General features: G+C 72.4%; 51 protein-coding genes (1 of these 51 cut by a window edge). 19 read left to right on the plus strand and 32 right to left on the minus strand.

What is annotated here, in order from left to right; translation table 11 throughout:
• Positions 1–578, minus strand: the 5' portion of a protein-coding gene (locus ACYVLJ_RS45580; RefSeq protein ID WP_460443397.1) for a DUF4142 domain-containing protein. 91 nt of this gene lie to the left of the window's left edge; the window shows 578 of its 669 coding nt (coding positions 1–578); the start codon lies at positions 576–578; its stop codon lies beyond the left edge, outside the window.
• Positions 579–825: 247 nt separating this feature from the next.
• On the opposite strand from ACYVLJ_RS45580, the gene ACYVLJ_RS45585 reads away from it, so the two are divergent.
• The 5 genes from ACYVLJ_RS45585 (at position 826) to ACYVLJ_RS45605 (ending at position 7,165) form a co-directional block, all read left to right on the plus strand.
• Positions 826–1,404 carry a sigma-70 family RNA polymerase sigma factor gene (locus ACYVLJ_RS45585; protein ID WP_460443398.1) on the plus strand — a complete coding sequence of 193 codons (579 nt, stop codon included), beginning with the start codon at positions 826–828 and terminating at the stop codon, positions 1,402–1,404.
• Positions 1,401–1,856 (plus strand): hypothetical protein, encoded by a 456-nt coding sequence (locus tag ACYVLJ_RS45590; RefSeq protein WP_460443399.1) that lies wholly within the window; start codon positions 1,401–1,403, stop codon positions 1,854–1,856. The genes ACYVLJ_RS45585 and ACYVLJ_RS45590 overlap by 4 nt, the downstream gene beginning before the upstream one ends.
• Positions 1,857–1,887: 31 nt before the next feature.
• Complete coding sequence (locus ACYVLJ_RS45595; protein ID WP_460443400.1) at positions 1,888–4,686, plus strand: ATP-binding protein; 2,799 nt, start codon at positions 1,888–1,890, stop codon at positions 4,684–4,686.
• Positions 4,687–4,717: 31 nt separating this feature from the next.
• A complete protein-coding gene (sfnG, locus tag ACYVLJ_RS45600) occupies positions 4,718–5,830 on the plus strand; it encodes a dimethylsulfone monooxygenase SfnG (RefSeq protein ID WP_451987736.1) in 1,113 nt (370 codons plus the stop codon).
• Between the two features lie 93 nt (positions 5,831–5,923).
• Positions 5,924–7,165, plus strand: coding sequence for an SLC13 family permease (locus ACYVLJ_RS45605; RefSeq protein WP_451987734.1), 1,242 nt, complete (start codon positions 5,924–5,926; stop codon positions 7,163–7,165).
• Positions 7,166–7,172: 7 nt separating this feature from the next.
• On the opposite strand, the gene ACYVLJ_RS45610 is transcribed toward ACYVLJ_RS45605, so the two are convergent.
• From ACYVLJ_RS45610 to ACYVLJ_RS45625, 4 genes are all read right to left on the minus strand, one after another.
• A complete protein-coding gene (locus ACYVLJ_RS45610; protein WP_460443401.1) occupies positions 7,173–8,918 on the minus strand; it encodes a DUF2339 domain-containing protein in 1,746 nt (581 codons plus the stop codon).
• 184 nt (positions 8,919–9,102) lie between these two features.
• Entirely contained in the window at positions 9,103–10,215 is a 1,113-nt protein-coding gene (locus ACYVLJ_RS45615; RefSeq protein ID WP_460443402.1) for a bifunctional RNase H/acid phosphatase, read from the minus strand.
• Positions 10,212–10,949 carry a zinc ribbon domain-containing protein gene (locus ACYVLJ_RS45620; protein ID WP_451987728.1) on the minus strand — a complete coding sequence of 246 codons (738 nt, stop codon included), beginning with the start codon at positions 10,947–10,949 and terminating at the stop codon, positions 10,212–10,214. Before ACYVLJ_RS45620 ends, ACYVLJ_RS45615 begins: the two co-directional genes overlap by 4 nt.
• A 9-nt stretch (positions 10,950–10,958) precedes the next feature.
• Positions 10,959–11,780, minus strand: a complete 822-nt coding sequence (locus tag ACYVLJ_RS45625; RefSeq protein ID WP_460443403.1) for a Nif3-like dinuclear metal center hexameric protein — start codon at positions 11,778–11,780, stop codon at positions 10,959–10,961.
• Between the two features lie 31 nt (positions 11,781–11,811).
• Here ACYVLJ_RS45625 and ACYVLJ_RS45630 point away from each other — a divergent pair, with 31 nt between their 5' ends.
• From ACYVLJ_RS45630 to ACYVLJ_RS45645, 4 genes are all read left to right on the plus strand, one after another.
• Positions 11,812–12,372: a chorismate mutase gene (locus ACYVLJ_RS45630; RefSeq protein ID WP_460443404.1), complete on the plus strand. Its 561-nt coding sequence runs from the start codon at positions 11,812–11,814 to the stop codon at positions 12,370–12,372.
• A gap of 226 nt (positions 12,373–12,598) precedes the next feature.
• Positions 12,599–13,060 carry a low molecular weight protein-tyrosine-phosphatase gene (locus ACYVLJ_RS45635; protein WP_460443405.1) on the plus strand — a complete coding sequence of 154 codons (462 nt, stop codon included), beginning with the start codon at positions 12,599–12,601 and terminating at the stop codon, positions 13,058–13,060.
• Positions 13,061–13,120: 60 nt separating this feature from the next.
• The gene (locus ACYVLJ_RS45640; protein WP_451987720.1) at positions 13,121–13,951 is read left to right on the plus strand and encodes an SURF1 family cytochrome oxidase biogenesis protein; all 831 of its coding nucleotides are present in this window, start codon (positions 13,121–13,123) and stop codon (positions 13,949–13,951) included.
• Positions 13,952–14,001: 50 nt separating this feature from the next.
• Positions 14,002–14,619 carry an FMN-binding negative transcriptional regulator gene (locus ACYVLJ_RS45645; protein ID WP_460443406.1) on the plus strand — a complete coding sequence of 206 codons (618 nt, stop codon included), beginning with the start codon at positions 14,002–14,004 and terminating at the stop codon, positions 14,617–14,619.
• A gap of 29 nt (positions 14,620–14,648) precedes the next feature.
• Here the strand turns inward: ACYVLJ_RS45645 and ACYVLJ_RS45650 are convergent, their stop codons facing one another.
• The 3 genes from ACYVLJ_RS45650 to ACYVLJ_RS45660 all read right to left on the minus strand — a co-directional run bounded on the left by ACYVLJ_RS45650 (position 14,649) and on the right by ACYVLJ_RS45660 (position 16,847).
• Entirely contained in the window at positions 14,649–15,086 is a 438-nt protein-coding gene (locus ACYVLJ_RS45650; protein ID WP_451987177.1) for a hypothetical protein, read from the minus strand.
• A 64-nt stretch (positions 15,087–15,150) separates the two neighbouring features.
• Positions 15,151–16,041: a cobalamin biosynthesis protein CobD/CbiB gene (locus ACYVLJ_RS45655; protein ID WP_460443407.1), complete on the minus strand. Its 891-nt coding sequence runs from the start codon at positions 16,039–16,041 to the stop codon at positions 15,151–15,153.
• Between the two features lie 122 nt (positions 16,042–16,163).
• Positions 16,164–16,847: a FadR/GntR family transcriptional regulator gene (locus ACYVLJ_RS45660; RefSeq protein ID WP_460443408.1), complete on the minus strand. Its 684-nt coding sequence runs from the start codon at positions 16,845–16,847 to the stop codon at positions 16,164–16,166.
• Between the two features lie 103 nt (positions 16,848–16,950).
• Here ACYVLJ_RS45660 and ACYVLJ_RS45665 point away from each other — a divergent pair, with 103 nt between their 5' ends.
• From ACYVLJ_RS45665 to ACYVLJ_RS45680, 4 genes are all read left to right on the plus strand, one after another.
• Positions 16,951–17,445, plus strand: coding sequence for a gluconokinase (locus tag ACYVLJ_RS45665; protein WP_451987171.1), 495 nt, complete (start codon positions 16,951–16,953; stop codon positions 17,443–17,445).
• The gene (locus tag ACYVLJ_RS45670) at positions 17,442–18,809 is read left to right on the plus strand and encodes a GntT/GntP/DsdX family permease (RefSeq protein ID WP_451987169.1); all 1,368 of its coding nucleotides are present in this window, start codon (positions 17,442–17,444) and stop codon (positions 18,807–18,809) included. The genes ACYVLJ_RS45665 and ACYVLJ_RS45670 overlap by 4 nt, the downstream gene beginning before the upstream one ends.
• Before the next feature lie 134 nt (positions 18,810–18,943).
• Positions 18,944–19,267 (plus strand): ArsR/SmtB family transcription factor, encoded by a 324-nt coding sequence (locus ACYVLJ_RS45675; RefSeq protein WP_451987167.1) that lies wholly within the window; start codon positions 18,944–18,946, stop codon positions 19,265–19,267.
• Positions 19,264–19,776 (plus strand): SRPBCC domain-containing protein, encoded by a 513-nt coding sequence (locus tag ACYVLJ_RS45680; protein ID WP_451987165.1) that lies wholly within the window; start codon positions 19,264–19,266, stop codon positions 19,774–19,776. The genes ACYVLJ_RS45675 and ACYVLJ_RS45680 overlap by 4 nt, the downstream gene beginning before the upstream one ends.
• A gap of 49 nt (positions 19,777–19,825) precedes the next feature.
• Here the strand turns inward: ACYVLJ_RS45680 and ACYVLJ_RS45685 are convergent, their stop codons facing one another.
• The 11 genes from ACYVLJ_RS45685 to ACYVLJ_RS45735 form a co-directional block, all read right to left on the minus strand.
• Positions 19,826–20,794: an N-acetylglucosamine kinase gene (locus ACYVLJ_RS45685; RefSeq protein ID WP_460443409.1), complete on the minus strand. Its 969-nt coding sequence runs from the start codon at positions 20,792–20,794 to the stop codon at positions 19,826–19,828.
• Positions 20,791–22,056: a 6-phospho-beta-glucosidase gene (locus ACYVLJ_RS45690; RefSeq protein ID WP_460443410.1), complete on the minus strand. Its 1,266-nt coding sequence runs from the start codon at positions 22,054–22,056 to the stop codon at positions 20,791–20,793. The genes ACYVLJ_RS45685 and ACYVLJ_RS45690 overlap by 4 nt, the downstream gene beginning before the upstream one ends.
• Positions 22,053–22,943, minus strand: coding sequence for a carbohydrate ABC transporter permease (locus ACYVLJ_RS45695; RefSeq protein ID WP_460443411.1), 891 nt, complete (start codon positions 22,941–22,943; stop codon positions 22,053–22,055). Before ACYVLJ_RS45695 ends, ACYVLJ_RS45690 begins: the two co-directional genes overlap by 4 nt.
• The gene (locus ACYVLJ_RS45700) at positions 22,940–23,935 is read right to left on the minus strand and encodes a carbohydrate ABC transporter permease (RefSeq protein WP_460443412.1); all 996 of its coding nucleotides are present in this window, start codon (positions 23,933–23,935) and stop codon (positions 22,940–22,942) included. Before ACYVLJ_RS45700 ends, ACYVLJ_RS45695 begins: the two co-directional genes overlap by 4 nt.
• Entirely contained in the window at positions 23,932–25,290 is a 1,359-nt protein-coding gene (locus ACYVLJ_RS45705) for an extracellular solute-binding protein (protein WP_451987155.1), read from the minus strand. The genes ACYVLJ_RS45700 and ACYVLJ_RS45705 overlap by 4 nt, the downstream gene beginning before the upstream one ends.
• Positions 25,291–25,313: 23 nt before the next feature.
• On the minus strand, positions 25,314–26,510 hold the full coding sequence (locus tag ACYVLJ_RS45710) for an ROK family transcriptional regulator (RefSeq protein ID WP_460443431.1): 1,197 nt from the start codon (positions 26,508–26,510) through the stop codon (positions 25,314–25,316).
• A 229-nt stretch (positions 26,511–26,739) separates the two neighbouring features.
• Entirely contained in the window at positions 26,740–27,759 is a 1,020-nt protein-coding gene (nudC, locus tag ACYVLJ_RS45715) for an NAD(+) diphosphatase (protein WP_460443413.1), read from the minus strand.
• On the minus strand, positions 27,759–29,138 hold the full coding sequence (locus tag ACYVLJ_RS45720; protein ID WP_451987151.1) for a M16 family metallopeptidase: 1,380 nt from the start codon (positions 29,136–29,138) through the stop codon (positions 27,759–27,761). The genes nudC and ACYVLJ_RS45720 overlap by 1 nt, the downstream gene beginning before the upstream one ends.
• On the minus strand, positions 29,135–30,427 hold the full coding sequence (locus ACYVLJ_RS45725) for a M16 family metallopeptidase (RefSeq protein ID WP_460443414.1): 1,293 nt from the start codon (positions 30,425–30,427) through the stop codon (positions 29,135–29,137). The genes ACYVLJ_RS45720 and ACYVLJ_RS45725 overlap by 4 nt, the downstream gene beginning before the upstream one ends.
• 27 nt (positions 30,428–30,454) lie before the next feature.
• The gene (locus ACYVLJ_RS45730; protein WP_460443415.1) at positions 30,455–32,020 is read right to left on the minus strand and encodes a DUF2207 domain-containing protein; all 1,566 of its coding nucleotides are present in this window, start codon (positions 32,018–32,020) and stop codon (positions 30,455–30,457) included.
• Positions 32,021–32,022: 2 nt separating this feature from the next.
• Positions 32,023–33,765, minus strand: coding sequence for a DUF2207 family protein (locus ACYVLJ_RS45735; protein WP_460443416.1), 1,743 nt, complete (start codon positions 33,763–33,765; stop codon positions 32,023–32,025).
• Between the two features lie 468 nt (positions 33,766–34,233).
• On the opposite strand from ACYVLJ_RS45735, the gene ACYVLJ_RS45740 reads away from it, so the two are divergent.
• On the plus strand, positions 34,234–35,373 hold the full coding sequence (locus tag ACYVLJ_RS45740) for a neutral zinc metallopeptidase (RefSeq protein WP_460443417.1): 1,140 nt from the start codon (positions 34,234–34,236) through the stop codon (positions 35,371–35,373).
• Here the strand turns inward: ACYVLJ_RS45740 and ACYVLJ_RS45745 are convergent.
• Entirely contained in the window at positions 35,370–36,266 is an 897-nt protein-coding gene (locus ACYVLJ_RS45745) for an RDD family protein (protein WP_460443418.1), read from the minus strand. The genes ACYVLJ_RS45740 and ACYVLJ_RS45745 overlap by 4 nt on opposite strands.
• Before the next feature lie 33 nt (positions 36,267–36,299).
• Between ACYVLJ_RS45745 and ACYVLJ_RS45750 the strand changes: the two genes are divergently transcribed.
• A complete protein-coding gene (locus ACYVLJ_RS45750; RefSeq protein ID WP_451987139.1) occupies positions 36,300–37,307 on the plus strand; it encodes a stage II sporulation protein M in 1,008 nt (335 codons plus the stop codon).
• Here the strand turns inward: ACYVLJ_RS45750 and ACYVLJ_RS45755 are convergent.
• From ACYVLJ_RS45755 to ACYVLJ_RS45780, 6 genes are read right to left on the minus strand one after another with little or no spacing between them, the layout of a single operon-like run.
• Positions 37,299–38,054: an RICIN domain-containing protein gene (locus ACYVLJ_RS45755; protein ID WP_451987137.1), complete on the minus strand. Its 756-nt coding sequence runs from the start codon at positions 38,052–38,054 to the stop codon at positions 37,299–37,301. The two genes, ACYVLJ_RS45750 and ACYVLJ_RS45755, sit on opposite strands and share 9 nt — an antisense overlap.
• A gap of 48 nt (positions 38,055–38,102) precedes the next feature.
• Positions 38,103–39,395 (minus strand): DUF58 domain-containing protein, encoded by a 1,293-nt coding sequence (locus ACYVLJ_RS45760; protein ID WP_460443419.1) that lies wholly within the window; start codon positions 39,393–39,395, stop codon positions 38,103–38,105.
• A gap of 1 nt (position 39,396) precedes the next feature.
• On the minus strand, positions 39,397–40,362 hold the full coding sequence (locus ACYVLJ_RS45765) for an AAA family ATPase (RefSeq protein WP_451987133.1): 966 nt from the start codon (positions 40,360–40,362) through the stop codon (positions 39,397–39,399).
• Entirely contained in the window at positions 40,359–41,498 is a 1,140-nt protein-coding gene (locus tag ACYVLJ_RS45770; RefSeq protein ID WP_460443420.1) for a DUF4350 domain-containing protein, read from the minus strand. Before ACYVLJ_RS45770 ends, ACYVLJ_RS45765 begins: the two co-directional genes overlap by 4 nt.
• Entirely contained in the window at positions 41,495–42,136 is a 642-nt protein-coding gene (locus tag ACYVLJ_RS45775; protein WP_460443421.1) for a DUF4129 domain-containing protein, read from the minus strand. The genes ACYVLJ_RS45770 and ACYVLJ_RS45775 overlap by 4 nt, the downstream gene beginning before the upstream one ends.
• Entirely contained in the window at positions 42,130–43,275 is a 1,146-nt protein-coding gene (locus ACYVLJ_RS45780) for a hypothetical protein (protein WP_460443422.1), read from the minus strand. Before ACYVLJ_RS45780 ends, ACYVLJ_RS45775 begins: the two co-directional genes overlap by 7 nt.
• A gap of 250 nt (positions 43,276–43,525) precedes the next feature.
• Between ACYVLJ_RS45780 and ACYVLJ_RS45785 the strand changes: the two genes are divergently transcribed.
• A complete protein-coding gene (locus tag ACYVLJ_RS45785) occupies positions 43,526–44,545 on the plus strand; it encodes a neutral zinc metallopeptidase (RefSeq protein ID WP_451987125.1) in 1,020 nt (339 codons plus the stop codon).
• Here the strand turns inward: ACYVLJ_RS45785 and ACYVLJ_RS45790 are convergent.
• Positions 44,538–44,966: a P-loop NTPase family protein gene (locus ACYVLJ_RS45790; protein ID WP_451987187.1), complete on the minus strand. Its 429-nt coding sequence runs from the start codon at positions 44,964–44,966 to the stop codon at positions 44,538–44,540. The two genes, ACYVLJ_RS45785 and ACYVLJ_RS45790, sit on opposite strands and share 8 nt — an antisense overlap.
• A gap of 81 nt (positions 44,967–45,047) precedes the next feature.
• Positions 45,048–46,127 carry a potassium channel family protein gene (locus ACYVLJ_RS45795; protein ID WP_451987123.1) on the minus strand — a complete coding sequence of 360 codons (1,080 nt, stop codon included), beginning with the start codon at positions 46,125–46,127 and terminating at the stop codon, positions 45,048–45,050.
• 91 nt (positions 46,128–46,218) lie between these two features.
• Between ACYVLJ_RS45795 and ACYVLJ_RS45800 the strand changes: the two genes are divergently transcribed.
• Positions 46,219–46,581 (plus strand): DoxX family protein, encoded by a 363-nt coding sequence (locus ACYVLJ_RS45800; protein WP_460443423.1) that lies wholly within the window; start codon positions 46,219–46,221, stop codon positions 46,579–46,581.
• 111 nt (positions 46,582–46,692) lie between these two features.
• Here ACYVLJ_RS45800 and ACYVLJ_RS45805 read toward each other — a convergent pair whose 3' ends face one another.
• A complete protein-coding gene (locus ACYVLJ_RS45805; RefSeq protein WP_460443424.1) occupies positions 46,693–49,935 on the minus strand; it encodes an ATP-dependent helicase in 3,243 nt (1,080 codons plus the stop codon).
• Between the two features lie 79 nt (positions 49,936–50,014).
• On the minus strand, positions 50,015–53,227 hold the full coding sequence (locus ACYVLJ_RS45810; RefSeq protein WP_460443425.1) for an ATP-dependent helicase: 3,213 nt from the start codon (positions 53,225–53,227) through the stop codon (positions 50,015–50,017).
• Positions 53,228–53,331: 104 nt separating this feature from the next.
• Between ACYVLJ_RS45810 and ACYVLJ_RS45815 the strand changes: the two genes are divergently transcribed.
• Positions 53,332–53,655, plus strand: a complete 324-nt coding sequence (locus ACYVLJ_RS45815) for an MGMT family protein (protein ID WP_451987117.1) — start codon at positions 53,332–53,334, stop codon at positions 53,653–53,655.
• A 28-nt stretch (positions 53,656–53,683) separates the two neighbouring features.
• A complete protein-coding gene (locus ACYVLJ_RS45820; protein WP_460443426.1) occupies positions 53,684–54,541 on the plus strand; it encodes a siderophore-interacting protein in 858 nt (285 codons plus the stop codon).
• Positions 54,542–54,568: 27 nt separating this feature from the next.
• Here the strand turns inward: ACYVLJ_RS45820 and ACYVLJ_RS45825 are convergent, their stop codons facing one another.
• Positions 54,569–55,375, minus strand: a complete 807-nt coding sequence (locus ACYVLJ_RS45825; protein WP_460443427.1) for a uroporphyrinogen-III synthase — start codon at positions 55,373–55,375, stop codon at positions 54,569–54,571.
• Positions 55,368–56,336, minus strand: a complete 969-nt coding sequence (locus tag ACYVLJ_RS45830) for a helix-turn-helix transcriptional regulator (RefSeq protein ID WP_460443428.1) — start codon at positions 56,334–56,336, stop codon at positions 55,368–55,370. Before ACYVLJ_RS45830 ends, ACYVLJ_RS45825 begins: the two co-directional genes overlap by 8 nt.
• Between the last annotated feature and the right edge of the window lie 42 nt (positions 56,337–56,378).

A 56,378-nucleotide genomic window follows, 5' to 3' on the forward strand; every position in this document is an offset into this window, starting at 1 on the left:
GCGCCGAGTACGAGGTCGCCGCCGCCGAGGGTGTCGTCCTCGGTGGCGGAGACGAGCAGGGAAGTGGTCTGGGCCAGTCCGGTGCTCTCGAGCAGCGTCAGGTGGCCGAGCGCGGAGTCGACGGCGGTCTGGGCGAACGCGCGGACGTCGTCGTCGCGGGTGCCCGCGCGGACCTCGGAGGCGAGCGAGAAGAGGGAGCCGTCCTCGGCGCGCAGGCGATTGACGTAGGCCTGGTCGAACGCGTCGCCGGAGTCGGCGGCGAGTTCGCCGGCCCACGCGCGTTCCTGCTCGGTGGGTTCGGCGGGGAGGGTGACCGCGAGCCGGTCGGCGACCGCGCGCAGGGCGACGTCGAGGCGGGCCTGGTCGTCGGCGATGCGGCCGGCGACCGCCCGCACGCGCTGGTTCGTGGCCCGCCCGGCGGCGAGCCTGCTCGCCGGGCCGGCCCACAGCGCGTGCTGCTTCAAGCGCGTCAGCAAGGTGCGGTCGGACTGCTGCAGTTCGCCGGCGGACGCGGGGAAGACAGCGCTTACCAAGAGCGCGGCCGTGGCAGCCAGCAGTGCCACGAATCGGAGCGGCATCACCGATGTCCCTTCGCGAAGCAGTCCTTACCTCCAGCTACGCGGGGAAGGTGTGACGCGGTTCTCGCCGTCACCTTTTAGTGACTGTGACGTGCATCACAAGACACAATTTGAACCGGCCGTCGGCGGTCGTCGTAGCGGTTCGGTTAATGGCGTTCGCAAAACTAATGCATATGGCCTATTAAGTGTTTTTGCGCTACGCTCCGGAGGCCCCACGGTCCGCCAGTCAGGTGAGGTTGCGAGCTTTATGGAAGCACTGGGCAGAGAATGTCGCGGCCACGTCGGATCCGCCTCGTCCGCCACCGCGGTCGACGCGCGCCCCGATGTCGGCGACGACCTCGTCCCGCTGCTGTACAAGGACTTCCGCGCCACCCTGTTTTCCCAGGTACTGGCCCTGACCAACCACGACCGGCAGTGGACCGAAGACGTCGTGCAGGAGACCATGATCCGCGCGTGGCAGCACTCGGACACGCTCGAGCGCGAGCCCGGAATGCTGCGCGGCTGGCTGCTCACGGTGGCGCGCCGGATCGTCATCGACGGCTGGCGAAATCGCCGGGTCCGCCCGCAGGAGGTCGCTCTGGAGATCCCGGAAAACGCCGAGTCAGCCGACCGGGCGGACAGTTCGTTAGCCGCACTAACGATTAGCCGCGCATTGTCGGAACTGGATGAGAAATATCAGTCCGTCATCGCCGAGACCTACCTCGCCGGAAACACGGTCAGGCAGGCGGCAACAATTCTCGGAATTCCCGAGGGAACGGTGAAATCGCGGTTGTACACGGCGATGCGGCAATTGCGGAAGGCGCTCGGGGAAGTGGCGGTGCGATGAAGGGGAAGCACCGCGACGCCGCGGCTTACGAGCTCGGCGTCCTGGACGATCCGGAAGAGTTCGAAACGCACCTGCGGGACTGCGCTCGCTGCCAGGACCTCGTCGCCGGCTTCCAGCCGGTGACCGGGGCGCTGGCCCAGGCGGCCCGCCTCGGCTACCTGCCGGGCGGAGGCCCCACCGAGGGCGGCCCGCCGTCCGGGACCTACCCGCCGCCGGGCGACGGTGCGGCCCGGCGCCGGAAGCCGTGCGCTTTCTCCGGCCGGCGGGGGCCGGTGACGGGGGCGCTCCTGCTCCTGGCGCTCGGCGTGGCCGTGACCGTCGTCTGCGCTGCCCGGCCGGCCGTCGCGAGGACCTGGTTCGCATCCGCTGCGTCCATCGTCTCCCCTGCTCAGGTGGTGGCCGGTACCGGCCGTGACCTGCGGGATCTCCCGTGGCAGGCCGGTTTCCAGTAGTCTGCCCCAACCCAACATGAAAGTCCTTACGGTGGATACCGAAGTAAATTCCGAGCACCCCGTAAGCGGGCCTTCGGTACCGAAGCGCCCCGCCCCGCGGCTCCCCGGCCGCGAACCCGAGCTCAGCCGCCTGACCAGCCTGTTCCCCGTGGTGCGGGGCGGCACGGCGGCCAGCGCGGTGCTGGTCGGCGAGTTCGGCATGGGCAAGAGCGCCACGCTCCACACCGCCGCGGCCCTGGCCGCGGACGCGGGCTTCACCGTCGCGACCGCCACCGGGTCACGGCTGGAGAGCCACCTGTCCGGCGGGCTCGCCCGCCAGCTCGCGTACGCGCTGGAGGAAACCACCGGCTCGCCGCGCCCGCGGGAACCGCTCGCCGCCGAGTGCGGGCCCGCTGGCGAGGCCGAAGCCCTCGAACGCTTCTTCCGCATCGTCCGCGAGGCGACCGAGCGAGGGCCGCTGCTCCTCGGCATCGACAACGTGCACCTCGCCGACGCCTGGTCGATGCGCTGCCTCGCCTACATCCGGCACCGCGTGCTCGACCTGCCGGTGTTGATCATACTGACCTCCCTCACCGGCCACCCGCCGCACCGCGAGGTGGCGCTGCTGGAGATGGCGGGCTGCACGCCCGCGACGATCGCCCTCAACGGCCTCGGCGACGCGGCCGCGGCGGAGATCCTCGGCCTCGCCCCGGGCGAGCTCGCCACAGCCTGCCGCGAAGCGACCGGCGGCAACCCGTACCTGCTGAACGCGCTGCGGCCGCGGCTGCTGCCCGGCGCGGACCCGCACGAGCTCGGCTCGTCGCTGATCGGCCAGGTGCTCCACACGCGCATGCAGGAGTTCCCGCACGCACCGGCGATCCTGCACGCGGCCGCGATCCTCGGCGAGGACGCGGAGTTCGACCTGCTGGCCCAGCTCGCCGGCGTCGACGAGCTCGACGCGCTGCAGGCGATCGACACGATGGTCCGGCTGCACCTGCTGCACAACAGCGGCCGCCCGGAGCTGACCTTGTCCTTCGTGCGCAACTCCGTGCTGAAGGACATGCCGCGGACCACGCGGGCGGTCAACCACGCGCGCGCGGCGAAGCTGCTGTCCGAGACGGGCGCGCCGGCCGAACGCGTCGCCGCGCACCTGCTGGAAGCGACGTCGATCCGGATCCCGTGGGGCGTGGACGTGCTGCGGCTGAGCGCGCGCAACGCCGTGTTCTCCGGGCGTCCCGAGCTGGCCGCGCGGCACCTGCGCCGGGCGCTGGAAGAGCGGCTGACGTCCGGGCGCCGGGTCGCCGTGCTGCTGCAGCTCGCCCATGCGGAGTTCCAGCTCGACCCGCCCGCCGCCGCGCAGCGGGTGCGGGAAGCCGTCGACACGATCGGCAGCCGCGACACGGCCGCGTTCATCGCCTCGGCGATGCTGCTTTCCCTCTGCGGCGGCCAGGACGCCCGGCTCGCGATCAGCGCGGCCGGCCAGATCGCCGCGCGGCTCGACGCCGGCGGGCCCGACGCGGTGTGGCCGCTGCTGTGCATGACCTACCTCGCCGAGGCGGGCAGCCGGCTCGGGCCGCCGCCGGAGTTCCGCGACTTCGAGGAGCAGTGGGCGCCGCTGACCGACCCGGCCGCGCAGCGCGGCCGTTCCGCGCTGCTCGCGCTCGACGCCGTCCGCAGCGGGGAATCGGCGACGGACGCGGTCGGGCACTTCGCCGACGCGTTGACCGGCGACGACCCCGAGCTGTTCGAGCAGCACTACTTCTTCACCCTCGCCACGGCGGTGCTCGCGGACGAGCCGGCGCACGTCGACCGCCTGTGCCGCGTGCTCGACGTCGAGCGCGAGCCGTGGGACGTGCACGTGCCGCACGGCGCGCTGCCCACCCTGGCCCGCGGGATCGCCCTGCAGGCCAGCGGCGACCTGCAGCGCGCGAGTGTCCACTTCGAGTCGCTGCTGCGCCGGTTCGACGAGCGCGGCGGCACCACGACGTGCCCGGTCGGCGTGCTGTGCGCGGCGAAGCTCGTCGAGTGCTGGGTCGACCTCGGCCGGTTCGAGGCGGCGACGTCGCTGCTGGACCGGATGGACTTCGTCGCCAGTCAGGGCCTGTTCACCCACACCTACCTCCTCTACGCGCGCGGCCGCCTGCGCGTCGCGACCGGGTACACGCGCTTCGGCTTCGAGGACCTGCTCAGCTGCGGACGGCGGCTCGCCCACCACGGCATGCGGTTCCCCGGGTTCGTGCCCTGGCGCGCGCACGCGGCGCGGGCGGCGCTGGCGCTGGGCCAGGCCGACGACGCGGCCCGGCTGGCCGAAGAAGACATCAACACCGCGGCCCGCTGGGGCGCGGCACGGCCGCTCGGCACGGCGCTGACGACGATCGGGCTCGTCCGCGAAGACGACGAAGCCGAGCGGGCGCTGAACAAGGCGATCACCACGCTCCGCTCGTCCCCCGCGCGGCTGCAGCTGGCGACGGCGCTGACCGAGCTCGGCACGCTGCAGGCGCGGCACGGCCAGTCCGAAAAGGCCATCGAGACGCTGCGGCAGGCCGTCGAGCTGAGCGAGCACTGCGGTGCGCGCCCGCTGGCCCGGCGGGCGGCGGAAGAACTGCGTTCCGCGCGGCGCGCGCTGACGCCGGCGAAGGACAACGAGCACGGCCTGACGCGGCAGGAGAACCGCATCGCCGTGATGGCCGCGCAGGGCCTGACCAACCGCGAGATCGCGACCGCCCTGCACCTGACGCGGCGGACGGTCGAGCTGCACCTGTCGGGGGCGTACCGCAAGCTCGGCATCCCCGGGCGCGCGGAACTCGGTGGGGCACTGGCGAAGTCTTCCCACCGCGTGGACGGTCGTTGACCCGATCCGGGGTCGTTGCTCTACTCGGGCCATGTCGCTCGAAGAGCCGTTGAAATTCGCCTACTGGGTCCCGAACGTGAGTGGTGGCCTCGTCACGTCCGACATCGAACAGCGGACGGACTGGGGCTACGAGTACAACAGAGATCTGGCTGTGCTGGCCGAGAACAGCGGCTTCGAGTACGCCCTCTCGCAGGTCCGCTACACGGCCAGCTACGGCGCCGCGTACCAGCACGAGTCGACCGGGTTCAGCTTGGCGCTGCTGCTCGCGACGCAGCGGCTCAAGGTGATCGCGGCCGTCCACCCCGGACTGTGGCACCCCGGTGTGCTGGCGAAGTTCATCGCCAGCGCCGACGTGATTTCGGGTGGCCGCGCGGCGGTGAACGTGGTCAGCGGCTGGTTCAAGGGCGAGTTCACCGGCCTGGGCGAACCGTGGCTGGAGCACGACGAACGCTACCGGCGCACGGAGGAGTTCATCCGCGTGCTGCGCGAACTCTGGACGAACGACCACGCCGAGTTCCGCGGCGACTTCTACCGCATCCACGACTTCGACATCAAGCCGAAGCCGGTGGCGGCCCCGCACCCGGAGATCTTCCAGGGCGGCAACTCCACGGCGGCGCGCAAGCTCGCGGGCCGCGTCTCGGACTGGTACTTCAGCAACGGCAAGGACTTTGACGGCTTCTCCGAGCAGGTCTCGGAGGTTCGTGGCTACGCCGGGGAGAACGCGCGGACCGTCCGGTTCGGACTGAACGGGTTCGTGATCGCGCGGGAGTCGGAAAGCGAAGCCCGCGCGGTCCTGAAGGAGATCGTCGACAAGGCGAACGTCGAGGCCGTCGAAGGGTTCCGGTCGGCCGTGGCGCAGGCCGGGAAGTCCACTTCGGACTCGAAGGGCATGTGGGCGGACTCCGGGTTCGACGACCTCGTCCAGTACAACGACGGCTTCCGGACCCGCCTGATCGGCACGCCGGAGCAGATCGCGGACCGGGCGATCGAGTACAAGAAGCGCGGCGCGAACCTGCTGCTGCTCGGGTTCCTGCACTACCTCGAGGACGTCGAGCACTTCGGCAAGGAGGTGCTGCCGGTGATCCGGGCGAAGGAGCAGGACCTCGCCCGGGGCGCCGCCACTCCGGAGCCGCTCGGCGTCTGAGCGCGGGCCGCCGGAACTGTCGGTGCCTTCCGGTAGCGTGGAAAACGGGGGCGCCCCCGCCGGCCCGGGCCCGGCGTCGATTAGCGTGGGCCGGTGAACTTCTGGGCAGGGGCGGGAAGCCTGGCGCTGCTGGTCGCCGTGCTGGTCTTCGCGATCGTGCGGCCGCGGGGGTGGCCGGAGGCGGTGGCCGCGGTGCCGGCGGCGGGCGTGGCGCTCCTGCTGGGGCTGGTGAAGCCCGCCGCGGCCGGGCACCGGGCCGTCGAGATCCTCCCGACGCTCGGTTTCCTCGCCGCGATCCTGCTTTTGTCCTTTTTGGCCAGTGTGGACGGCGTCTTCGCGTGGCTGGGCAACCGGCTGGCGGAGGCGTGCCACGGCAAGCCGCGCCGGCTGCTGGTGCTCACCTTCGCCGCGGCGGCCGGGACGACCGCGATCCTCAGCCTGGACGCCACGGTCGTCCTGCTCACCCCGGTCGTCCTCGCGACGGCGACGAGCCTCAAGCTGCCGCCGCGCCCGCACGTCTACGCGTGCGCGCACCTGGCGAACTCGGCCTCGACGCTGCTGCCGGTGTCCAACCTGACGAACCTGCTGGCGTTCGGCGCGTCGGGGCTGACGTTCGCCGGGTTCACGGCGGTGATGGCGCTGCCGTGGGTGGTCACCCTGGCCATCGAACTGCTGGTCTTCCTGCGGTTCTTCGCGCTCGACCTGAAGCCGCGCGAAACGGCGTCACCGGCCCGCCACCTCGAGACGCCGACGTTCGCGCTGGTCATCCTGGGCCTGACGCTGGTGGGCTTCGGGCTCGGCCCGCTCGGTCACGTCGAGCCGGTCTGGATCGCGGCGCTGGCGGCGCTGATCCTGGGCGTCCGGGCCCTGACGACGGGCAAGATCAAGCCGTGGCAGCTGGTGACCGAGGCGGCGCCGCAGCTGTGCCTGTTCGTGCTGGGCCTGGCGGTCGTGGTGGAGGCGGTCTCGGAACACCTCCTCGGCGGGGTGCTCCGCACGCTCCTGCCGACGTCGACGGGCCTGCTGGACCTCCTGCTGGCGGCGGCGGTGGCGGCCGTGCTGGCCAACCTGGTCAACAACCTCCCGGCGACGCTGATCCTGCTCTCGGTGCTGGGCCCGCACCCGGCGCCCGGCGTGCTGCTGGCGGTCCTGCTGGGCGTCAACATCGGCCCGAACGCGAGCTACCTGGGCTCGCTGGCCACCCTGCTGTGGCGCCGGACGCTGCCGGCACACCCCTCGGCGAAGACGTTCCACGCGCTGGGCGCGATCACGACACCGCTGTGCCTGGCCGCGGCGACCGTGGCGTTGTGGCTCAGTCTGGGTCTGGTGAGCTGACCCGGGCTCAGCCGGGCATCGAGAGGGTCTGGCCCGGCTTCATCGTCGGCCCGCAGTCGTCCAGCGGGCCGCCGAACCGGTCGGCCGCCACGGCCGGGATCGTCTTCGCCGCGTAGTCCTGGGCCGCCTTCAGCTTGGCCGGGTCCGTCACCGCGTCGCGCCGGACCCAGTCGCCGTTGCGCAGGCCCTCGATCGGCGACGAGTAGATCAGCACGTAGTCGCGGTCCAGGCGCGGGTCCAGCGCGATGCCGTTGCCCGCTGCCCAGGGGCCCCACGAGTGGATGAACGTCGGCTTCACCGTGTCGAACACGTAGTCGCGGAGACCCGCGAGGTCGCCGTCGTGGACCAGGTCGGCGATCGGCTTGTTGACCAGGCCGGCCATGTCGACCAGGTCGAGGCGGCTGGTCATCGACGAGCCGCCCAGGTCCGGCAGCAGCAGCGACGCCTTCTGGATGCCGAGGATGTCCGCGTAGGTGTTGAAGCCGCGGCCGAAGCGGTCGGCCACCAGGCACGCCGTGATGTTCGGGTTCTTCGCGAACTTGTCCGCCGCGGCCGCGAACCCGACCGCCGACGGGATGAACGCGCCCACCAGCACCACGACGATGCCGACCCGCAGCAGCGCGCGGCGGTGCTTGAGCAGCTCGCCCGCCGAGAGCGTCCCGGCGAGGACCGCCAGCGGCCAGACCGGGCTGGCGAACCGGTGCTGGTACATCCAGTCGGCGACCATCACGCCGTACGCGACGACACCCAGCGCCAGCGGCACCAGCAGCGCGGTCAGCGACCGCCGCCACGGCGCCTTGACCAGCGCGAACACGATCACCAGCACCAGCAGGACCACGCCGGCCCAGCCGGCGTAGCCCGCCAGCTCGAACGGCCGCTTCAGGGCGTCGAACCCGGGCAGGCCCTGCTGCTTGGCCACCGACGGGTTGGCCAGCAGCCGCCCGAACTCGGCGTGCCGCCAGACGACGTACGCGCCGAACGGCACGGCGAACGCCGCCACCGACAGCAGCGCCAGCCGGAAGCTCTTCCAGAACAGCCCGGCGCGCAGCAGGACCAGCGCCGCCAGCGGGTACGCGCCCGCGTAGATCAGGCCTTCCGGGCGGGTCAGCGCGGCGAACGCGACCAGGACGCCCGCCCAGAGCGCGACCTTCGGGGTCAGCAGGCGGTCGTTGCGCACCGCGACGAACAGCGTCACCGCCAGCGTGACGACGGCGAACGCGAACAGCGAGTTCTCCAGGCCCGACACGACCCAGATGACGAACGACGGGATCGTCGCCAGCGTCAGGCCGACGATCAGCGTGGCGAGCCACGCGAAGCGCGTGAAGATCTGCTTCGCCGCGATGTGGCACGCCGTCAGGATGCCGGCGGTGAACAGCAGGCCCAGCGCCTTCGGGAACAGCACGTAGTCGGGGATGCCGAACAGCAGGCCGTGGTCGAACAGGCCGGCGAGCTTGCCGAGGCCGAGCAGCACCATCCACGTCGGGTCGGAGAAGCCCTCGACCGGCGGGGCACCCGGCTGCAGCACCGGGCCGAGGCCGTCGGCGAAGCTGCGCGCGTAGGAGAAGGTGATGGCCGCGTCGTCGACGATCCAGTGGCCGTAGCGGGCGGCGTGCACGGCGACCGCCGCGACGCCGGCGAGCACGGCCAGCACCGGCGCCAGCCGCGCGCCCCAGCCGCGCTTGACCGTGGTGGGCGCGGGGTCCCCGGGGACGTCGTCGCTCTGGGAGGTCTCGGTGAGTGCGCTAGCCGTCATGTCCTCGTCACTGTTCCGCCCGCAGGCCTCTGCCGGTGGGATACGCGCGAGCTGGCGCCCCCTGAGTGGGCCCACGCCTCGGACCCGCCACCGCGGCGACGCGGTCGAGATACTGTAGCCAATACCCCATCGGGGGGTGGCCACGCGTCGCCGTTGAGCGTGATCCACCCCACACTTCGACCGGTCAGGCCAGGTGCGAGGTGTCGTTGACCAGGCGGACCGACGCGTTCCCGTCCGGGTAGAACTCGACGATCGACAGCGACGCCAGGTCCAGGTGCAGCCGGAACAGCAGCTGCGGGCCGGCGTCGAGGCCCATCCGGAGCAGGGTCTTGATCGGTGTCACGTGGCTGACCAGCACGAGCGTCTTGCCGCCGTGCTCGGCGATGAGCTCGTCGCGGGCCTTGCGGACGCGCCGGTGCACGACGTCGAAGCTCTCCCCGCCGGGCGGCGGCACCGAGCTGTCGCCGAGCCAGGAGCGGTGCAGTTCGGGGTCGCGGTCGGCCGCTTCGGCGAACGTCAGGCCCTCCCACTCGCCGAAGTCGGTCTCGATGAGGCCGGGGTGGGTCTCGACGCGGCCGCCGAGCGCGTCGGCGACGGCCTGCGCGGTCTGCTTCGTCCGGGTCAGCGGCGAGGAGACGATCGGGACGGCCTCGCCGTCGACGACCAGGCCGTCCATCGCGGCCAGCCGTTTCGCCGCCGCAGCGGCCTGGCCGCGGCCGAGCTCGGTGAGCGGGACGTCGCCGCGGCCGGAGTAGCGGCGCAGGGCCGACATCTCCGTCTGGCCGTGGCGCAGCAGGAGCAGCCGGGTCGGCGTGCCCTTCGCGCCGGTCCACGCCACGGTCGCGCGGTCGGGCTTGCGGGTCGGCAGCTTCGGCGTGGTGGCGGGCTTTCCGGTGGCGGCGTCCATGGCTTCGTTCGCCAGCCGGTCGGCGTGGGCGTTCTCCGCGCGCGGGATCCACTCGTACTTCACGCGCGAGAAGCCCGCGGCCAGCTCCTTGGCCCGCTCGGCGAGCGGCTGCATGTCCGGGTGCTTGATCTTCCAGCGCCCGGACATCTGCTCCACGACGAGCTTCGAGTCCATCCGGACGTCCACAGTGGACGCGCCGAGCTCGGCCGCGGCGGTCAGCCCGGCGATGAGCCCGTTGTACTCGGCGACGTTGTTCGTGACGACGCCCAGGCTTTCCTTGCGCTCGGCGAGGACTTCGCCGTCGGCGTCGCGGACCACGGCGCCGTAGCCGGCGGGCCCGGGGTTGCCCCGCGAGCCGCCGTCGGCCTCGACTATGACGTGCGAGGTCACAGACCCGACTCCAGGGTCCGGACCAGGATCGCGCCGCAGTTCTCGCACTGGATGACGTCGTCCTCCGGCGCGGCCTTGATCTCGGCGATCGTGCTCCGGTCCAGCTCCAGCTGGCAGGCGCCGCAGCGGCGGGCGCGCAGCAGGGCCGCGCCGATGCCCTTGTGCTCGCGGACGCGCTCGTACAGCTTGAGCAGCGGCTCCGGGAAGCGCGGCACCAGCTTCTCGCGGTCCTCGACGCGCCGGGCCTGCGTGGTGTCGAGGTCCTTGAACGCCTCGTCGCGGCGGGCGACGGCGGCCGCGACCTCGGCTTCGGCCTTGTCGACCTCGGCGCCGGTGCGCTGCGCGTCGAGGCCGAGGGCCTCGCGCTGCTCCATCAGCTCCAGCAGGTCGTCCTCGAGCGCGCTCTGCCGGCGCTGCAGGGTCTGCAGCTCGTGCTCGATGTCGGTCATCTGCTTCGCGTTGACCGAGCCGGACTCGAGGAGCTTGCGGTCGCGGTCCTCGCGGGCGCGCACCGACTCGATCTCCTTCTCCTGCCGGGCGATCTCGCGGTCGAGGTCGGACGCGGCGGTCTCCACCGAAACGAGCGCGTCGCGGCGCTCGCGGACGGTCTTCTCCCCCGCGTCGATCTCGGCCAGCTCGGGCAGGGTGCGGCGGCGGTGCGCGGTGCGCGAGAGCTCGGCGTCCACCTTGGCGAGCTCGAGCAACTGGCGCTGCACGGCGGGTTCGGCCTTCACGGTGCTCCTCTAAATCGATGTGCGCTCGGCGCGGACGGTCCACGGGTCGGTGCACCGCGTGGAGACGTGAACGTCGACGTTACCCGCAAACGCCTCCGCCACGACCAGCGAGGCTTGCCCGCACCACGGCCATTCGCTGGCCCAGTGGGTCAGCCCGACCAGCGCGGGCACGGCGCCGGGGTTCGCCAGGTGCTCCCCGGCGGGGTGATGCCGCAGGTCGGCGGTGACGAAGGCGTCGACCCCGGCGTCCGTGGCCTGCTTCAGATACGAGTCGCCGGCGCCGCCGGACACGGCGACCCGGCGGACCGGGCGGTCCGCGTCGCCCGCCCCGAGCACGCCGGGCACGGTCGCGGGCAGGGCGTCGGCGACGCGCTGGACGAACACCGCGAACGGCTCGGCTTCGGGCAGTTCGCCGAGGCGGCCGATGCCGGTGACGCCGTCGGCCTTCGGTTCCAGGGGACCGGTGACGCGCAGCCCGATCGCGTGCGCGAGCGCGTCCGAGACGCCGGGGTCGGCCGAGTCGGCGTTGGTGTGCGCGCAGTACAGCGCGATGCCTTCGCGGATCATCCGGTGCACCAGCGCGCCCTTGGCGGTGTCGGCCGGGACGCCGTGCACGCCGCGCAGCAGCAGCGGGTGGTGCGCGACGATCAGCTGCGCGCCGAGATCCGCGGCCTCGTCGACGGTTTCGGCGACGGGGTCGACGCAGAACAGCACGCGCGTGACCGGTTCGGCGGGGTCGCCGCAGACGAGGCCGACGGCGTCCCACGACTCGGCGAGCGCGGGCGGGTAGGCCTGCTCCAGGGCGGTGATGATTTCGGAAAGCGCGGGCACCGGGGGATCTTCGCATGTACCGTCGCGGGCCATGCGAGTACTGGCAGTGCTCTTCGCAGTTGTCTCCGGCTTGCTCCTGGCCACGGTCCCCGCTTCGGCGTCACCGCCGGCTTCGCTGTGGCACCTCACCGACCTGGCGGCCCAGCGCGTCCGCATCGCCGACCAGGTGGCGGCGGCGAAGTACGGCACGCCGTCGCCGATCGACGACCCGGTGCGCGAGCAGCAGATCTACGACTCGGTCTCGGCGCAGGCGCCCGGCCTGGGTCTCGACCCGGCCGACGCGGTCCGGTTCTTCCGCGCCCAGATCGAGGCGAACAAGCTGGTCCAGCGCGGGCTGTACGCGCGCTGGGACGCGCACCCGTCGGAGGTCCCGACGACGCGGCCCGACCTGAGCCGGCTCCGGCCGGTGATCGACAAGCTGAACGCGGGCCTGCTCACCGAGCTGGCGGCGACGCTCCGGGCGCGTCAGTCCCGCTCGTGCCCCGTGCACCAGCTGGTGGCGGCGGGCCTCGCGGACGTGGTCCACCACTTCGACGTCCTGCACGTCCGCGCGCTGCGCGAAGCGACGTCGGCGACCTGCTTCACCCGTTAGGGGCGCTCCGGCGGCGGGCTCACCGCCGCCGCGAGCGCCGGACGGGACCTCAGTTGCAGTTGCCGCAGCAGCCGCAGCCCTGACCCGTGCACTTCGAGCAGCACCCGTGCATGTCGCTCTCCTTCCGGTTCGCGTCCTCGCGTGATCGACGCTAGGTGCCCGGCGCGGCGCCGGGGTACCGCCGAGCGAGCGGGTGACCGGGTGAACCGGCAGTTACGCTCGCGATGTGTCCCACATCGTCTTCGTCTGCTCGGGCAACATCTGCCGCTCCCCGATGGCCGAGCTCGTCTTCCGCGCGCGGCTCGAGGAGGCGGGGCTCGGTGACGCCGTCCGCGTGTCCAGTGCCGGTACCGGGCCCTGGCACGCCGGGGAGCCCGCCGACAAGCGCGCCCGGGCGACGCTCAAGGCCCACGGCTACCCGACTTCGCACGTCGCGTCCGAGGTGTCGGCCGAGGACCTCGCCGCCGACCTGCTGCTCGCCGCCGACGAAGGGCATTACGACTTCCTTCGCGCCCGCGTCGACGACCCGGCGAAGGTGCGGCTGCTGCGGTCGTTCGACCCGTCGGCGCCCGAGGGGGCCGAGGTCCCGGACCCCTACTACGGCGGCGACGACGGCTTCGAGGACGTCCTCGGCATGATCGAACGCGCGGTGCCCGGTTTGCTCGATTGGGTCCGTTCGCGCGGCTGAAGGTCACACCCGGCGGAGGTCGGCGGGCGGCCTGCGCGGGACACGGCCTACCGTGGTGGGGTGCGGTTGCGGTTCCTGCTCAAGCCCGGGTGGCTGGCTCTGACGGTGGTGGTGTTCGCCTTCGCCATCTGCTGCTTCACGCTGCTCTCCCCCTGGCAGTTCAGCCGCAACGCCGAGCGCGAGCAGCAGAACTCCGCGCTGGAGGCGTCGTTCACCGCCGCGCCCGTGCCGCTGACGCAGCTGCTGCCGCCCGGGAGCCTGCCCGGGCCGCACACGGAATGGCACCTCGTCTCGATCACCGGCCAGTACCTCGCGGACAAGGAAGTCATCGCGCGGCTGCGCACGGTCCAGGGCGAAGGCGCGTACGAGGTGCTGACGCCGCTGCGGACGACCGACGGCACGGTCGTGCTGGTCGACCGCGGGTACGTCGGGCTCGACAGCAAGTCCGGCGTGCTGCCGTTCGCGCCGCCGCCGGCCGGGACCGTGCAGGTCACCGCGCGCGTGCGCAGCGACGAAACCGACCCGAAGAACCGGGACGCGTTCGCCGACGCGTCGACCGGCGGAAAGCTGCAGAGCTACGTCGTCGACTCCCAGGTCGTCGCGCGGGCGGGCAAGCTCGACATCCGGCCGGGTTACTTCCAGCTCGACGCCGGCCAGCCCGGCGTGCTGGGCGCGCTGCCGCTGCCGCAGACGGACTCGGGGCCGTTCCTGTCGTACGCGCTGCAGTGGATCGCGTTCGGCGCGATGGCGCTGCTCGGCTGGCTGTACTTCACCGTCCGCGAGCTGAAGCCGGGCGGCGCGCTGGACGCGTCGGAGGCGCCGGCCCGCCGGAAGTCGGTCGCGGAGATCCTCGCCGAGGACGAACTCGCCGAAAGTGGCCATCAGAAATAGCGCCATAATGGCCCTTCGTCCAGGCCACTTGCGGTGGTGACACTGGGGTCATGCTGATCCACCCCTGGGACGCCGCTTCGGACGCGGAATGGCGCGCGTGGCTGGCCGGGCACGACTTCGGCCAGCTGATCGCCGGCGGCACCGGCCGCGACCTGCCGGTGGTGACCCCGGCGCACTTCGCGTTCGACGGCGACCGCACGGTCGTCACGCACCTGGCGCGCCCCAACCCGATCTGGCCGCTGCTGGAAGAGCACCCGCGAGCGCTGCTGACGGTGGTCGACGACTACACCTACATCCGCGCGGACTGGAACACGGCCGCGGATCCGGCGTTCGGCGTCCCGACGTCGTACTACGCGACGGTCCAGCTCGAAGGCGACGTCCGGCTGGTCGACGACCCGGCGGCGAAAGCCGAGTTGCTGGAGAAGCAGCTTCGGCACTTCGAGACGGACGGCTCGCGGGCGCCGGTGAGCGCCGCCGCCGAGTCGCCGGACCGGCGGCTGCTGCCGGGGATCCGCGGGATCGAGTTCACGATCACGGGCGTGCGCGCGAAGTTCAAGTTCGGCGGCAACAAGACGGCGGAGGACCGCGAGCGGATCGGCGGCAAGCTGGCCGGCCGCGGCGGGCGGTTGGACGAAGAGGCGTTGGCGCAGCTGCGCCGTCGCGGCTGAGGGCCCTCAGCCGCGACGGCCGGATCGGGTCAGCCGCCGCAGCCCGGCACCGGGAGCACGTCCAGGAAGCCGTGGATGGTCTCGCCCGTGGTGTGGTTGAGCGCGTCCGCGGTCATGTGCTGGGTGACGCCCGGCTGGTTGGCGGTCGGGTGCTGCTCCCGGATGCCGCCGACGGCCGAGACGTCGTCGCCGGTGAAGAAGACCTTGCCGTTGTCGGCGAAGGTGATGCTCCAGGTCTGGCCGACCACGTTCGTGTGGATCTCGAACTCCTCCCCCACGACGAACGACCCGCCGGGGCCGTCGTCGTCGTGCTTGGACTTCAGCGTGAACGGCGTGCCGAGGCTGCCGGTCGAGTCCTGCTCGTAGGTCGGGCCGCAGCGCCGGCCCTTGGCCTCGGCGGTGCCGGTCACGACGAGACTGACGAGACTCGCGGCGACGATCCCGGCCGCAATGTGCTTGTACCGCACGAAAATCCTCCCAGTATCTGCGAAGCGTTCCCTACGCCCGTCGATACGCGGAGGAGTTACACGCTCAGCGCGAGCGGCGCCGGAACCCGGCCACGACGGCGAGCACCACCGACGTCACCGCGGCGAGCCAGCCCACCACGCGGGACAGCTCGACCGCGCGTGTCACGTGCCCGGCGTCCGGGTTGCGGCCGACCCCCAGCACCGGCAGCTCGGCCACCCCGTGCGGGTAGACGGTCCGCCCGCCGACGCGGATCTCCAGCGCACCCGCGAACGCCGCCTCGACGCGGCCCGCGTTCGGGCTCGGGTGGGCGATCGTGTCGCGGCGCCACGCACGCCACGCGCCGCCCGCCGAGCCGCCGACCACCGGGGCCGCCAGCACCGTCAGGCCCGCCGCCACGCGGGTCGGGACCAGGTGGACCAGCTCGTCCACGCGGTCGACGGCCCAATGCCCCTGACGACCGGCGCGCGCCCGCCGCAGCAGGCTCACCGCTCGCGCGCCCAGGAGCCCCGGGACCCCCGCGACCGCGCCCCAGACCAGCGGGGCGACGACCGCGTCCGACGTGTTCTCCGCCAGCGTTTCCACCGACGCGCGCGAAAGCCCGACCAGGTCGAGACTTCCGGCTTCACGCGGGTCCAATTCGGACAGAGTCGTGCGGGCCGGGCCGAAGCGGGACTCCTCGAGGTCGCGCGCCAGCTCGGTGCCCTGGAGGGCCAGGCCGGCCGCGCCGAGCACCGCCCACGTCGCGGCCGCCGTCGCCGAGGCCTGCACCAGCGGACGGCCGCGGCCGAACCGTTCGAGCAGCAGACCACCCGCGACGACCGCTCCGGCGACAGCGGCGCCGGAGCCCTGCGGGAGCCGGCGGAACGCCAGCACCGGAGGCCGCCGGCGCGGGTCGCCAAGGGCGCCGTCGGCCGCCACGCCCAACACCAGTCCGATCGCGCGCGCCGCGCTCACCCGTGCCCCCCGGCATAAGAAAAGTCCAGTACCCGAGGAGGCTACTCGCCCCGGGACGGCCGGGTGCCGGGGGTCGCGAGCGGGAAACCGTGGTGGAACGCTGTTTCCCACTCAGGACCGGCCTACTCGACCAGCGCCGCGATCTCCTCCCGCGCCTGCACCACGATGTCCCGCATCGCCCGCTCCGCCCGGTCCGCGTCCCCCGCCGCCACCGCGGCGGCGACCTCCAGGTGCAGGGCGATGGCCTCGGGCTGCGGCTCCGGCGGCATCAGGCCGTGGCCGGTCCGGCCGGTCAGCACCTCCGCGACCACCTCGGACAGCTGCGCGAACATCGGGTTGCCGGACGCGGTGAGCAGCAGGTCGTGGAACGCGATGTCGAAGCCGAGGAACGTCGTGAGGTCGCGCGCGCGGGCCGTGCGGGCCAGGCGCTCGCCCAGGGCGCCGAGGCGGCCGCGCTCCTCCGGCGTCGCGCGCAGGGCCGCGTAGCGCGCCGCGCACGGCTCGATCGCCGAGCGCAGCTCGTTCAGGGTGGCGAGCGCGGCCGGGCGGGCCGGGCCGTCGAGCTGCCAGCGGATCAGCCGCGGGTCGTAGTGGTTCCAGTCCGCCGGCTCCCGGACGATCACCCCGACCCGGCGCTTGCTGCTGGTCAGCCGCATCGTTTCGAGCACTCGGACGACTTCGCGCGCCACTGTCCGCGAAGCGCCGAAGCGTTCCTGCAGCTCTTCGGAGCGCAGAACGGTGCCCGGCGCCAGCGAACCGTTCGCGATCGCCGCACCCAGCGCGTCCAGGACCTGCTCGTGCCTCATCGGACCCAACCTAGCGATCTGATTCGATTAAGTAGTACTTCATCTTGAATAAGTAGTACTTTTGAGTTTGACTCACCTGGGCACAACGAAGTGGGAGGTGCGGATGACCGTCATCGTGGTGATGGGCGTGTCGGGCTCCGGGAAGACGACGGTCGGCACGGCGCTCGCGAACGCGCTGGGCGTCGAGTACGCCGAAGCGGACACGTTCCACCCGAAGGCCAACATCGACAAGATGACCGCGGGTCACCCGCTGACCGACGAGGACCGCGCCCCCTGGCTCGAGGCCATCGCCGGCTGGATCCGCGACCACCAGGCGTCCGGCGGCGTCGTCACGTCGTCCGCGCTGAAGCGCCGGTACCGGGACGTCCTGAGAACCGGCGGTAACGTCTGGTTCGCCCACCTGCACGGCGACCGCGAGCTGCTGGCCGAGCGCATGAAGACCCGCACCGGGCACTTCATGCCGGTGTCCCTGCTGGACTCGCAGCTCGCCGACCTGGAACCCCTCGAGCCGGACGAGCCCGGCGCGATCTTCGACATCAGCGGCACGCCGGACGACATCACCCGGGCCGCCCTCACCGCCTTCCGGGAGCACGCATGACCACCGTCCTCGCCGCCGGCTGGACCGGCCACGACACCCGCCTGATCGTCGCGACGGTCGTCGCGATCGCCGTCATCGTCGTGCTGATCACGAAGGTGAAGCTGCACCCGTTCCTGTCGCTGGTGCTCGGTTCGCTCGTGCTCGGCCTGACCGCCGGGATGCCCGTCGACAAGCTGCTCAAGAGCTTCACGACCGGTGTCGGCAGCACGGTCGCGTCCGTCGGCATCCTGATCGCGCTCGGCGCGATGCTCGGCAAGCTGCTGGCCGACTCCGGCGGCGCCGACCAGATCGTCGACACCGTGCTCGGCAAGGCCCGCGGCGCCGCGCTGCCGTGGGCGATGGCGCTGGTGGCCGCGTTGATCGGGCTGCCGATGTTCTTCGAGATCGGGCTCGTCATGCTGATCCCGGTGGTGCTGCTCGCGGCCAAGCGCACCGGGAAACCGTTGATGCTGCTGGGCATTCCCGCGGTCGCCGGGCTGTCGGTGCTGCACGGCCTGGTCCCGCCGCACCCGGGCCCGCTCGCCGCGGCGGGCGCGTTGAACGCGAACGTCGGGGTCACGCTGGCGTTCGGCCTGCTGGTCGGCATCCCGACGCTGGTCGTCGCGGGCCCGCTGTTCGGCAAGCTGGCTGCCCGGCTGGTGCCGGACGCGACGCCGCCGGAGCGCCTGATCCCCGAGCGCGCGGACACGGACAAGCCGCGTCCGAGCTTCGCCGCGACGCTCACGACGGTGCTGCTGCCGGTCGTCCTGATGCTCGCGAAAGCGCTGTCCGACATCCTGCTCGCCAAGGACAGCGGCGCCCGCAAGGTCCTCGACTTCGTCGGTGACCCGCTGATCGCGCTGCTCGCGGCGGTGCTGGTGGGCATGGTCCTGTTGGGCCGACCGGCCGGCCTCGGCCGGGCGAAACTGTCCACTGTGGTCGGTGACTCGCTGGGCCCGATCGCGGGCATCATGCTGATCGTCGGCGCGGGCGGCGGCTTCAAGCAGACCCTGGTCGACGCGGGCGTCGGCGACGTCATCACGGGCCTGGCCAAGGACGCGCACCTGTCGCCGCTGCTGCTGGGCTGGCTGGTGGCGGTGGCGATCCGCCTGGCGACGGGCTCGGCAACGGTCGCGACCGTCTCGGCGGCGGGCATCGTGGCCCCGCTGGCGGCGGGCATGGACCCGTCGCACAGCGCACTGCTGGTACTGGCGATCGGCGCCGGGTCGCTGTTCTTCTCCCACGTCAACGACGCCGGGTTCTGGCTGGTCAAGGAGTACTTCGGCCTGTCGGTGGGCCAGACTTTGAAGAGCTGGTCGGTGATGGAGACGCTGATTTCCGTGGTGGCGATCGCGTTGATCCTGCCGCTGTCGCTGGTGGTCTAGCCGCCGAACGAACGAGGGCCGTCACCCACACCGGGTGGCGGCCTTCGTCGTGTCGACCCTTCAATCACGCGTGATTGGGGGGTCGACACGGCGCACGTTGACATGTGACCTTTTGGTCACCTATTCTCGCTCACGTGCCCGACGACGACCTGGTGTTCAAGGCGCTGGCGGATCCGACCCGCCGGTTCCTGCTCGACCTGCTCTTCGAGCGTGACGGCCGCACGCTCACCGAGTTGGAGACCCAGGTCGAGATGACCCGCTTCGGCGTCATGAAGCACCTGAAACTGCTGGAAGAGGCCGGGCTCGTCGTCGCGCGGAAGGAAGGGCGGGAAAAGCTGCACTTCCTGAACGCCGTGCCGATCCGGCAGATCCACGACCGGTGGATCGACAAGTACACCGAGCGCCACGTGACCGCGCTGCTCGACCTCAAGAACGAACTGGAAGGCGAAGAACCATGACGAACACCGTGCAGGTCTACCGCGTCTACATCAAGGCGACCCCGGAGCGCATCTGGGAAGCCATCACCAAGCCCGAGTGGACGCAGCGGTACGGCTACACCGGCCTGGCCGACTTCGACCTCAAGCCCGGCGGCAAGCACCGCATGCGCCCGACCCAGGCGTTCATCGACGCCGGGATGACCGGCGACATCGTCGACGGCGAGGTCCTCGAAGTGGACCCGCCGCGCAAGCTCGTCATCACCTGGAAGCTGCTGATGGCGCCGCAGGACGCGAGCGACGAGCCGTACACGACGCTCACCTACGAAATCGAGGAGTCCAAGACCGCGGGCACCAGACTGACGGTCACCCACGACGTCACCGGTGCCCCGAACATGGCGGCGATGGTCAGTGGCGCCTTCGAGCGGCTCGACGCGCCGCCGAACGAGAACGCCGGTGGCGGCTGGGCCTGGATCCTCTCCGACCTCAAGACGCTCCTGGAGACCGGCGACACCATCGTCCCGGCGCCCTGAAAGAGGTCTGGTGGCCTGCCTCGCGCCGCTTCGAGGCAGGCCACCAGGTCTATGCGCGCTGGGTCGCCGCCTTCAAGGCCGCCTTCGCGGCCTCGGGCGCGCCCAGCGTGTCCAGCCCGAACAGGGCCGCGCCCACCACCGGGTTGACGTCCACCACCCGGACCACCGCGCGCGGCGCGACCTTCAGGCACCGGCGCTCGATCTCCGCGATCACCGGCGCGCCGACCCCGGTCAGCACCCCGCCGCCCAGGACGATCTCCGGCGCGTCGCCGGTGAGGTCCAGGTTCCGCAGGATCACCGCCGCGAAGACGCTCACCTCCTCGACGAACCGGGTGACGATGTCCGCCGCGACCTCGTCGCCGGCCGCCGCGACCTCGAACAGCAGCGGGCACAGCCCGTGGATCGAGGCGGCCGGGATCTCTTCGAAGTGCAGGCCCTGCACGACGTCCAGCAGCGCCGGCTTCCCGAAGTACTCCGCGACCGCCGCCCGCAACGCGGTCCGCGGGCCGCGGCCGTCTTCGGCGCGGACGGCCCACCACAGCGCCTCTTCGCCGAGCCGGTAGCCGCCGCCCCAGTCGCCGGAGATCTTGCCCAGCGCGGGGAAGCGGTGGACGCGGCCGTCCGGGCCGACGCCGGCGCCGTTGATCCCGGCACCGCACACGACCGCGACGCCCACCCCCGCGCTGCCCGCCCGGAGCAGCGCGAGGGTGTCGTTGCCGACGGTCAGGGTTTCGCTCCAGCCCCGCGCCGCCAGCGCCGCGTGCAGTGCCTCTTCCTCACGCGGGAAGTCGAGCCCGGCCAGGTACGCGGACGTGTGCACCGCGAACGGCTTCTCCCCGAAGCCGGGGTAAGCCTCCAGGACCAGGCCTTCCAGCGCCGTGACGCACGCCGCGACGCCGACGTTCTGCGGCGACGCGCCGGGGCCGCGGGACTGGCCCAGCACCACGCCGTCTTCCGAGATCACGAGGACCTCGGTCTTGCTGTTTCCGCCGTCGATCGCGATGATGGCAGGCCTCATCCGCGGGCCCAGGGCAAGTACTCGCGGTTGATCTGCACCAGCGAATCGGCCAGCGTGTCGGCCTTCGAGTACTGGCCGACCAGCGGGTGCGCCAGCAGCGCGTCGGCCACGCGGTCCCGGCCGCCCTTGACCGCCGCCTCCAACGCCAGGAACTCGTACGCGGTGGTCGCCGCGATGAGGCCCGAGAACCGGGGCTCCACCGGGAGCTGCGGGATCGGCGTCGCCCCCTTTGAGTCCACAATGGACCGCGCCTCGATGACGGCGTCGTCCGGCAGGAACGGGAACGTCCCCTCGTTGCGGACGTTCACCACGTGCTCCTCGGCCGGACCGCCCGCGGTCAGCGCGTGCACCAGCTGCACGGCGGCTTCCGAGTAGTACGCGCCGCCGCGCTTTTCCAGGGAATCCGGCTTCGTGTTCTGCTCCGGGTCCAGGTAGATCTTCAGCAGCTCCTCCTCGACGTCGGAGACGACGTCCGCGCGCGGGCGCTCGGTGCGCTGCTTGGTGACCTGCTCGTCGTGCGCGTAGAAGTACTTCAGGTAGTACGACGGCACGACGTTCATGCGCCGCAACCACTTCTCCGGCACGGAGACCTCGTCGGACAGGTAGTCCAGGTGGTTCTCCAGCAGCTCCGGCAGCCGGTCGACGCCGTCGACGAGCGCGCCGCGCTCCCAGCTCAGGTGGTTCAGTCCGGTGTGGACGAGCTTGACGTCGTCCGCGCCGACACCCAGCAACCGACCGAACTGCCGTTGCAGGTTGATCGCGACGTTGCACAGCCCGACCGCGCGGTGGCCCTCGTTGAGCAGCGCCCGCGTGACGATGCCGACCGGGTTGGTGAAGTTGACGATCCACGTGTCGTCGCCGGCGATCTTGCGGACGCGGTCGGCGATGTCGAGCACCACGGGCACCGTGCGCAGCGCCTTCGCCAGCCCGCCCGCGCCCGTCGTCTCCTGGCCGACGCAGCCGCAGGCGTGCGGGAACGTCTCGTCGGAGCGCCGCGCCCGCTGCCCGCCGACCCGCAGCTGGATCAGCACCGCCGACGCGCCGTCGACGCCCTCTTCCAGCGACTGCGTGGTCCGCACCCGCGCGGGGTGTCCCGCGTGCGAGAGCAGCCGCTGACTGAACCCGCCCACGGCCTCGACGCGGTAGGCGTCCGGGTCCACGAGCACGATCTCGTCGACGTCCAAAGTGGAGCGTCGCCCGGCGATCCCGTCGATCAGTTCCGGCGTGTAGGTGGACCCGCCACCGACGACTGCCAGCTTCATCCCTTGACTCCCGTGAATGTGATGCCCTTGACGAACGACTTCTGGGCGAAGATGAACAGCACGATCACCGGCGCCATGATCAGCGCGGTGGCCGCCATCGTCATGTTCCACTCGACGTGGTGCATGCCGCGGAAGGACGCGATCGCCAGCGACAGCGGCCAGTGGTCCTGGTTCTCGCCGGTGTAGAGCAGCGGCCCGAAGTAGTCGTTCCAGGTGAACAGGAAGCAGAACATCGCGGTGGCCGCGATCCCCGGCTTGGCCATCGGGATCAGCACCCGGTACATGGCCTGGAACTCGGTGCAGCCGTCGATCTTCGCCGCCTCGATGTAGTCCTTCGGGATCGTGAGGAAGAACTGCCGGAGCAGGAAGATCGAGAACGCGTCGAAGAAGAAGTACGGCACGATCAGCGGCACCAGCGTGCCGGTGAGGCCCAGCCGCACCCACAGGTCGTACAGCGGCACGACGGTGACCTGCGGCGGCAGCAGCATCGCGGCCACGGTCAGCATGAAGAACAGGTTCTGCCCGCGCCACCGCAGCTTCGACAGGCCGTACGCCGCCGGGATCGCCGAGAGCAGCGCACCCGCCGTCGCGCACGCCGAGTACAGCAGGCTGTTGCCGAAGTACTCCAGCAGCGGCGCCTTCTTGAACACCTCGACGAAGTTCTCGAAGTGCCATTCCGACGGCCACAGGCTCGCCGTCATCGCCTGGTCGCTCTTCATCACCGCGGTGAGGAACACGAACAGGATCGGCAGCATGAAGACCACGCCCATGGCGATGCCGACCGAGTGCAGCGCGATGAACGACAGCCGCTTGTCCCACTGCCGCTTGAACCGCACCTTCGGCGGCACGCCGGCCGGGCGTTGCGGCGCTTCGGCCAACGCGGTCATGCGCCCTCCTCCTGGTGCTGGGACTTGCGGAGCTGCCTCACCAGGATCCAGGTGAAGGCGGCCGAAACGATGAACAGCAGCACGGCCATCGCCGCCGCGTAGCCCATGTTGAAGTAGCGGAAACCCTGGACGTACAGCCAGATCGGGTACGTCAGCGTCGAGTTCTGCGGGGCCCCGATGAGCTTCGAGTTGCCGGCGACGTCCGCGGTTCCCGCGCTCGCGGAAGCCGCCACGATCGCCTGCGTGAAGAACTGCAGCGCGTAGATGATCGAGTTGACCACGCCGAAGAGCAGCACGGGCGAGATCGACGGCAGCGTGACGTGCCAGAACCGGCGGATCGGCCCGGCTCCGTCGAGCTCGGCTGCTTCGTACTGCTCGGCCGGGACGTCCAGCAGCGCGGCGAGGATGATGATCATCAGCTCGCCCGAGCCCCACAGCGCGAGCAGCGTCAGCGCGGGCTTCGACATCGATGGGCTGTTGAACCAGAGCCCGCCGTCGATGCCGACGAGCCGCAGGAACCGGTTGACCGGGCCGAACTCCGGGTTGAACACGAAGACGAACGCCAGGGTCGCCGCCGCGGGCGGGGCGAGCGTCGGCAGGTAGCACAGGGTCCGGACGAGCCCGACGCCCGACTTCAGCCGCGAGATGACCGACGCGACACCGAGGGAGAACACCACGCGGCAGACGGTCAGGACGACGACCAGCCACAGCGTGTTGTACGCGGCCGTGCCGACCAGCGGCTCGCTGGTGAACATCCGGACGTAGTTGTCGAAGCCGACGAACACCGGCGCGTTGATCAGGTCGTACCGGGTGAAGGAGTAGTAGACCGTGGCGATCAGCGGGTAGCCGAAGAAGATCAGGAACCCGAGGAACGCCGGGGCCATGAAGAAGACGACGGTCCGGCGGCGCTTGGCCCGGCGGGCCCCCGCCCGCACCTTCGCAGGCACGGACGGGGAGCCGTCGGTTTTGATCGGGACGGCGGTGGAGGTCATCCGCCCGCGCCCTTCTGCTTGAGCTCGTCGTTGACCTGCGCGTCGACCTTCGCGAGCCCCGCGGTCAGGTCGGGGATCGACCCGGCCTGCCACTTCTCGGCGAAGTCGTTGACGGCCTTGAGGTGCGCGTCACCGATCGGGGTGGTCTGGTTGGCGACCAGCTTGCCGCTGTCGTAGATGTCGAGGAACGTCTTGAACTGCGGCTGCAGGTCCAGCTTCGGCGAGGTGAGCGACGCCTTGGTGCTGGGCACGTTCTTCAGGCCGTTGGCCATGTCCACCAGGGTGTCGGTGTCCAGGGTGACCTGCTTGATGAGCTCCCACGCGGCGCCGGGGTTCTTGGCGCCCTTGGGGATCGCGATGATCGTGCCGGTGGTGAAGCCGCCGCCGTAGTGGTCGGCCATCGAGTCGAGCACCGGGAACGGGGCGGTCTGGTACTTGACGTCGGGTGCCTGGTCCTTGAGGAACGCGGTGCGGAACTCGCCGTCCATGATCATGGCGAGCTTGCCCTTCTGGAAGCCGTGGTCGGCGGAGTACTCGTCGCCCAGGCCGGCCTTGAACTTCTCGACCTTGTCGTGGCCGCCGTAGAAGTCGATGAGCTGCTTCTGGAACTCGAACATCGCCTTCCAGCCGGGGTTGGTGGCGAGGTCCGACTTGCCGTCCTGGCCCAGGAAGGTCGCGCCGAAGTACTGCGCCCAGTACTGGGCCTGGTTGGCGTAGAACGGCATCGAGGGCAGGAAGCCGGCGACCTTGATCGAGCCGTCCGGGTTGAACTCGGTGAGCTTCTTGGTGTCCTCGAACAGCTCCGACAGCGTCTTGGGCGGCGAGGTGATGCCCTTCGCCGCGAACATGTCGGTGTTGTAGTACATGCCGTAGACGTCGGCGAGCATCGGCATCGCGCACCGCTTGCCCTGGTACTCGGTGTAGTTGCGCACCGCGTCCGGGATCTGGGTGAGGTCGATCTTGTCGCGCTCGATGTAGGGCTTCAGGTCCTGGAAGCTGCCGGTGGAGCACCAGGCGCCCAGGTTGTCGGTGTAGAAGGAGATCGCGACGTCGGGTGGATTGCCGCCGCGGATCGACTGCGTCAGCTTGTCGTCGTCCTGGTTGCCCTCGTGCTTGATCTCGATGTTCGGGTACTTCGCCTTGAGCTTGTTCAGCCCCGCGGTCACCACGCCGTACTCGCGGTCGGTGAACTTGGAGTACACGGTGATCGTGACCTTGTCGTCCTTACCGGGCGCGGCCGCCGCGTCCGATGTGGACGGTGCGGCGGCGCCGGAACAGGCGCTGGTCAACAGGACGGACGCCGCGGCGGCGGCCGCCAGCAGGGCGCCTCGGCGGGTCCGGGTGGTAGGGGGCATGGCCCTCCTCCTCATCGGTCGGTCTACTCGGTTGGGGACGGGTGCTTTCGTCCTCGGGCCTGCGACCCGAGGAGCGTGGGCGTGACGACGCCGAAGACGTCCTCACGGGCGGTGGCCAGCGCGGACTGCAGCGCGCCGGCGCGGACGGCGTTGCCCTGCACCGAAGCGCAGCCGACGGGCGTGCGCGGCAGGACCAGTTCGTGCAGCTTTTCCTGCACCAGCGCGGCGAACGCCTCACCACCGGCGCGGCTGGTGTCGCCGCAGAGGAGCACGAGCTGCGGGTCGGCGACCGCGACGAGGTTGGCCACTCCGCCCGCGACGCGCTTGGCGAGGTCGTCCAGGAACGGGTGGCTCTTCCCGGCTTTCTCGACGGCTTCCCAGGCGGTCTCGGCCGCGATGCCGTGGGCGGCGGCGAGGCGGCAGATCGCGGGTGAGTCGACCAGGTTGCCGAACCGCGCGCCGGCCTCGGGCCAGACGTCGCCGGTGTCCACAGTGGCCGGATCCGGGACGCGCATCCAGTCGATCTCGCCGCCCCCGCCGGTGGCCCCGCGCAGCAGCCGCCGTCCGATCACGACAGCGCCGCCGACGCCTTCCGACAGCCACACCATGACGAAGTCGTCGACGTCCTGGGCCTGCCCGACGCTCATCTCCTCGACGGCGACGAGGTTGACGTCGTTCTCGATGAGGACGTCGACGCCGAGGTCGTCGGAGAGCTTCTGCGGGACGTCGAAGCCGAGCCAGCCGGGGATGTGCGGAGCGGAGGAGAGCAACCCGGTCCGCGGATCGAACGCCCCCTGCGCGCCGATCACGACGTGCGCCAGGTCTTCTCGCTGGATCCCGGCTTCCCGCGCGACCTTCTGCAGGGCTTCGCCGAAGGTCCCGACGACGTCGGCGCCTTCGTGGACGGGCAGCGGCGTCCGGTACTCGGCGAGCACGACCCCGGCGACGTCCGCGACGACGAAGTCGGCGACGTGCGGGGTGAGATCCACCGCGGCGACGAAGGCGAGCGCGCCGTTGGCCGCCCAGAGCTGGGCGCGGGGCCCCCGGCCGCCGCCCCTGACGCCCGCCTTCACGACGAGGTTGTCCTGCTCGAGCCGGGTGATGAGCTGCGCGGTGGCGGGCTTGGACAACCCGATGGCGAGCTCCAGCTCGGCGCGGGTCAGCGGGCCCTCCCGCAGGAGGACCTCGATGGCGGCGCGATCGTTGATCTCGCGCAGCATCCGCGGGCTACCGGCTCGCACGCACTCGCTCCCGACTTAATTAGGATACTTTACAGACGGTTTCGCAGGACTGTAGTGAGCCGGAGCACAGCCGTCAACGGTCTGGTGAAACGAGCAGGTAACGCCTCAGGTCCCGCTGGGCCACCTGGCGGAAACGTGCACCAGGCGCAACGAAAGCGGCCCCGGCGGGTAGCCGGGGCCGTTCTTGGTCGCGCTCTGTGGCGGGTGGTTACTCCTCCGCGTCCGCCCAGGCTTTGAGCATCACGCGGGCGATCGACGAGTTGCCCGGCAGGATGATCTCCGCCGCGCCGTTCGCGATCGGGGTCGGGCGAGATCCCTCGCCCCGGACCGCGCTGTTCGCGAACGCTTCGCGCACCTCGGCCCGCGAGACCCACAACGCCTCTTCGATCTCGCCGTCCGCCGGTACCAGGGGCAACGAGCGGTCCGCCCGGGCCGTGAACCCCAGCATGATCGAGCGCGGGAACGGCCACGGCTGGCTGCCGAGGTACCGGACGTCGGACACCGACGCCCCCACCTCTTCGCGGATCTCCCGGACCACGCACGCTTCCAGGGACTCCCCCGCCTCGACGAACCCCGCCAGCACCGAATAGCGCCCCGCCGGCCAGATCGGCTGACGCGCCAGCAGCACGTGGGAGCCGTTGGCCCCCTCCAGCGAGTGGACCAGGCAGATCACCGCCGGGTCCGTGCGCGGGTACTCCTCGCGGCCGTCGTTCGTGCACTTGCTCGCCCAGCCGAACTGGATCAGTTCCGTCGGGTGGCCGCAGCGCGTGCAGAACTTGGCCTGGCGACGCCAGTTCCGCAGCGCCTGCGCCGTCGTGAACAGGCCCGCCGACGTGTCGTCGAGCAGGTCGCCGTAGCCGCGCAGTTCGACCCAGACCTCGCCGTCCGCGCGCGGGACCTCTTCGACGAAGCCCCAGCTGCCCGCCATCTTCACCGTGTCGGCGTCACCCGACGGGCCGCCCGGCAGCGACCAGTAGTCCGTGTCCTGCCACTCGCCCAGGAACACCGCGTCCGCCGGGGGCGAGGCACCGAAATCGATCGCCTTCCGGAACGCCAGGGCCGAGCTGCCTTCGACGACCGGCGTGCGCCCGGTGTCGTCCAGGAGGACGACCCGGGCGTCGGCCCAGCGCGCCACCAGCCGCGAAGGGTTGGTGCGCAGACCTTCCTGACGGTCCACAGTGGACCGCGACAGGGTGGGCAGGGCACCCAGGGTGAACGGGACCGACATCAGGACGGCTCGCCCACGACGACGTCGCCGAGGGACACCAGCTTGCGTTCCAGCACCGCCGCGTCACCGACCACCACGCCGGTGAACCGCTTGGGGGCGAAGAACTTCAGCGCCGCTTCGGCCACCTCGTCGGCGGTCACCGCGGCGACCCGCGCCGGGTGCTCGTTGAGCCACTCCAGGCTCAGCCCGGTCGAGGCCAGCGCCAGCACCTGCCCGGCCAGCCCGCCCTGCGACGACGTCGACGTCAGCAGCGAGCCGATCGCGTACTGCCGCACCGACTCCAGCTCGTCGCCCGCCGGCGGGACCTGGCCGAGGCGGCCCAGCTCGTAGCGCGTCTCCAGCAGCGCCGGCGCGGTCGCCTCGGTCGCGGTGTCCGCGTCCACGTTGACCACGGCCGTCTTGTCCGTGAACTCGAAGCCGGAGTGCGCGGAGTACGTGTACCCCTTGTTCTCGCGGATGTTCTCGACCAGCCGTGACGAGAAGTACCCGCCGTAGGCCAGGTTCGCCAGCTGCAGCGCGGCGTAACCCGGGTCCGTGCGCGGCACGGTCTGCGCCGAAAGCCGGATCTGCGACTGCACCGCGCCCGCGCGCGGCACCAGCAGCACGTTCGGCCCGGTCAGCTCCGGCAGCGGCGGCAGCCGGACGGCGGAGCGGTCGGACGCCCAGCCGCCGAGCACCTTCTCCAGCTCGCCGATCACCGACGCCGGGTCGAGGTCGCCGACCAGCACCAGCACCGAGCCGCGGGCCTGCACCGACGCCTGGTGCAGTGCCCGGACCTGCTCGGGCGTCACGACCGCCACGTCTTCGGCCTTCGGCACCTCGCGGGTCGCCGGGTGGTCGCCGTAGCGGTGCTTCTGCAGGGCCTCGCGCGCGATCGTGCGCGGCTGGGTGCGGGAGACGGCGATCCGCTCGACCAGCCGCTCCTTCTCGCGGGCGATCTCGTCGTCGGCGTAGGTCGCACCGGTGAGGACGTCGCCGAGCACGTCGAGGAACGTCGGCAGCTTCTCGGCGAGCGCGGATCCGGTCAGCACCAGGCGTTCCGGGTCGACGCCGGCGCCGATGTCGCCGCCGATCAGCGCCAGCTCGGCGTCGATCTCGATGCGGTTGCGGCGCGCGGTGCCGGTCAGGATCGTCTCGGCGAGCACCTCGGACGTGGCCGGGTGCAGCGCGTCGTCGCCCGCGAACGGGATCCACAGCCGGGCCTCGACCATCGGCACGGTCGCCTTGCGCACGGCCACCACGCGCAGGCCGTTCGACAGCTCGGTGTCCACATGGGACAGATCGGCGGCCGCGCGTTGCTCGCCCAGCGGGGGCAGCGGGCGCGGACCCCGCGCGGTGCGGCCGATTTCCTCCGCACTGCGGTGCGTTGCAGAAGTCACTGCTCGTTGTTCCCTTCCGAAGCGGGCTTGACCACCAGCACGGCGCGCGCGTCGGGGCGCAGCGCCTTGGCCGCCGCCGAAACGGCTTCCGAGGTGACGGCGGACATGCGGTCCGCGAGCTTGTACACCAGCGACGCGTCGCCGTAGAGCAGTTCGAACGAGCCGAGGGCGAGCGTCCGCGACACCAGCCGGTCGTGCTCCGAGTGCAGGCTCGCCGTCCAGCGCGCGGTGACCTTGCGCAGCTCCTCCTCGCTCGGCGGCGTCTCGGCGAGCTTCTCGAGCTCGTCGTCCAGCGCCGCGAGGACGCGCTCGCGCGGCACCTCGTGCGGGTGGATCAGGGTGATGGTGAACGTGTCCGGGTCGCGGGCCTCGAACGGGCCGAACAGCCCGGCACCGGCGCCGATGTCGACGACCAGGGGCTCGCGGTGCACCAGCCGCTGCTGCAGGCGGGAGCCGTCGCCGTCGGTCAGGACGCCCGCGAGCACGAGGTAGGCGAGGTAGCCGTCGACGTCGTTGATCGGGTCCGGCATCCGGTAGCCGATGCCGAGCGCGGGCAGCGGGGCGTGCGGGTCTTCGACCTCGCCGCGCAGCTCGGTGGTCGGCAGCGGCTCGGCGAACGACGGGCGCTGCGGCGCGGGCCGGTGCGGGACGTCGCCGAAGTGCGTCTCGATCAGCTTCTTGGCGTTGGCCACCTCGAAGTCGCCGGCCACGGTGAGCACGGCGTTCGCCGGCGCGTAGTAGGTGTCGAAGAACGCCGCGCAGTCGTCGACCGTGGCGCTCTCGAGGTCCTCGAAGCCGCCGTAGCCGTTGTGCGCGTTGGGGAACGTCGAGTACAGCACCGGCGGCAGGGTGATCCACGGGAACCCGCCGTACGGCCGGTTCAGCACGTTGAGGCGGATCTCCTCCTTGACGACGTCGATCTGGTTCGCCAGGTTCTCCGCGGTCAGCTTCGGCGCGCGCATCCGGTCGGCCTCGAGGAACAGCGCGCGCTCGAGCGCGGCGCTCGGCAGCACCTCGAAGTAGTCCGTGTAGTCCGGGTGGGTGGACCCGTTGAAGGTGCCGCCGCTGGACTGGACGTGCCGGAAGTGCGCGAGCTTCTCGAGGCTCTCCGAGCCCTGGAACATCAGGTGCTCGAAGAGGTGCGCGAAACCGGTGCGCCCCTCCGGCTCGGAACGGAAGCCCACGTCGTAGTGGACGCTGACGCCGACCACCGGCGCGGTCGCGTCGGGTGCGAGGACCACGCGCAGACCGTTGTCGAGGGTGTATCGGACGAGCTCGGGATCGGCCATGGCCCCACCCTACGACGGGTCGGCGCGTTACGGCTTCCCGGCTGGCGGGTGAGAACCGGTGTGCTGCCCGGCCGCGTCGAGCAGCCGTCCGCGGCGGGCGCCGGCGAAGGCGCCCGCCAGCGCGGCCGCGAAGGATCCGGCCTGGTCAGGGGTGATGTCGCCGTCGTGCCAGTAGACCGGCGGCGGGTGCTCGAGCCCGTCGAACACGGCCACCCACGGCCCCAGTTCGCCCAGAGCGAGCGCGTACGGCAGAGCACGGGAGAAGACCAGCTCGCGCTGGGGCTTGGTGAAGGTCTTCGGCCGGGCCGAAGCCAGCGACGCCGCGACCCCGCGGAGGCGCCGCGCCAGGTCGGTGCCCGCCCGGCGGCGCGCGGGCAGCGCGGCGGAGGCGGCGACCGCGGCGGCCCCGGCCAGGACGACGATGACGCCGAGCTGGGCGTAGCCGACGGTCACTGCGAGGAGCACGGTGAGGAACACGCCGTAGAAGACGACCCGGATCCCGGCACGCCGGAGCAGGCCGGTCGCGAGGCGGCCGCGGCCGGCGAGGTCGGCGGCCAGCGCCGCGCCGGGGACCTCGACGTGCCGCTGCCGCAGTTCGGCGAGGGTCACCGACTCCTCCGGCAGCACGGCGTCGAAGACGGCCCGTTCGAAGGGCGTCAGGTGCTCGTCGGGCGGGTTGCGGCGGGTCAGCCGGGAGCCCTCGCTGACCCACACGTAGTTGCGGACGACGAGGTCGAGCACCGTCGCGGCCAGGTCGGCGGCCCCGGCCCGGCCGTGCAGCAGCACGCCGACGTGCCCGGGCAGCACGCCGCCCGGGGACGCGAACTCGCCGTTCGCGGTGACCAGCGCGGCCTCCGGGGCCTCCCCCGCGTCGGCGTCCCGGCGGCGGGCGAGCCCGACGAGCGCGGCCGCCACCAGCAGGAGCGCGCCGAAGCCCGCCCAGGCCCAGCCGACCGGCGCGGTGAGCACGAACGCCCCCGCGATCGTCTTCGCGGGAACGAGCACCGCGTTGTCCGGGACGGTGCCGGCGGGCAGCTCGACGGTCGCCGTCATCCGCTGCCCCGCCGCCAGGTTCTGCTGGCTGAACCGGGTCAGCCCGGCGTGGTCGATCTGCGCCGCGGCGCACGGGAAGTCCGAGTCCGGCGGCCCGGCGAGGCAGTCGACGGCGGTCGGGATCTTCGGCGCCGCGAAGGAGGCCCGGAGGAACTTGAGGTCGGTGCTCCAGCCACCGGCCAGCTCCCAGGTGACCCGGTCCCCGGCGACCGCACCGTCCACTGTGTACCGGACGACCGATGTGCCGGCGGTGAGGTGGACGGTGAAGGCGTCCTTGTCGACGCTCGCCGTCCCGCTGCCCTCGACGACGACGTCGCGGACGCCGTAGATCCGGTCGCGGTGGTGCGGCGCGGGGACGCGCAGCGCGACCCGGCGGTCCATCGCGAGGCCGTTCGGCACGGAGATCGCCTCGACGACCGAAAGCGAGCCGTCGCGCTCGACCTTGAGCTGGATTTCCGCGCTCTGCGGCACGGTCGGGAGCGGCGGCTGGTCCACCGGCGCCGCCACCAGGAAGAGCGCGAGCGCCGCCGCCGCGAGCACGGTCAGCGGGTGGTGCGGCCGGCCGCGGTGAGCAGCCCGTCCAGCGCGGTCAGGAACGACGGGAAGTGCGTGCCGAACCGGCGCAGGTCGCGGTCGGCCTCCATCCCGCCGTACCAGTACAGCCCGGCCGAACCGTCCGACGCCGGGTTCAGCGCGGCGAACGCGCCGAGCCAGCGTTCGGTGTCGCCCAGCACCACCGCGTACGGCAGCGAGCGGGAGAACACCATTTCGCGGTCGGCCGGCGGGATGTCCTCGGCCTTGGCGGTGTGCAGGTAGTCGAGCAGGCCGCGGACCTGGCCGACGAGCGCCCGGCCGCGCGCGGTGCGCGACGGCAGCAGCGCGGCCGCCGCGGCGACGGCGAGCCCGGCCAGCGCGACCGCGACGCCGAGCAGTGCTTCGCCGACCGTGAACGTGAGGACCGCGGTGGCGACGGCGCCGAGCGCGAAGATCCCGGCGCCGATCCCGGTCAGCCGCCCGCGCGCGGTGTCCGGGCGGCGGGAGAACCAGCGCTTGGTGACGACGTCGGCGTACATCGCGTCGCTGATCTTGCGCAGGTCGAGCCCGCCGCGGGCGCGCAGCTGCGAGACGAGCACGGAGTCGGTGCCGGCCGGCAGGAGCGTCTCGTAGACGGCGCGCTCGAAGTCGTGCAGGTGCTCGTCCGGCGGGTTGCGGCGGGCCAGCTGCCAGTCGGGGCCCGGCACCTCGGCCAGCCACAGGTAGTTGCGGACGGCGAGGTCCACGACGGTGGCGCTGATGTCGACGACGTCCACGGTCTCGTCGACGACGGTCCCGACCTGCCCGGGCAGCACCCCGTCCGGGCTCGCGAAGAAGACGCGGTCGCCGTCGCGCAGCAGGACCTCGACCGGTCCGGTGGCGGTGTGCAACGCGCCCGCGTCCTCCTTGCGGCGGCGCCACACGAAGAGGCCGCCGGCGATCAGGAAGACGAGCAGGAGCGCGAAGACGATGCCGGTCAGCGGCGTGAACGCGAAGGCCGTGGCGAAGAGGCCGACGTCGGCGAACTTCGCGTTCGCGGGCGTGGTGTTCGCGGGCAGGCCGATGAGCAGGTCGACCCGGTCGCCCGGCTGGACGCCGTTCTGTTCGAGGCGCACGACACCGGTGTGGTCGAGCTCGGCGAGCGTGCAGCGCTGGCTCGAACCGATCGGGCCGGCGAAGCAGTCCACAGGGGACAGTTGCGGCGACGGCGCGAGGAAGGAGGCGGTGAGCTTGGCGACCGGGGCGTCGAAGCCGCTCGCGACCTGCCAGCGGGCTTGCTGGCGGCCGCTCTGGTCGGCGATGGCGCCGTCGACGGCGTAGGTGACGGTCGAGGCGCCGCCGGTGAAGGTGAGGACGAGCTGGTCGCCGGTCTGCTGACTGGTCGCGGCACCCTTGGTTTTGAGGTCCTTGACCGAGAAGACCCGGTCCTGGTCGTCACCGGCCGAGACCCGCAGCGGCACGCGCGAGGTGAGCTGCTGCCCGCCGGGAACAGTGACCTTCTCGGTGACCGAGAGCGAGCCGTCGCGGAGGACCTTGAGGGCGACGTCGGCGGTGACACCCTCGGGCTGCGCCGGGATGTCGTTCCCGCTGAGCTGCTGGGGTTTCTTGACCTGATCGTCGGGCAGGTTCGGCAGGACGGGCCCGGCGGACGGCCCCTGCGCGGCGGCGACCCCGCCGATCGCGCCGGTTGCACCGGTCCCGACGGCGAGCAGCACGGCGGCGAAGGCCGTGGTCCCCCATTTCCTCAACACAGCACCACACCCTAGAGCACTCGATCTATGCTGACGCCCGGAACGGCGAGATCTCCGCTGGTACGCCGGTTCCGACGGGGAAAACGCACGGGGGGTTCCACAAAGATGACGCAAGGCCCACAGGGCCCCGGCCCGAACGACCCACGGCGCCCGGTCCCCCCACCCGGACGGCCACCGCTGCCGCCACCGGGGGCCCGGCCGTTGCCGCAGGGCCGGCCACAGGGGCCGGGCGGGCAGCCTGGTCTGGGGCAAGGCCCGCACCCTGCGCAGGGACCGGCGGGCGCGCCCGGCCAAGGCGGCGCCCCGCGGCAAGGCCCGGGACCAGGTGGGCAGCCTGGTCCCGGCAACGCGCCGGGTCGGCTGCCCGGCGGGCCAGCACAGCACGGTTGGCCGCAACCCGGGCGGCCGCCGCTCGGACCTCAAGGCACGCAGGGCTTTCCGCCCTCCGGGCCGTACCCGCGGCCCGTCATGCCTCCGCCCGTTGGCGCACCCCTGCCGCCGCCCGCCGCGGCCGTCGCGCCCGTCTTCACCCCGGGCTATGCCGGTCCGCCGCCCGGCACGCCGTTCGGGCCGCGGTTCGCGCCCGGGTACACCCACTACGTCGCGAAGAAGTCCAACACCGGGGTCATCGTCGCCGTGGCGATCATCGGGATCGTCGCCGTGGTCGGGGGGCTCGTCGCCGCCGTCGCGTTGATCGGCGGCAGCACCCGGCACGTCGCCGACGCCGGTTACTCCAGCACCTACCCGAGTGACACCTCCTACACCACCGAACCGACCACCGAGGCGACCACCGAGACGACCTCGTCCACCGAGGAGACGACCACCAGCCGGACCACCGAGCGCGGGACCCGGACGTCGGAGACGCCGAGCGGGCCCCGGTCCGTCGTCGCCACGGGTGACAACCCGCTGTTCGCCGACGCCAACTTCGGCCTGCAGAACATCCCGTGCTCGCTGAGCCGGTGGGCGACCGACCAGAACAGCGCCACGAAGTTCTTCCAGTCCGGCATCGCCTGCCTCGACGCGATGTGGTCGCAGATGCTCCCCGCGGCGAACCTGCCGTTCCGGTCGCCGAACCTGTCGGTGCCGCGGTCGATCTCCGAATCGTCGACGCCGTGCGGCAGCGGCGGCTCGACCACGGGCGTCACGCCCTTCTACTGCCCGACGAACAACACGATCTACATGCCGATGGACCGCATCGAGATCGAGACGTGGGGCAACCACCCCGGCCCGTACCTGTCGATCCTGGCCCACGAGTACGGCCACCACGTGCAGAACCTGGCCGGCATCTCCGAGGCGTACGGCGACCAGCGCTACGACGCGGGCGCCGACTCGGCGGCGGGCCTGGAGCTGTCCCGCCGGATGGAACTCGAAGCGCAGTGCTTCTCGGGGATGTTCCTCGGTTCGGCGTCGGTCTCCGGCGGCTCGGTCGACAAGAACATCTACAACGAAGCATGGAACGCCCAGGACCGCGGCGACGACTACGCCCGCAACGGCAAGCGCGACCACGGCAGCGCCAAGCACAACATCTCCTGGTGGCAGCACGGCGCGACGAAGAACCGCAACCAGCAGTGCAACACCTGGCTCGCGTCGTCGGGAGACGTGTCCTAGCCCGGCGGCGTGAACGGGTTCTCGACCGACGTGCCGGACGGCGGCGTCGACGGCGAAGGCACCGGCGCCTGCCAAGCCGGGCCCGGCGCCGCGTACTGCCCCCGCGCCGCCCGGACCTGGGCCGCGTACGCCTGCACCGCTCGCGCGTGGTCCCGGTGTCGCCGCTCCGCCAGCACCGCCGCCAGGAACGCCCACGCCGGGACCCCGGGCGGCACCGGCGTGCCCAGCGCGTTCCCCACCTGCTGCGCGAGCCCCCAGCCCAGCGAGTTCGCCGCCTCCGGGGCCAGCTGGCCGAGCCGCGTCAGGAACTGGCGGCTGGCCAGCGCGAGGTCGTCCGGGAGCCGGGTCAGGTCGAGCTGGGCGGCCCAGCCCTCGAGGCCCGGCGGCATGCCGATCGCCGAGTAGCCCGGGCTCTGCGAGACGCGCTCGCGGATCACCAGCGTCCCCGCCAGGAAGTCGCCGACGCGGCGGCCGTCGGACGAGCACAGCGAAACGATCACCGCGACCGCGCCGAACAGGCCCAGCGCCCAGAAGTCCACGACGAACCCGGCGAGCCCGCGCACCAGCGCGTGGCGGAACCGGATCGGGCCGCCGTCGACGCGCACCACCCGCAGCCCCAGCGCCAGCTTGCCCAGCGACCGCCCGCGCGAGAGCGTCTCGAACAGCACCGGGTAGCCGACCATGATCAGCACCAGGAACACCAGGGCGAGGGTCACGGCCAGCGCGGCGTCGCCGCCCGGCACCGCGACCATCAGCACGAAGACCGAGCCGAACAGGAGCGCGGCCTGCACGAGGACGTCCAGCGCCATCGCCGCGGCCCGGCTGCCGAGCTTGGCGACGCGCAGGTCCAGGACGACGGCTTCGCCGGTGACCAGCTCGGATTCCTCGTGCACGCAGCCCAGGGTAGCCACGGATAGGCTGGCTCCGTGGATGTGGACGTCTTCGTCGCCGCGCACACGGCGGAGTGGAACCGGCTCGGCCAGCTGACGCACCGCGGCGGCAAGCTGACCGGGGCCGAGGCCGACGAGCTCGTGACGCTTTACCAGCGCACCGCGACGCACCTGTCGATCGTCCGGTCGGTCGCGCCCGACCCGGCGCTGGTGAGCCGGCTGTCCGGGCTGGTCGCGCGGGGGCGGTCCGCGGTTTCGGGGTCGCACAACTCCGCGTGGCGCGAGGTCGCGCTGTTCTTCACGCGCCGCTTCCCGGCCGCCGTGTACCTGTCGCGGCGCTGGTGGATCCCGGCCGCGCTGGTGTCGATCGCGGTGATGGCGGTGATCGCCGTCTGGGTCGCGGGCGACCCGCACGTGCGCGCGTCGATCGCGTCGCCGGACGAGCTCAACCAGCTGACCAAGCCCGGCGGCGAGGCCGAAAGCTACTACTCGACGGGCCCGGCGACGTCGTTCGCCGCGCGCGTGTGGACGAACAACGCCTGGGTGGCCGCGACGTGCCTGTTCCTCGGCATCGCGCTCGGCCTGCCGGTGATCGGCGCGCTGTGGCTGAACTCGCTCAACGCCGGGCTGATCATCGGCGCGATGAGCGCGGCCGGCCGTGGTGACGTGATGATCGGGCTCCTGCTGCCCCACGGCCTCCTGGAGCTGACGGCGGTGTTCGTCGCGGCGGGCACCGGGCTCCGGCTCGGCTGGACGGTGGTCGACCCGGGCCGCCGGTCGCGGACGAAAGCCCTGGCCGAGCAGGGCCGCTCGGTCGTCGTGATGGCGCTCGGGCTGGCCTGCGTGCTGTTCGTGTCCGGGCTGATCGAGGCGTTCGTGACGCCGTCGGGCTGGCCGACGTGGGTGCGCGTGGGCATCGGCGTGCTGGCCGAGGTGGCTTTCCTGGGCTACGTCTTCACCCTCGGCCGCCGGGCGGCGAAGGACGGCGAGGTCGGTGACCTCGAAGCACGCGACGCCGGGGACGCGCTGCCCGAGTCAGCATAGGCAGGAGCCCTCGAAGGCGATCGACGATCCGTCGTCGAGGCTCGCCGTGCCGACGAACCGCGCCTCGAACTCGCCCACCTCGGTGAGCACCAGCTTCGGGCTCGACGCCGTGCCGTCCGCGCCCGTCTTGACGGTCACCGTTTCGCCGCCGCCTTCGAAGGCCAGCGCGTTCTTCGGCCGGGCCGCGCGGACGAAGAACGTCACGGGCACGTCGGGCGCCGGCTGGCCGTTTTCGCCGATCACGCGGACCACGAACGGCACGCCCGGGTCCTTCGTCGCCAGGCGCTGGCCGTTGCCCGACAGGATGGCCAGGGTGCGCCCGCCCGCCGCCCACGTGTTCGCGATGCCCTGCAGCGAACAGACTTCCTGGTACAGGCGGGCGCCCACAGCCGCGCCTTCCGCGGTCAGGCACCGGGCCGTGGCGACGTTCGCGATCTCCACCAGGCCCGGCAGCCCCGCGATGCGCCGCCAGGACTGGTGCTGGTCCTTGTCGTCGCACGCCGCGAGCTTGACGGCGACGCCGTCGACCGGGCTCGCCGCGGTCAGGCACTGTCCACTTGAGACATTCGTGAAGTGCTGCCCGGCGTAGGTCCACTTGGCCCCCGGGTCGGCCGCGTCCGCCAGCACCGGCTGGCCGGAAACCACCGCGAGGGACAGCTTGCCGCCGCCGTCGGCCAGGTAGACCGGGGAACCGTCGGTCGCGGGCGCCGAAGAGATCGCCAGGGCCACCGCCATGAGCTTCCACATGCTTCGGGCTTAACAGTCCGGACGGGCGCCCACCACCGGAGTCACCCGTCAGAGCCGGCCCGCGGCCTTGAGCGCCAGGTACCGGTCCGCCAGCGCCGGCGGCAGCTCCTCCGGCACCGCGTCGACGACGCTCACCCCGTGCCGCCCCAGCCGCTCGGTCACGCGGTGCCGTTCCGCCAAGGTCCGTGACGCCGACGCCGCGTCGTAGACCGCTTCGGCGTCACCCCGGCCGGACAGCATCTCCGCGACCCGCGGGTCCGCGACCGACGCGACGATCAGCTCGTGCCGCGCGGTCAGCGAGCTCAGCACGGGGAACAGGCCTTCCTCCAGCGGCGCCGCGTCCAACCCGGTCAGCAGCACCACCAGCGAACGACGGCGGGTGCGCTGCAGCACCTCGGCGACCATCCCCCGCGCGTCCGTCTCGACGAGCGAAGGCTCCAACGGCGCCATCGCGTTCACCAACGACGTCAGCAGAGCGGCCCCCGAAACCCCCTGCACCGCGGCCCGCAGCCGGCGGTCGTAGGCGAGCAGGTCGACGCGGTCGCCGGCCCGGGAAGCCAGTGCGGCCAACAGCAACGCCGCGTCCATCGCCGCGTCGAGGCGCGGGGCGTCGCCGACCCGGCCCGCCGACACGCGGCCCGTGTCCAGCACCACGACCACGTGCCGGTCGCGCTCGGGACGCCACGTCCGGACCATCACGTCCGCCGCGCGGGCGGTCGCCCGCCAGTCGATCGAGCGGACGTCGTCGCCGATCACGTACTCGCGCAGCGAGTCGAACTCCGTGCCCTGGCCCCGGATCAGCACCGCGTTCCGGCCGTCGAGCTGCTGCAGCCGCGCGAGCCGCGAAGGCAGGTGCTTGCGGCTGTGGAACGGCGGCAGGACCCGGACCGTCCACGGCACTTCGTGCGAACCCTGCCGCGCGGCCAGGCCCAGCGGGCCCACGGACCGGACCGTCACCCGCGCCGCCGTCCGGTCGCCACGCCGCGACGGCCGCAGCGGGGTCACCAACGCCCGCCGCTCCCCCGGCGGGACGCGCACGGCGTGCCGGTCCGCGGCGCCCGCCGACGGCGGCCACGCGTCACGCAGCTGCCCGCGCACCGGGCGGCCGCCGGGGTTCGCGACGACCAGCGTCACCTCGCACGGCTCGCCGAGCCGCACGGACGTGTCCCCGGAACGGGAAAACCGCAGTGGCGCCACGCTCCCGGCCAGCAGCAGGTCGACGACCACGAGCAGCAGGAGCACCCCGCCGACCGCCAGGATCCCGGTGGTCGACGGCAGGAGCAGCCCGACCACGAGCGCGCCGAACAGCGCGGCCAGCCCGAGCCTTCCGGTGACGGCCATGTCAGCGCGGCACGGGCACGGACGCGAGCACGCGGTCCAGGACGCCGTCCGCGGTGACGCCCTCCAGCTCGGCCTCCGGCCGCACGTCCAGGCGGTGCCGCAGGGCGGGCCGCGCCAGCGCCTTGACGTCGTCGGGCGTCGCGTAGTCGCGCCCGGCCAGCCACGCCCAGGCCCGCGTCACCGCGAGCAACGCCGTCGCACCACGGGGAGAAACACCGATGCGCACCGAGGGCAACGACCGCGTCGCCCGGCACAGGTCGACGACGTACGCGATCACCTCGGGCCCGATCGTCACCTTCGCGACGGCTTCGCGCGCGGCCGCCAGTTCCACCGCGCCCGCGACCGCCTTGAGGCCCGCCGCGGCGAGGTTGCGCGGGTCGAAGCCCTGCGCGTGCCGCCAGAGGATGCCGATCTCGTCCTCGCGCGAGGGCGCCGGCATGGTCAGCTTGAGCAGGAACCGGTCCAGCTGCGCTTCCGGCAGCGGGTAGGTGCCCTCGTACTCCACGGGGTTCTGCGTGGCGATCACGATGAACGGGTCGGGCAGCGGCCGCGACTTGCCGTCGAGCGAAACCTGCCGCTCCTCCATCGCCTCCAGCAGCGACGACTGCGTTTTCGGCGGCGTCCGGTTGATCTCGTCGGCGAGCAGCAGGTTCGTGAACACCGGCCCTTCGCGGAAGGAGAACTCGCCGCTGTGCGCGTCGTAGACGATCGAGCCGGTGACGTCGCCGGGCATCAGGTCCGGCGTGAACTGCACGCGCGTGGTCTCCAGGTCCAGCGCCGCCGCCAAAGCGCGCACGAGCAGCGTCTTCGCCACGCCCGGGACGCCTTCGAGCAGCACGTGGCCCCGGCACAGCAGCGCCAGGATCAGCCCGGTGACCGCGGCGTCGTTGCCGACGACCGCCTTGCCGACCTCGGCGCGCAGCGCGATCAGCGCGTCACGGGCCCCGGTCGCGTTCTCGCTGGTCAAGACCGCCCCACCTCTCGTTCCACCTCGTCCAGTTCGCCGGCCAGCCGGACCAGCGCGGGGTCGTCCGCCACCGGCGGGCCGTAGAGCACCGCGCCGACTTCGTTCGCCGGCCGCCCGGCGCGCGCGCTCACGGAGTTCACCAGCGCCGCCGGGTCGGCGTCGCGCGGCAGGCCCAGCGCGGTGCGCAGCCGCGCCCGCGCCGCCGCCCGCAGGGTCTCGCCCGCGTGCCCCGCGGCCTTCGCCCGCCGGTAGAGCCGCGCGCGGCCCTCGGCGGTCTCCGCCGCGCGGACGACGATCGGCAACGGCTCGGTGACCACCGGGCCGAGCCGGCGGGCCCGCCACAACGCGAGCAGCGCCACGGCGACGAACGCCTGCGCCGCACCGTAGTACCAGCCGTCCGGGATCAGGGCGAAGATCGACTTGCGGGTGTCGTCCAGCCCCGGATCGGACGTGGACGGCAGGTACCAGACCAGCTTCGGGTGCGCGCCGAGCAGGTGCAGCCCGAGCGCCGCGTTGCCCTGGTCGGCGAGCCGCGAGTTGGTCAGCGGCGCCGACGAGCCGAGCAGCGTCGTCGTGCCGCCCGCGTCGGCGAGCTGCAGCAGCGTGCCGCCGCCGTCTTCCCCGGGGTAGCACGACCGCGCGCCGGGAGCGGCGTACCCGACGCCGCCGAGCGAGACGTCGCCCGCCGCGACCGCCGCGGCGACCGTGCACTGCGGGCTCAGGGTGCCGATGTCGCTCTGCCCGGCGGGGTGCACCAGCGGCAGCGAGTCGTGCAGGGTCGCCGACCCCGGCGTCACCAGGACGACGTCCGCGGCGTGCTGCCGCAGCGCGTCGAGCCGCTTGGCCGGGACCAGGTCGGGCTGGGTGACGAGCAGGGTCGCGTCCTCGGTGATCGCGTCGTCCGCTTCGTCCATCGTGTGCGCGGTCCGGACGTCGACGCCCTGGTCCTCCAGGAGCTTCGCGAGCGCGTGCGCTCCGCTGGGCTCGTACGAACCGGGCTCGAGCGCGCCGTACGTCTGCTCGCCGCGGCCGAGCAGCAGGAGGGCACCGGCGACGAAGATCAGCGCGACGATCGCGAGCGGGAGCCGTGCTCCGCGCCAGATCCGGCGCGCGTCCGGCGAAGTCGAGGTGCTCACGGGCCCGCCATGGCGACCGGACGCTCACGGCGGCAGCGTTCGTCCAGCTCGGTCAGCGTGCGGTAGGCCGCTTCGGTGCCTTCGCGGCCGCCGTAGTGGACGTCGTCGAACAGCCGCGCGCCCTGCCGCAGTTCCGCCGCGACGTTCGGCAGCAGCACCCCGGCTTCGGCGGCGGCCTCGTCGGCGGTCCGGCCGGAGCGGACGTCGAGCAGTGCGCGTTCCTCCAGGGCCCGGACGACGGCGCGGAAGCGGTCGCGGACGGCGTCGCCGTACCGCCCGCCCGCCGCGGCTTCCTCGGCCGAGCGCCGGTAGCCGTCCGCGCTCTGCCGCGTCCCGCCGAAGACGGCCCCGCCGGCCCGCGCCAGGCGGGCGACCTGGCCGGTGCGCAGCCGGATCACGACGACCAGCACGATCAGCAGCGCCACGATCAGCAGCAGCCCGAAGATCCCGCCGGGGACGACCGAGGACAGGCCGTTCAGCAGCTTTTCCAGCTGCTCGCCCAGCCAGTGCCAGAACTCCTGCAGGACGTTCGGCTTCGCGTCCTGGTACTTCGGGTCGGAGAGTTCTTCCGCCGCCGCGCGCCGCGCGTCGTCCCGGTCGATGTCGACCGGGACGTCGGTGAGCAGCGACGTCACCATGCCTGCGGCGGCTGCACCCCGGCCGCGCGGGCCAGCTCGATGTCCATGCCCTCGCGGCGCATCCGCTGGTCGAGGTAGACGATCACGGTGACCAGCGTGACGAACGGGATCGCGATGGTGCCGGAGACGATCTGCCCGGCCGAGGCCAGCAGCAGGTCGCCGGTGCTCGGCACGTACACCTTGCCCGGGTTCAGCACCGCCGAGAACACGCCGGTGCCGAGGGTGAACGGCAGCTGGATGATGTTCTCGAAGAACGACTCGATGACCTTCGCCAGCACCAGGATCCCCAGCACCCGCCAGAACGCGCCGCTGACCAGCTTGACCGTCCGGGCGAACGCCTGCCGGAACGTGCCGCGCTCGAGCACGAGCGCCGGCGCCGCGAGTGCCCAGAACGTCCAGGCCACCGCACCCGGGATGAAGCAGAGCATCACGCCGACCGTCGTGACCAGGGCGTAGGCGAACGCGACGCCGATCAGCGGCAGCAGCCGCGGCCGCACCTCGGCCCACACGACCCCGAAGTTCACTTCACGCCCCAGCGCGGCGCGGCCCATCACCGCGGCCATCAGGCCGGCGGTGATCGTCAGGAGCAGCGTCTCGACGAACAGTGTCGGGACGATCGCCAGGAAGGCGTCGCCGAACGCGCCGAACACGGCGTTGCGCAGCTCTTCGTCGGTGGCACCGGGGCCCAGGTTGTCCGGTGAGGCAAGGCTTTCGAGGTCGGCGAGCACGTACCGCTGGACCAGGAAGCCGATCCCGGCGCTGAGCACCGCCATCACCGCGCCGATGCCGAAGATCAGGAGCGGGTACCGGCGCATCGCGGTGATCGCGCCGTCGAGGATGTCGCCGACGTTCAGCGGCCGGAGCGCGATCACGCCCGGCTTGCCGAGACCGTGCGGGTTCCACCGCGGCTGCCCGGTGTAGGGCGGCTGCCACCCCGGTGACGGGGGCGGCGGCGCGGGCTGGGCGACGCTCTGGACGTCCGGCGGCTGCCACCCGCGCGGCGGCGTGGCCGGTGACTCCGCGTGCTCTTCGGCCGGCTTCGACTCACCCGATCCGGGAACGGTGACCCGGGGGATCCCCTGGCTGGGTGTCGGCGTGTCGGCGCCCTCTCCGCCGGGCGCGCCACCGGTGTCTGTCATCGAAGCCCCTCGCCTGCAGTACCTGCTTGCGGACACTCTCTCAGAGCCCGTTGCACCCGGCCAGACCTGGGGTGACGTCCGCGCGTGGTGACACCGTGCGCACGAACGGGTGCGAGCGGACCCGTTCCCCCGATATGCTGAACGCCGGGATCGGGTACCCCCGGTCCGTACCGAGACCCTTCGGGACTGCCTAGTGACGCAACCGCCCCACGGCCGGGTACCGCCTCGCGGAACCGTCCAGCCGCCGCCGGTGCCGGATGCGCAACCGGATCTTCCCTGGCTGGGCCACCCGCACACCGTGTCCGCGCCGCGGCGCCGCTCACCGGCGGCCGTGATCGGCGTGTGCCTCGGGGCGGTCGCCGTGCTGGTGCTCGGGCTGGTCGCGATCGTGGTGCTGAACCGCGGCGAGACCCCCCTCGCCAACCCGAGCTACCGCGACACGCCGTCGTCGGCCGACAACCCTTCGCAGCTGCCCCTCGGTGGCAACGGTGCCCCGGCCTCGGCATCGACCCCCTCGACCGAGGCGTCGGCACCCAGCGCGACCGGCCCGCAGAAGATCCTCAAGCTCGCCGACCACCCGATCCTGCAGGACCCGAACGCCGGCCTGCAGAACCGCGTCTGCAACCTGCCGCCCTGGCAGAGCACGCAGGACGGCGCCGAAGCGTTCTTCACGGCGGCGAGCAAGTGCCTCGACGCGGCGTGGGGCCCGTTCCTCGAGGCCTACCACCTGCCGTTCACGCCACCGGCGCTGCACTTCCCGACCGGCGCGAGCTTCGAGACCGAGTGCGGCACCATCCAGGTCGGCATCGCGACCGCCGCGTACTACTGCGAAAACAACCTGTACGTCCCGTTCCGCGGCCTGCAGACCGACCAGTACGGCAACAACCCCGGCGTCTACCTGGCCCTGTTCGCCCACGAATACGGCCACCACGTCCAGGAGGTCGCCGGGCTGATGGACGCGGCCTGGCAGAAGATCTACGAGGCCGGCCAGAACAGCCCGGCCGGGCTGGAGATGTCGCGGCGCAAGGAACTGCAGGCCCAGTGCTTCTCGGGGATGTTCCTCGGCGCGCACGTCGACCAGGGCGGCACGATCAGCCGCGACATGTACAACAAGGCGTGGAACGACCAGGAAACCCGCGGCGACAACACCTCCCGCAGCCACGACCACGGCACGAACGCGCACTACGCGTCCTGGTGGCGGGCGGGGGCGACGAGCAACCGGATCGCCGACTGCAACACCTTCGCGGCGCCGTCGTCCGAGGTCAGCTGACCTTAACGGCCGGCTTCGGCCGCAGCGGGATGCTCAGCCAGAGGTAGACGAACATCCCGCCGGAGAAGCACGCGAACACCAGCAGGGCCAGGCCGACCGGGCGCCGCGCGTCCGACGCCCCGGCCGAGGTGTCCGCGGCCCGGACGGTGACCGTGCCCTGGTCGGGAAGCACCTCCGGGACGCCGACGTCGATGCGCTCGCCCTGGCCGTGCCCGCAGCCGTTGAGCGTGCCCTCGTGGGTCTTGCCGGCGACGGTGAACTTCACGGTCTCGACGGCGTCGGGCTTGTCGCACGCCGCCGGCTTGGTGACCTCCGCCGGGACCGGGGCGCCGAGGTCGTCGTTGGTGATGCCCAGCAGCCCGGGCCCGGCCAGCCAGGCGAGCAGCACGACGAGCACGCCCGCCGCGGCGGGGATCGCCACCGTGGGCCACTTCAGGGCGAGGGATCGCGGAGGCACTTCGCCATGGTTCCAGATCCGCCGGGCAAAACCCAGGTGCCCTGGTCAGCGCTCGATCTTCTCCGCCTGCGTCACCTTCTTGACGTACAGCAGCTTGTCGCCCGGCTCGATGGCGTCGGCCTGCGGGGCGTCGACGCGGTACAGGACACCGTCGCGGACCAGGCCGAGGACCAGGTCGGACAGGTGCCGCGGCGAACCGCCCTCTTCGGACGGTTCGACCGGCCGCTCGGCGATCGCCAGCCCCGACTCGGGCGTGAGCAGGTCCTCCATGATGTCGACGACCAGCGGCGTCGACGTCGCCATGCCGAGCAGCCGCCCGGCCGTCTCGCTGGACACCACGACCTGGTTCGCCCCCGACTGCTTGAGCAGGTGGACGTTCTCCGCCTCCCGCACCGACGCCACGATGTGCGCCTTGGGCGCCAGCTCGCGGGCGGTGAGCGTGACGAGCACCGCCGTGTCGTCGCGGTTCGGGGCGACCACGACCGCGCGGGCGTGCTGCACCGCGGCGACGCGCAGGACGTCCGACCGGGTCGCCGAGCCGTGCACGGCGACGAGGCCGAGCGCGCTCGCCGCGTCGAGGGCCTGCTGGTCGGTGTCGACGACGACGATCTGGCCCGGCGCGACGTTCTCGTCACCGAGCAGTGCGTTGACGGCGGACCGGCCCTTGGTGCCGAACCCGACGACGACCGTGTGGTCGCGCACCTTCGTCCTCCACTTCTGGATCTTGAACGCCTGCCGGGAGCGCTCGGTGAGCACCTCCAGGGTGGTCCCGACCAGGACGATGAGGAAGAGCACCCGCAGCGGGGTGATCACCAGCACGTTCACCAGCCGGGCCGACGACGTCGCGGGCGCGATGTCGCCGTAACCGGTCGTCGAGAGCGAGACCGTGGCGTAGTACAGGCTGTCCAGCAGGGACAGGCCGTCACCGTTGGCGTCGCGGTAGCCGTCGCGGTCGATGTACACGATGACCACGGTGGCCAGCAGGGCCAGCAGCGCGCCGATGATCCGCTTCAGGATGGAGCGCATCGGGCTGACGGTCAGCTCGGGCATCCGCAGGACGCCGACGAGCTCGTGGTCCGGCCGATCGGTGAGACTGCCCAACGGCAACCGCCTCAGGGCCTTCATGCACCTACTCCCAGCGGCAGGTGTCGAGCGTCACTCACGCCCGGAGAATAGCCGAACCGCCGGGCGCGCCGCCGCGTGGAACGATCAGGTCATGGCGATCTCACAACGGCCCGCGCACCTCCTGGCCGGCGCGCTGGGCGCGATGGGCGTCCTGCACTTCGCCGCGCCGAAGCCGTTCGACGGGCTGATCCCGGCTTCGCTGCCGGGGTCCCGGCGGACGTGGACGTACGGCTCGGGCGTTGCGGAGCTGGCGGTCGGGGCCGCGGTGGCGGTCCCCCGCACGCGCCGCCTGGGCGGCCTGGCGGCGGCCCTGCTGTTCCTGGGCGTCTTCCCGGGCAACGTCAAGATGGCCGTCGACGCCCGCACGTCCCCCCAGCGAGCCGTCGCCTACGCCCGCCTCCCGCTGCAGTGGCCCCTGATCGCCTGGGCCCTGAAGGTCCGCGACCGCGCTTGACGGGGCATCACGCGTGATTGAGCGGGCATCACGCGTGTCTGAAGAGGCATCACGCTGATGCCCCGCCAATCACGCGTGATGCCCCTCTGATCACGCGTGATGCCCCTCTGATCACGCCTCGGGGATGTCGCGAAGCAGGCGGCGGAGGCCTTCGGGGTCCAGGAGGTCGGCTGGGCGGATCGTGCGGTTCGCCCGGACGTAGTGGAACGCCGCGCGGACCTCGTCCACCGGGACGTCTTTCAGCGCCGCCCAGGCCATCCGGTACGCCGCCAGCTGGACCGCCAAGGCTTCGCGGCGGGACTCCGGCGGGATCGCGCCCGTCTTCCAGTCCACGACCTCCCAGTAGCCGTCCGGGTGCCAGAACACCGCGTCCATGCGGCCGCGCAGGGTGATGCCTTCGACGTCCGCCGAGAACGAGACCTCCGTCGCGTGCGGGACGCGGTCGGCCCACTCGCTCTCCTCGAACGCCGCCTGGAGCTCCTCGAAGTCCGCATCGGGAGCCGCGTCGACGTCGGCGGCGCCGGGGAGGTCGTCGATCTCGATCAGCTGGTCCCCGGCGAAACGGCGTTCCAGCCAGCCGTGGAACTCCGTGCCGCGGCGGGCGAAGCTGTTCGGTTCCTTCGGGAGCGGACGGCGCAGCTCCGTCGCCAGCCGGTCGGAGTCCTCGGCCAGGGCCACCAGCTGGCTGACCGAAAGCCGGGACGGCAGCGGGACCCGGTGCACGTTGTCGTCCTTGCGCGCCCACTCCTCGAGCAGGACGTCGGTGTCGGTCAGCCAGCCGTCCGGATCATCCTCTTCGGACTCCGATTCGTCCGAAGAGGACAGTGCCTCGAAGACCAGTTCCACGCCGGTCTGCACGCCGGTGCGGCGGTCCGCCAGCGGGTCGACCGGCCACTTCGACGTCCGGGTGTCCGACACGAGCGGGTTTTCGTCCTCGGCGGCCGGTTCCGGCGCCCATTCGGCGAGCTGCCCGACGCCGGTCTCGCGCAGCACGTCGCCGATCTCCGTCAGGAACTCCGACGGCCCCTTGAACCGGCTGCTGCTTTCGTTCCACCAGTGCCCGGACACGATCAGGGCGTGCTCGGACCGCGTCAGCGCGACGTAGCAGAGCCGCCGTTCCTCCGCCTGTTCCCGCTCGACGAACCCGGCTTCGTGCTGTTCCAGTCCTTCTTGGACTTCCTTGCGGTCGTAGCCCTCGGCGATCCGCAGGTCGGGCAGGTCCTGGGAGTCACCGCGCAACGCCGCGGGCAGCGACGTCGCCGTCCGCAGCCACGACGACGACCGCCGCCGTCCCGGGAACACCTCGTGCACCAGGTGCGGAACGGCGACGACCTCCCACTCCAGGCCTTTCGCCGAGTGCACGGTGAGCACCTGCACGCGGTCCGGCACGACCTCGACCTCACCCGGCGTGAGCCCGTCTTCGGCGTGCGCGGCGGTGTTCAAGTAGTCCACAAAGGACAACAAGGTGGCCGTCGGTGCGGTCTCGGCGTAGTCGGTGACGACTTCGGCGAACGCGTCCAGGTGCGCCCGGCCCGCGGATCCCGGCCGGGCCAGCGATTCGACGTCCAGCAGCAGCGTGCGCTCGACGTCGGCGACGAGCTCCGGCAAGGACTGGTCGAGCCGTCGCCGCAACGCCGCCAGCTCCCAGCCGACCCGGCGGATGCGCTTGTAGCCCTCCTCCGAATAGCGGTCCGGCGAGCCCGGCTCGTCGATCGCGTCGATCAGCCCCGCCTGCTCGACGCGTTCCACGACCAGCTCCGGACTGTCCGAAGAGGACTTCTCCGGGGTGGACAGCTCCCCGGCGCGCCGCCACAGCGCGGCGACGTCGGCGGCCGCGAGCCGCCACCGCGCGCCGGTCAGCAGCCGGGCCGCCGCGCTGCCCGAAAGCGGGTCGGCGAGCACCTTCAGCGTCGAGACGAGGTCCGCGACCTCGGGCTCGTCCAGCAGGCCGCCGAGCCCGACGACCTCGACCGGCAGCCCGCGCGCCCGCAGCTCGGCGGCGATCGGCGCCATGTCGGCGCGGCGCCGCACGAGCACGGCCGCGGTCGGCGGCTTGCCGGTCTCCTCCTGCACGGCGTACCAGCGGCGCGCGAGCGCGTCGGCCACCCACCCGCGTTCGGCGCGGATGTCCGGCAGCAGCGCGCACGCGATGTCCGCGGCGCCGGCGCCTTCGCGCGCCCGCAGGCGTTCGACGCCCAGACCGCGGGCCCGGAGCGGTTCGGCGATCGCGTTGGCGAGGTCGAGGATCTCCGGCGGGTTGCGGAAGCTCGTGAGCAGGCCGTACTCGTTCGCCGGGACGAGACGTTCGCCGTCGGAGCGCGGGAAGTCCGTGGTGAACCGGGGCAGGTTGGCCGCGCTGGCCCCGCGCCAGCCGTAGATCGCCTGCGCCGGGTCGCCGACCGCGGTCACCGGCATCGGCGCGTTTTCGCCGCCGCCGAACAGGGTCCGCAGCAGCACGCGCTGGGCGTGCCCGGTGTCCTGGTATTCGTCGAGCAGCACGGCACCGAACCGCTCGCGCTCGCCGCGCACGACCGACGGGTAGCCGCTCGCCAGCTGCGCCGCCAGGGACATCTGGTCGGCGAAGTCGAGCGCGCCTTCGTTGCGCTTGCGCCGGTGGTAGTCCTCGACGAGCGGCAGCAGCGCGAGCCGGAAGTGCTGCGCCGCCATGATTTCCGTCAGCTTCTGCGGCAGCGCGGCCCGCTGTCCCTTGGCGCGTGGGGCGTTCTCGATGACCTGGCACATCCACCGCGTGTACTCGGCGAGCTGGTCGGTCGAGATCAGGTGCTCGCCGAGTTCCCCGGCGAGCTGCAGGACGTCGGCGGTGACGGTCGGCGGCACGCGGTCGGTGTCGAGCTCGTTGTCCCAGGTGGACACCACGCGGTGCGCGATCTGCCACGACGACGTCTCGGACAGCAGCCGGACGCCGGGCTGCACGGGCAGCCGCAGGCCGTGTTCGGAGAGCAGGCGCCCGGCGTAGGCGTGGTAGGTCAGGACGGTCGGTTCGCCGGCGACCACAGTGGACCGCAGCCCGCCGGACGGGTCGAGCCGGTCGAGCAGCCCGGAGCCGGCGAGCCGCCGCAGCCGCGCGCGGACGCGTTCACCGAGTTGCCGGGCGGCCTTGCGGGTGAAGGTGAGGCCGAGGACGCGGTCGGGGCTGACGATCCCGTTGGCGACGAGCCAGACCACGCGCGCGGCCATGGTCTCGGTCTTCCCGGCCCCGGCCCCCGCGACGACGAGTGAGGGTTCGACGGGCGCGGCGATGACGGTGGCCTGCTCGGGAGTGGGCCGGTGCAGCCCGAGCGCGTCGGCGAGTTCGGCGGGCTCGACGGGATTGGCGATGACGAGCGGGCTCACGCACACCCCTCACCGGAGGCTCGTGAGGGAGAAACCGGGTTAGCACACCGGTTCTCCCCCATGACATCGTTCGGCTTGGTCACGGGCCCGGCACCTGCCGTCCTTCGGGGCGCAGCGGGCAGCAGCCGCGGGCCGGGCAGCGGTCGCAGTCCGGGTTCTCCTGGGCCTGGTAGTCCGGCCCCGCCGCCGAGGCCGCCGCGTCGCGGACCAGCTCCAGCCACTGCTTGCCACCCACGTCGTCCAACGGCGGCTGCGAACGCTCGGTCGCCCCGGTCTTGTTGTTCGCCTTCGCCACGTACACCAGCCGCGCGCCGCCGGGCTCGTTCGCGCCCTTGATCGCGCCCAGCAGCACCGCCAGCTGGTACGCCGCCAGCTGCGGGTGCTCCTCGGCGTCCTTTCCGGACACCGGAACCTTGCCCGTCTTGATGTCGACGATCACCGGCCGCCCCTCGGCGTCCAGCTCGACCCGGTCGACGCGGCCCCGCAGCAGCACCCGGACTTCGTCGGCCCCGCCCGCCGGCAGTTCGACCTCGATGTCCTGCTCGACGCCCGCCGCGGTCAGCTCCGCCCGGCTCTGCTCCAGCCACGTCGTGAAGTTGCGCAGCATCTGCTCGACCCGCCGCCGCTCGCGCCGCGAGAACCACGGCGCTCCGGCGTCGACGCGCACCCAGGCCTCGTCGAGCGCCGCCTGCAGCTCGGCGTCCGTGCTCCCGGACGCGACGGCCTGCGCGAGCCCGTGCACCAGCGTGCCGGTGACCGCGGCCAGCTGGGCCGGGTCGCTGCCGCCGTGGCGCTCGATCATCCAGCGCAGCGGGCACTTCGTCAGGATTTCCACTGTGGACGGTGAGATCCGGATCAGGTCGCCCGGCGGGTGCACCGGCTCGTCCGTCGACGCCGGGAGCAGGCCGTACCACGTCGAAGGGTGCGCGCCCGGCACCTTCGCGTCGGCCAAGCGGGCCAGCTGCGCCGCCGCCCGACGCCGGCGCGCGGGGTCGGCCTTGTCGTCGCAGACGACCTCGCGCAGCTCCCCCACCAGCTCGGCCAGCACCAGCGACCGGCCCGGCGGCTTCATCCGCGAATCGAGACCGCCGTCGTCGGCGCCGTTCTCCTCGAGGTCGTCGAGGAACCGCGACGGCTGTTCGTCCTCTCCGGACACCGCCGTCACCAGCAACGTCTGCTTCGCCCGGCTCATCGCGAGGTAGAACAGGCGCCGCTCTTCGGCGAGGATCGGCGCCGTCGCGGAGACGGCGTCGTCGTCCACTCCGGACATCAGGTCCTTGAGCCGTTCCACGCCCAGCACGGATCCGCGCAGCCGCAGGTCCGGCCACGCGCCTTCCTGCACACCGGCGACGGCGACGACCGTCCATTCGCGACCGGCGGCCGCGTGCGCCGTGAGCAGCGAGACGCCGTCGGCCGGGACCGCGGCCGGCGCGAGCGTGTCACCCGCGATCTGTTGCGCGCCCAGGTAGTCCGCGAAGGACGCGACACTCGACCGCGGCAGCCGGTCCACGTACCGCCCGGCAGCGTCGAACAGCGCGACGACGGCGTCGAGATCGCGATCGGCCTGCGCACCCAGCGAACCGCCGCGCTCGACCTGCTTCAGCAGCTTGTCCTGAAGGCCGCTTTCGTTCCACAGCCGCCACAGCACCTGCTCGACACCGTCCCCGCGCGCGACGGCCTGGTGCGTGACGCGCAGCAGCCCGCCGACGCGCCGCACCGGCTCGGACTCGGCGTCCGCCAAGCCCGCGAGGATGTCCCCGCCGCGCAACGCTTCCACGAGCAGTTCGTCGCTCGACCGCTGACCGCCCCCGGCCAGTTCGAGCCGCCGCAGACCGCGTCGCAACCGCCGCAACGCCAAGGGATCCGCGCCGCCGAGCGAGGACGACAGCAGCATCTCCGCGAGGTCGACGTCGAGCAGTTCCGGCGAAGGCGCGAGTTTCAGCACGGCCAGCAGCGGCCGCACCGCGGGCTGGCGGGCCAGCGGCAGCTCCTCCGTCGCCGAGCCGATCGGGACGCCGGCGGCGCGCAGGGCCCGTTGCAGCACCAGGAAAGTCCGCGCGGGCGACCGGACGAGCACCGCGATCTCCGACCACGGCACGCCGTCGACGAGGTGGGCGCGGCGCAGCTGGTCGGCGATCCAGCTCGCCTCGGCGGCCGGCGTCGGCATCACGCGGACCCGCACGTTCCCGCCGGTCGCCCCCGCGGGCGGGACGATCTTGCGGTGCGCCGACGCACCCGGCAGTGTCGCGCCGATCTTGGCGACCGCGAGCCGCACCGCCGGGGCGAGCCGGTGCGCCGTGGTGAGCGTGAGGGTCCGGCTGCCGTCCGGGTCCGCGTCGGCGAACAGGCTCGCGTCGGCGCCGCGGAAGGAGAACACGTTCTGGTCGGGGTCGCCGGCCACGACGAACTCGGCCGCGGTGTGCCCGATCACCCGGACCAGGCTGGTCTGCAGCGGGTCGAGGTGGTGGGCGTCGTCGACGAACAGGTGCCGCACGCGCGTGCGCTCGCGCATCCGCAGCTCGTCGTCGTCCTCGAGGGCGAGCAGCGCGGACGTGACGAGCTCGGCGGCGTCCAGGGCGGGCGCGCTCGCGACGCCCAGCGCATTGCCGCCCGCGCCCTGCAGCTGCGTGACTTCTTCGTACTGGGCCCAGAACTGCCCGGCGGCGACCCACTCGTCGCGGCCGCGGCGGCGGCCCAGCTCGGCGAGGTCCTCCGGCCCGAGCCCGCGCTCGGCCGCGCGCATCAGCAGGTCGCGCAGCTCTTCGGCGAAGCCGGGGACCATCAGCGCGGGCCGCAGCTGCTCGGGCCAGTAGCCGGCCTCTTCGTCGAGGTCACCGGCCAGCAGTTCGCGGACGACGACGTCCTGTTCGGCGCCGGCGAGCAGCCGCGGCGGCGGCAGCTCCTCCGCCATCGCCTCCAGCCGCAGCAGGGAATAGGCGTACGAGTGGACGGTGCGCACCAGCGGTTCGCGGACGGTCCGGGGCAGCGGCCGCGCCTGGTCGGGGTCGGCGGTGAGCCGGCGGGTGATGTCGGCGCGCAGCGCGTCGGCGGCCTTGCGGGACGTCGTGAGCACCAGCACGCTCTCGGGGTCGGCGCCCTCGGCGATGCGGCGGGTGGCGGCCGACGCGAGCAGCGCCGTCTTGCCGGTGCCCGGGCCGCCGAGCACGCGGCGGAACCCGCCGGGTGCGGAGAGCACGCGCCGCGCGCCTTCGTCCCAGGTGAACGTGGGTGCGTCGGCGATCGGCGTGCGCACCAGCCGCGCGTCCGCCTGGGCCGTTCGCCTCGCGTTCACCCAGCGATGGAACCACGACCGGTCCCCCGGGTGTCGCACCGGCACGCTTGACGGCACCCTCGGTGCGGCGGACGGCTGTCGTACCCATCCGGCAGAGTGTCGGTATGGACGACGTTCTGCACGAGCGCGTGCGGGAGATCATCGAGTCGGTGCCGGCCGGCACGGTGGCGACGTACGGCGACATCGCGGCGCTCGCCGGCGCCCCTTCGCCGCGGATGGTCGGCGCGATCCTGGCCGAGGACGGGCACGACCTCCCGTGGCACCGGATCCTGCGCGCGAACGGGACCCCGGCGCCGCACCTGGTGCACGACCAGCTGGAGCGGCTGCGCGCGGAGGGTGTGCTGGCCGACGGTCAGCGCGTCGACCTGCGCAAGTACCGGTGGCAGCCGGACGGTGACGAAGATCCCGGTGAGGAGGGACTGTTCTGACCCCGTCTTTTTAGGTTAGCCTCGCCTAATGACGATCCAGGCGGAGCGGCCGACTCTGACGTACCACCGGGCCCGGGTCACCGTGGTCCGGCCGGTGACGCCGCACACGGTGCGCGTGACGTTCTCGGCGGAGAGCTTCCGCGACGTGCCCGCGGGGCCGCCGGACCAGTACGTCAAGGTGTTCTTCCCGCTGCCCGGGCAGGAGACGCCGGTGCTGCCGGAGACCGGCTCCGACGTCCTGTCCTGGTACCGGACGTACCTGGCGATGCCCGACGACGTCCGCCCGCCGATGCGCACGTACACGGTCCGGGCGCACCGGCGGGAGGCGGCGGAGATCGACGTCGACTTCGTGCTCCACGGCGACGACGGCCCGGCCTCGGCGTGGGCGTCCCGGGTCGCGCCGGGCGACCGGGTGGCGTTCCTCGGCCCGCACGGCCTGTACGCGGCGCCCGCGGAGTGCGACTGGCAGCTCCTGGTCGGCGACGAGACGGCGCTGCCGGCGATCGGCGCGATCGTCGAGCGCCTCCCGGCGGGCACGCGGGCTTCGGTGTACGTCGAGCTTTCGGACCGCGCGGAGCGCCAGACGTTCGAGACCCGCGGAGCGGTCGAGGTCCACTGGGTGGTGCGCGGCGCGCGCCCGGTGGGCACGGCGCTGCTGGACGCGGTCCGCGGCGCGGCGTTCCCGGGCGGGACGCCGTACGCGTGGGTGTCGGGCGAGGCGGGCGTGGTCAAGCAGGTGCGGCGGCACCTCGTGCGGGAGCGCGAGGTGGACAAGCGGCTGATCTGCTTCACGGGCTACTGGCGGCAGGGCGTCAGCGAGGAGGCGGCCGGCCGGGAGTCGGTGCGGGCCGCCGAATCGGGCGAGCTACCGTCCGACGAGGACTGACACCGGCGCCCCGCAGCTTAGGGAAAGCTACCCGCCGAGCCGGTTGACCAGCAGCTTCACCAGCGCGCCCAGGCGCTGCCGGTCCGGCTGCAGCGTCGCGATGCCCGCCTCTTCCAGGGGCGCCGCGGTCACCGGGCCGACGCACGCGCACACCACCGGTCCGCGCAACGCCGTCAGCAGCTCGTCGTAGCGGCCGTAGGACCGGGCCAGCGTCAGGAAGTTCGCCGCCGCCGGGGCGCTCGTGAACGCCAGTGCGCCCAGGTCGCCCGTGATGGCGGCGTCGATCAGGTTGTGGACCGGCGTCACGTCCGGTGGGGAGAACCACCGGTACGGCTGCACCTCCACCAGCGACGCCCCGGCGTCCACCAGCGGCTCCGTGTGCTCGGGCAACGGCGTCCCGTGCAGCTGGACGGCCACCCGCGCGCCGCCGATCGCGGCCGAAGCGGCGGCGCCGAACAGCTCCGCGTTGGTCTCCGAAGCAGCCGAGAAGGACTCACGCAGACCGGCGCCGCGGACCGCGCCCACCGCCTTCGGACCGCGCGCGTAGATCCGGGACTCGCCCAGCCGCGCCAGCAACGGCTCGCGCAGGCCCCAGCCGGACGCCGCCTCGAGCCAGCCGCGGAAACCCGCGCCCGTCGTCACGATCGTGAGGTCGACCGGTGACGCCACCAGCGCCAGGGTCGCTTCGCGGAGCGCGGGGTCGGAATCCAGGGGGACGATGGTGATCGTCGGGGCGTGGCGGACCTCGGCGCCGTGGCGTTCCAGCGCGGTGATGAACTCCCCGGCCCGGCGCTCGGCCGTGACGCCGACCGCGATCCCGCTCAGCTCAGCCATACATCGCGCCCATCTCCTCGATCGCTTCCGCCAGCTCCGCACGCAGGTCCGCCGGTGCGAGGACCTCGAGGTGCGGCCCGAACCGCAGCAGTTCGCCGATCGCCGGCTCGCCCGGCTCCACCGGCAGCTCCACGGTGAGCCAGCCGTCCGCGTCGGGCTCCCCGGTCGCCGAGCGCAGCGCGCGGGCGCCGACCGAGCCCGCGTAGAACGGTACGAGAGCCTGCGCGCGCGGCGACAACCGCACCACGGCGACGCGGGGGAACATCCGGCGTTCGAACTGCTCGGACCACTCCTGCCAGTAGCGCGCGAGGTCGAACCCGGCCGGTCGCTCGAACTCCTCTCCGAGGTCGGTGAGCTCCAGCACGCGTGAGATCCGGTAGGTCCGGTCGGTGCCGTCGCAGCGCGCGGCCAGGTACCAGTTGCCCGCCTTGAGGATCAGCCCGAGCGGCTCGACGTCCCGCTCGACGACGCGCTGCCCCCACCGCTCGTAGCGGATCCGGACCCGGTGCGACGACCACACGGCGTCGGCGACCGCGGACAGCACCGGCAGGCTTTCGATACCGCGGTGCCAGCCGGGGACGTCCAGGTAGAAGCGCTCGGCGACGCGTCCGGCGCGGTCGCGCAGCTCCTGCGGCAGCGCCGCGTACAGCTTGAGCTGGGCGGCGGCGAGCACCGTGCCGAGGCCCAGCTCGGCCGCGGCCACGGGCAGCCCGGCCAGCGACAGCGACTGGGCCTCCTCCTCGGTCATCCCGGTGAGCCGGGTGCGGTAGCCGTCGACCAGGCGGTACCCGCCGGTCCGGCCGCGGTCGGCGTACACCGGGACGCCGGACGCCGACAGCGCGTCGATGTCCCGGTAGACCGTGCGCACCGAAACTTCGAGCTCCTCGGCCAGCTCTTCGGCCGTCATCCGGCCGCGGTTCTGCAGCAGGAGCAGGACCGAGAGGAGCCGGCTGGCGCGCATGAACCCAGTTTGGCAGAAATACCTGACACAAGCTGACAGGTA

This window comes from Amycolatopsis stemonae, assembly GCF_054781455.1.

Excerpts from the sequence above, each read along its gene's own strand:
- ACYVLJ_RS45830 (WP_460443428.1), bottom strand. The coding sequence starts at position 56,336 with ATGCGCGCCAGCCGGCTCCTCTCGGTCCTGCTCCTGCTGCAGAACCGC.
- ACYVLJ_RS45670 (WP_451987169.1), top strand. The coding sequence starts at position 17,442 with ATGACCACCGTCCTCGCCGCCGGCTGGACCGGCCACGACACCCGCCTG.
- ACYVLJ_RS45710 (WP_460443431.1), bottom strand. The coding sequence starts at position 26,510 with ATGCTGCGCGAGATCAACGATCGCGCCGCCATCGAGGTCCTCCTGCGG.
- ACYVLJ_RS45645 (WP_460443406.1), top strand. The coding sequence starts at position 14,002 with ATGCTGATCCACCCCTGGGACGCCGCTTCGGACGCGGAATGGCGCGCG.
- ACYVLJ_RS45665 (WP_451987171.1), top strand. The coding sequence starts at position 16,951 with ATGACCGTCATCGTGGTGATGGGCGTGTCGGGCTCCGGGAAGACGACG.
- ACYVLJ_RS45705 (WP_451987155.1), bottom strand. The coding sequence starts at position 25,290 with ATGCCCCCTACCACCCGGACCCGCCGAGGCGCCCTGCTGGCGGCCGCC.
- sfnG (WP_451987736.1), top strand. The coding sequence starts at position 4,718 with ATGTCGCTCGAAGAGCCGTTGAAATTCGCCTACTGGGTCCCGAACGTG.
- ACYVLJ_RS45780 (WP_460443422.1), bottom strand. The coding sequence starts at position 43,275 with ATGACAGACACCGGTGGCGCGCCCGGCGGAGAGGGCGCCGACACGCCG.
- ACYVLJ_RS45585 (WP_460443398.1), top strand. The coding sequence starts at position 826 with ATGGAAGCACTGGGCAGAGAATGTCGCGGCCACGTCGGATCCGCCTCG.
- ACYVLJ_RS45700 (WP_460443412.1), bottom strand. The coding sequence starts at position 23,935 with ATGACCTCCACCGCCGTCCCGATCAAAACCGACGGCTCCCCGTCCGTG.
- ACYVLJ_RS45740 (WP_460443417.1), top strand. The coding sequence starts at position 34,234 with ATGCCTCCGCCCGTTGGCGCACCCCTGCCGCCGCCCGCCGCGGCCGTC.
- ACYVLJ_RS45725 (WP_460443414.1), bottom strand. The coding sequence starts at position 30,427 with ATGGCCGATCCCGAGCTCGTCCGATACACCCTCGACAACGGTCTGCGC.
- ACYVLJ_RS45630 (WP_460443404.1), top strand. The coding sequence starts at position 11,812 with ATGCGAGTACTGGCAGTGCTCTTCGCAGTTGTCTCCGGCTTGCTCCTG.
- ACYVLJ_RS45685 (WP_460443409.1), bottom strand. The coding sequence starts at position 20,794 with ATGAGGCCTGCCATCATCGCGATCGACGGCGGAAACAGCAAGACCGAG.
- ACYVLJ_RS45755 (WP_451987137.1), bottom strand. The coding sequence starts at position 38,054 with ATGTGGAAGCTCATGGCGGTGGCCCTGGCGATCTCTTCGGCGCCCGCG.
- ACYVLJ_RS45690 (WP_460443410.1), bottom strand. The coding sequence starts at position 22,056 with ATGAAGCTGGCAGTCGTCGGTGGCGGGTCCACCTACACGCCGGAACTG.
- ACYVLJ_RS45695 (WP_460443411.1), bottom strand. The coding sequence starts at position 22,943 with ATGACCGCGTTGGCCGAAGCGCCGCAACGCCCGGCCGGCGTGCCGCCG.
- ACYVLJ_RS45775 (WP_460443421.1), bottom strand. The coding sequence starts at position 42,136 with ATGGTGACGTCGCTGCTCACCGACGTCCCGGTCGACATCGACCGGGAC.
- ACYVLJ_RS45590 (WP_460443399.1), top strand. The coding sequence starts at position 1,401 with ATGAAGGGGAAGCACCGCGACGCCGCGGCTTACGAGCTCGGCGTCCTG.
- nudC (WP_460443413.1), bottom strand. The coding sequence starts at position 27,759 with ATGTCGGTCCCGTTCACCCTGGGTGCCCTGCCCACCCTGTCGCGGTCC.
- ACYVLJ_RS45825 (WP_460443427.1), bottom strand. The coding sequence starts at position 55,375 with ATGGCTGAGCTGAGCGGGATCGCGGTCGGCGTCACGGCCGAGCGCCGG.
- ACYVLJ_RS45660 (WP_460443408.1), bottom strand. The coding sequence starts at position 16,847 with ATGAGGCACGAGCAGGTCCTGGACGCGCTGGGTGCGGCGATCGCGAAC.
- ACYVLJ_RS45820 (WP_460443426.1), top strand. The coding sequence starts at position 53,684 with ATGACGATCCAGGCGGAGCGGCCGACTCTGACGTACCACCGGGCCCGG.
- ACYVLJ_RS45800 (WP_460443423.1), top strand. The coding sequence starts at position 46,219 with ATGGCGATCTCACAACGGCCCGCGCACCTCCTGGCCGGCGCGCTGGGC.
- ACYVLJ_RS45760 (WP_460443419.1), bottom strand. The coding sequence starts at position 39,395 with ATGGCCGTCACCGGAAGGCTCGGGCTGGCCGCGCTGTTCGGCGCGCTC.
- ACYVLJ_RS45680 (WP_451987165.1), top strand. The coding sequence starts at position 19,264 with ATGACGAACACCGTGCAGGTCTACCGCGTCTACATCAAGGCGACCCCG.
- ACYVLJ_RS45795 (WP_451987123.1), bottom strand. The coding sequence starts at position 46,127 with ATGAAGGCCCTGAGGCGGTTGCCGTTGGGCAGTCTCACCGATCGGCCG.
- ACYVLJ_RS45610 (WP_460443401.1), bottom strand. The coding sequence starts at position 8,918 with ATGACGGCTAGCGCACTCACCGAGACCTCCCAGAGCGACGACGTCCCC.
- ACYVLJ_RS45815 (WP_451987117.1), top strand. The coding sequence starts at position 53,332 with ATGGACGACGTTCTGCACGAGCGCGTGCGGGAGATCATCGAGTCGGTG.